Here is a 55223-nt window from a genome sequence, read left to right as displayed (position 1 = left end):
TGCCAAGGTCGGCCTGGAAACGGGCATAGGCTCGGCCTCGCCGCACAAGCTGATCGTGATGCTGTACGACGGCGCCCTGGTGGCCGTGCTCAGCGCGCAGATGCACATGAAATCGGGCAATATTCCAGAAAAAGGCAAGTCCATCTCGAAAGCCATCCAGATCATCGACAATGGCTTGCGCGCCAGCCTGAACAAGGAGGCGGGCGGCCAGATCGCCGAAGGCCTCGACGCCCTGTATGAATACATGAGCGCGCGCCTGCTGACGGCCAACCTGAACAACGACGTCACCCTGCTGGAAGAAGTACAGCGCCTGCTCACCGACCTGCGCGAAACCTGGAACGCCATTGGTTCCACGCCCGCCGCCATCCCCGGCGCCGATCTGAAACGTATGCCCAGCCTTGCGAGCGCCTGACCCATGATGACGAATCAAGAAGTCCTGACCATCTACGAAGCCATGCAGACCCTGACGGGCCAGATGGTGACCGCCGCCACCAACGCCGATTGGGACGCACTGGAAGTGCTGGAACAGCGCATCAGCGCGCATGTGGCAGCGTTGAAGGCGAATGAAGCAAAAGTCGTGCTGGAGACTTCCGGCCGCCAGCGCAAGGTCGCCCTGATCAAGCAGATCCTGGAAGACGACCGCAAGATCCGCGACCTGACCATGCCTTGGATGGCACAATTGTCCAAGCTGATCAACAGCACCGGCACGGAGCGGCGCCTGGCCAACGCCTACGGCGCGTAAGCGCGCGCGGGGGCGCCATGTTGCCGAAGATGGATGCCATCGGCATGACGCCCCTGACCCCGGTCAAGGTTACGCGGGCGGCCGATGCCGTCGCCGACCCGCGCCAGGCCGAGTTCCAGCGCTCGCTGCAAGGACTGATCGGCAAATCCCTGCAGGGTCAGGTACTGGCCCGCATGGGCGATGGCAGCTATCTGGTGCGTGTGGCCGGCACGCCGGCCCGCATGCAGCTGCCCGCCGGCGCCCAGCCGGGCACGGAAATCCCGCTGACCTTGATCGGCATCAATCCCCGCCCTTCTTTTCAAATCGGCAATAATCGTGACCAGGCCGCCAGCCCCCAGCTGACGTATGCGGACGCGGAAGCCGAGCCCGAGGCTGCCGACCTGCGCGGCCCCCAGGCCGGCGCCGCCCAGGCCGGCACGCGCGCCAGCAGCACGGCCGCCACCCTGCTCAGCCGCGCACCCCTGACACCCGCCAATCTGCTGCCCGCCCTGGCAGGCGACACGCCCGCGCCCGAGCTGAGCACCACCGCGCGCGCCATCAGCACTGTGCTGAGCCAGGCGGAAAGCGTGCCCGGTGCGCCCCTGGCCCTGGTCGGCAAGACGCCGCTGATGGCCACGCCGGGCGCCAATCCCGCCCAGGTAGCCCAGAACCTGCGCGACGCCGTCGGCAGCAGCGGCCTGTTCTATGAATCGCATGTGGCCGAATGGGCTGAAGGCAAGCGTCCGCTCGCGTCGCTGCTGCTGGAGCCGCAAATGCAGAAGGCCCAGCCAGGAGAAACGCTCAGGACGGGCACCGACCTGGCCTCGGCACAACTGATCAATTTGCAGCTGCACACCCACGAACAGGCGCGCGTGCAGTGGCAGGGCGAAGCCTGGCCCGGCCAGAAGATGCAGTGGGATATCAGCCGCGATGCGCCGGAAAGCCAGCAGCACGAGGGGCGCGACGGCGACGAGGAAGCGACGGTCTGGCGCAGCAATGTGCGCTTCCAGTTTCCCCTGCTGGGCGACCTGGCCGCGCACGTGGTCTTGCAGGGCGGCCGGGTGGCCATCCAGATGCAGGCCGGCAGCGAAGGCAGCGCCGCCACCCTGCGCCAGCATGCGGCACGGCTGGAAGCGGCGCTGGAAGCGGCTGGCTGGCCCTTGGCGTCGCTGACGATCGCCGGCAAGCAGGACGCTGCCGTGCCGGTGGAAGCCGATGATGCTTGACGATACCAGGCGCAAGGTGCCGCAGACGGCCGTCGCGCTCGCCTACCAGAGCGGCACGCCGGCGCCCAAGGTGGTGGCCAAGGGCAGCGGCCTGATCGCGGACCAGATCATCAGCACGGCGCGCGAACACGGCGTCTTCGTGCATGAATCGAAGGAATTGGTGGCCTTGCTGATGGATGTCGACCTGGACCGCCAGATTCCGCCGGGCCTGTATCGGGCGATTGCGGAACTGCTGGCCTGGTTATATCATATTGAATCTGCGAATGGCGGGCCGATCCCGCCGCCGCCCGACACCAGCGTCAACCTCACCGATACATAGACAGGCATCAATGCAAGCACATATTATGGATTCCGGCCTCGAAAACTGGCATGATTTTGAAGTGGAATCGCGGCGGGAAATCATCGCCTTGCTGCGCAGCATCAGCGAAAAGAACCAGCTGATCCGCATGCTGATCCACGGTGAATCCGATGTGTGCGTCACGTCCATCCTGGAAGTCGATGCCGACCACGATAGCGTCATCCTCGACCGTTCCGTGAATGCCGACCAGAACCGGCGCATGGTGGCCGCCAAGGGCATTTCGTTTGAAACCTCGCTCGACAAGATCCGCATCCTGTTTGCCAGCGCCCAGGTGGAAGAGTGCAATTACAGCGGCACGCCCGCCTTGAAAATTGCCATTCCAGAAACACTAATCCGCTTGCAGCGGCGCGAGTATTACCGCATGACAACGCCCGTGAGCAATCCCGTGCGCGTGGCGATTCCCCTGCCGCCCTCGCTGGGCGGCGCCGACACCCTGTTCCCGCTGGCCGACATCAGCTGCGGCGGCATCGCCATCCTCGACAATAAACTGATGCTGGGCGAGACCATCGGCCGGGACTATCCCGGCTGCCGCATCGACTTGCCCGACGTCGGCATCGTCACGGCAACTTTGCAAATTCGCAACTCGCTGGACATGACCTTGCTGAACAATAAGCTGAACCGCCGACTCGGCTGCCAGTTCGTCGACCTGCCGCGCAGCATGCTGGCGCACGTGCAGCGCTATATCACGCGCCTCGAACGAGAACGCAACGCCCGCATGGCTGGGCTAGGCTGATCATAGATAACCCGAAACGAAGACTGGGGTCGAACCCTGAGGGTTCGACCCCGGCCCTTGTACTTGGGGTTGTCATGAGTTAAACCTGCATATTCATGATCTCATGATATGCAGAAACTAGTTTATTCCGCACCTGCACCGTCGCCTGGAATTCGATACTCGACTTTTGCATCGATACCATCACGTCCGACAGGCTGACCTTTTCGTCACCCATGGTAAAGCGCTGGCCCAGCGCCGACGAGGCCTTTTGCGCGCCGCTCACGGAATCGAGCGCGCTCTTGAAGGCATCGGCAAAATTCACCTTCGCTGCCGGCATTTCGGTCTGGATCGCCGGTATTTTCGCCTCCGGCCGCGTGGCCGCCGACTTCAGTTGCGCGATCATCGCCTCGATCCTGCTGCTATCGATACCGCCTGTTTTCACTTTGCCTCCCGATTCTGGTCTGCTGCATAACTGTTCCTTGCCTATTGCACCCAGAGAACAAAACCCTGGCTTGCAAGGCAACGACGGGTACAATAACTTCCGTCACATGTTGCCAGGGTTCCACAATACCAGCGCCAACGCCAGCCGCTCGGCCGAGCAGGCGGCAAAAGCGCCTTCTATTTGGACGATTGAAGCGCGTGACAGTGGCGGATAATTCTGCATATCGCCCCCTCCTCCTGAGGAAGCGGCCCCCACGCACCACCCAATACCCGTAAATAACACGCGCCCTGGAAGGCAATCATGGCTGTAGCCGAAGAAATCGATGTGAACCGCATACCGCCGGAACCGGCGCCTGCCCGCTCGCCCGTGGAATCCGTGCAAGCGTTCGCCAAGACGCCGATGGGCAAGAATTTCCTGCGCGGCCTGGGCGTGGCGGCACTGGTCGCCATCGGCGTGGCCCTCTACATGTGGAACCAGCCGCCCGAATACAAGGTCCTGTTCTCCAACTACACGGACCGCGACGGCGGCGCCATCACCGCCTCGCTGGATCAGCTGGGCATCAAGCACAAGTTTTCCGAAGGCGGCGGCGCCATTCTCGTGCCGACCGAGCAAGTCCACGACGCCCGCCTGAAGCTGGCCGCGCAAGGCTTGCCGAAAGGCGGCAACGTGGGCTTCGAGCTGATGGAAAACCAGAAGCTGGGCGTGTCGCAATTCCTGGAACAAGTCAATTTCCAGCGCGCACTGGAAGGCGAACTGGCGAAATCGATCGAATCGGTGTCCGCCGTCGACACGGCGCGCGTCCACCTGGCCCTGCCCAAACCGTCCGTCTTCGTGCGCGATCAGCAAAAACCCACGGCTTCCGTGCTGCTGAACCTGCACCCGGGCCGCGGCCTCGACCAATTGCAGGTCAGCGCCATCGTGCACCTGGTGGCGTCCAGCGTGCCGGAGTTGCTGCCGATCAATGTCACCGTGGTCGACCAGGCCGGCACCTTGCTGTCGAACCAGGAAAAGGACAAGGACCGCGCCAACGGCATCAAGAGCCTGGACCCGAACCAGCTGAAGTACGTGCAGCAATTGCAGCAAAGCGTGATCAAGCAAGTCGAATCGATCTTGCTGCCCATCGTCGGCGAAGGCAATGTGCGCGCCGAAGCGACGGCCGATGTTGATTTTTCGCAAAGCGAGCAGGCGGCCGAAACCTACAAGCCGAACTCGCCGCCGGAAGCGTCCACCATCCGCAGCCAGCAGACGAGCGAATCGACGGGCGCCGGCAATGCCAACCCGTCCGGCGTGCCGGGCGCGCTGTCGAACCAGCCGCCTGGCGTGGCCACGGCGCCGCTGACGGCCGAGGCACCGGGCGCTCCGGCTGGCGCGCCGACGGCGCCGACACAGAAGGAATCGACGACGAATTATGAAGTCGACAAGACCGTGCGCTACGAGCAGAAATCCATGGGCGGCCTGCGCCGCCTGTCGGTGGCCGTCGTCGTCAACTACCGCCGCAGCATCGGCAAGGATGGCAAGGTCACGGTCACGCCGATTTCGCCTGCCGAAATGGTGCAGATCAATAATCTGGTCAAGGAAGCGATGGGCTACAACAAGGAGCGCGGCGACAGCTTCAGCGTGGCCAACTCGCCGTTCGACGGCATCGACCGCGCCCCGGAAGGCAAGCTGGAGTGGTGGCGCGACCCGGCCAACTTGCCGCTGGCCAAGGAATTGGCGAAATTCCTCATCACGGCCCTGATCCTGCTGTATATCTTCATCAAGATCGTGCGCCCGATGCTGCGCCCCGTGATGCGCAAGATCGACGATTTCGGCGCCCCGCCGCCCGTGATCGAGCCGGAACTGCCGAAGACGGACGAAGAAAACGAAGTCCTGCTCAGCGAAGCCGAGCTGGAAGAACTGGAAGAAGACACGGCCCGCGGCTACCGCGAAAACCTGGCCATGGCCAGGAAACTGGCGCAGGAAGACCCGCGCGTGGTGGCCAACGTAATCAAAGCATGGATAGGCAATAATGACTGAGACAACGGGACTGCAAAAAGCATCGATCCTGATGCTGGCACTGGGCGAGAGCGAAGCGGCCGAGGTCATGAAATTCCTCGGCCCGCGCGAAGTGCTGAAACTGGGCGCCGCCATGGCCACCATGAAGGGCATCGCGCACGAACAGGTGGTCGAGGTGCTCGACGACTTCCGCGCACAGACGGAACTCAATTCCACCGTCGGCCTCGATTCGGACGAATACATCCGGCAAGTGCTGACCAAGGCGCTGGGCGACGACAAGGCGTCCGTGCTGCTGTCGCGCATCCTGGGCGGCAAGGACGCGTCCGGCATCGAATCGCTGAAATGGATGGATTCGCAATCCGTGTCCGAGCTGATCCGCAACGAACACCCGCAGATCATCGCCACCATCCTGGTCCACCTGGAACGCGACCAGGCATGCGAAATCCTCGGCCATTTCACGGACCGCCTGCGCAACGACGTGGTGCTGCGCATCGCCACCCTGGACGGCGTGCAGCCGGCCGCCTTGCGCGAACTCAACGATGTGTTGACGAAACTGCTGTCCGGTAACGAAAACATCAAGAAATCGTCGCTGGGCGGCGTGCGCGCGGCGGCCGAGATCCTGAACTTCATGAGCGGCGAGCAAGAAGGCTCCGTCATGGACAACATCAAGAACTACGACAATGACATGGCGCAAAAGATCATGGACGAAATGTTCGTGTTCGACAACGTGATCGATATCGACGACCGCGGCATCCAGCTGCTGCTGCGCGAAGTGCAGTCGGAAATGCTGATCATCGCCCTGAAAGGCGCTTCGCAGGAGCTGCGCGACAAGATCTTCAAGAACATGTCGCAGCGCGCCGGCGAGATGATGCGCGAGGACCTGGAATCGAAAGGCCCCGTGCGCCTGTCGGAAGTGGAATCGCAGCAGAAGCAGATCCTGCAGATCGTGCGCCGCCTGGCGGACGAAGGGCAGATCGTATTAGGCGGAAAAGGCGAGGATTCGTTTGTCTAATCTGATTCCCAAAGAGCAGCAAACCGCCTACCAGCGCTGGGAAATGACCTCGTTTGGCGACGAGCGCCCCAGCGTGGTGGCGGCGCGCAAGCTGCTCGAACCGGATCCTGAACCGGAAATCGACCCGTTTGCCGAGCTGCACGAGGAGGAGCCGGCCCCGCCGCTCGAATACCCGACGCAGGAAGAACTCGACGCCATCCGCGAGGAAGCGCGCGCCACGGCCTTCGACGAGGGCCGCGCGGCCGGCTATGCGGAAGGCCACGCGGCCGGGCATGCCGATGGCCATGCACAATCGTATGCGGAAGGCAAGGCTGCCTCCGCCGTGGAACTGGCGCACCTGCAAACCATCGCCGTCGACTTCGGCACGGCCGTGCAGCAGGCCGACGAGCTGATCGCCAACGACGTCATGGAACTGGCCCTGCAACTGGCCAAGGGCATGCTGAAGACGGCCTTGCCCGTGCGCCCCGAACTGATGCTGCCGATGGTGCGCGAAGCCATCGAATACTTGCCCGTACTGCAACAACCTGCCTTGCTGATGCTCAACCCCGAAGACGCGCAAGTGGTACGCGACGGCATCGGCGATGAACTCGACAAGGGTGGCTGGCGCGTCATCGAAGACCCGTCCGTGGAACGCGGCGGTTGCAAGATCGACACGGCCAGCAACCAGATCGACGCCCAGGCGTCCACGCGCTGGCAGCGCCTGACGCATGCGCTGGGCAAGGACCTGGACTGGCTGGCGCCGTGAGCGAGCCCGTCAAAGGCCCCACCGCCCATGCGGCGCGCTGGCGCGCCTACCTGAGCGACTGCACGGCCGTGGTCGGCTTTGTCGAGCCGATGCAGATTTCGGGCCGGGTCACGCGCGTGGCCGGCCTGGTGATGGAAGCGGTGGGCCTGCGCCTGGCCGTCGGCGCCGCCTGCACCGTACCGCTGCCGAATGGCGGCCGGGTCGAGGCGGAAGTGGTGGGTTTTGAAGGCGACCGCCTGTTCCTCATGCCGCAAAGCGACGTCGAGGGCATCGTGCCCGGCACGCGCGTATTTTCCGTCGAACCGGCCATCCCCCGCCCCGGCAGCGTGGCGCACCCGCGCCGCCGCCCCAGCGACCGCGCGCGCCACCTGCCCGTCGGCCCGCAACTGCTGGGCCGCGTGCTCGACGGCGCGGGCCGGCCGCTCGACCAGCTGGGCCCGCTGCACACGACCGACAGCGCGCCCATCAACGTGCGCCCCGCCAATCCCCTGGGCCGCGCGCCCATCGTCGATACGCTCGACGTGGGCGTGCGCTCGATCAATGCCATGCTGACCGTGGGCCGTGGCCAGCGCATGGGCCTGTTCGCCGGTTCCGGCGTCGGTAAAAGCGTGCTGCTGGGCATGATGGCCCGCTACACGGAAGCGGACGTGATCGTCGTCGGCCTGATCGGCGAACGGGGCCGCGAAGTCAAGGAATTCATCGAGCAAATCCTCGGCCCCGAAGGCCTGGCCCGTTCCGTCGTCGTGGCGGCCCCGGCCGACACGCCGCCGCTGATGCGCCTGCAAGGGGCCGCGTATGCGACGGCGATCGCCGAACATTTCCGCGACCAGGGGCAAAACGTGCTCTTGATCATGGATTCGCTGACCCGCTACGCCATGGCGCAGCGCGAAATCGCCCTGGCCATCGGCGAACCGCCCGCCACCAAGGGCTATCCGCCGTCCGTCTTCGCCAAGCTGCCCGTGCTGGTGGAGCGGGCCGGCAATGGCGAGGAAGGCGGCGGCTCGATCACCGCCTTCTACACCGTGCTGACCGAGGGCGACGACCAGCAAGACCCGATCGCCGACTCGGCGCGCGCCATCCTGGACGGGCATATCGTGCTGAACCGCCGTCTGGCCGAAGCGGGCCATTATCCGGCCATCGACATCGAGCAATCGATTTCGCGCGCCGCCCACTCGATCACCACGCATGAACACCAGCAGCAGGCGCGCAAGCTGAAACAGCTGTATTCGCGCTACGAGCGCAGCCGCGACCTGATCAGCGTGGGCGCCTACAGCGCCGGCACCGACCCCGTGCTGGACCAGGCCATCGCCCTGCACGAAAAGATCGAAGCGTTTTTGCAGCAGCAAATCACGGAGCGGGTCAGCATGGACGAGAGCTTGGGGCAACTTACCGCTCTATTCGACTGATTAGGGCTTGCACAGCGGGAATATAATCAGCCATGGCTTCTCCTTCCCAACTTGCAACCCTGATCGACCTCGCCCAGCGCGAAACGGACGATTGCGCCAAGCGCCTGGGCGCGGCCCTGAAAGCGCTCGACGATTGCCGCCAGAAGCTCGACATGCTGTCCGGCTACCGCGACGACTATGCCAAGCGCTTCGAGACGAGCATGAGCAGCGGCATCACGCCCATGGCCTACCGCAACTTCCAGGCCTTCATGGTCAAGCTCGACAGCGCCATCCTGGGCCAGCAGCAAGTGGTCGAGCATGCGCAAGCGCGCAGCGAGAATGAAAAGATGCGCTGGCAGCTGGCCGAACGCAAGCGCATGTCGTACACCACCCTGAACAACCGGGCGCAGGAACAGGCGCTGAAGCTGGAAAACAAGCGCGACCAGAAAGCAATGGATGAGCACGCGGCGCGACAAGCCTATTACAAACGCTAAGCAACACTGAGGCAGCATCATGCAAACCCAGCCAACCCCGATTTCCCAGATCGTCTCGCCGAACGCCACGCCGGGCGCCGCCAACCGCAGCCAGCCGTCCACCAGCGGCACGGCGGGCGACTTCCAGCGCACCCTGAACCGCCAGATCGAACAGCGCCAGGCCAACCGCGCCATGGAGCAAGCGCAAGCACCCGCACCGGCGGCCCGCCCAGCCAGCCCTGCCGCCACGCCGTCCCCCGCGCCCCAGGCGCCCGCCAGCGAAGCGAAGCCGGCGCAAGCGGGCACCGAACCGGCGGCCGGCAGCGAGCAGCCGCCCGCCCCGGTTGCCGAGGCGGCCAAGCCAGCCAATGGCGATGCTTCCAGCACCGCGGCCGAGGCCAGCGTGCCCGCCGAAACCGCACCGCCAGCCGATCCGGCCGCCGACATGCTGGCCCTGGTAGGCAGCATCCAGCTGGCCATCCAGCCGCCGGCAGCCAAAGCCGTGCCGGAACTGCCCGCGCGCGCCGGCATCAAGGCCGATGCCAAGAACCCGGCCACAGGCCCATTGCTGGCAGCCGGCCAGGGCAGCGGCAAGGCCGCCGCCGCCACGCCAGCGGACGGCGGCGACTTTGCCGCCAGCCTGGGCCAGGCCCAGGGCAAGGCAGTTGCCGGCAGCAGCCAGCCAGGCGCCAGCTTGCCAAGCGGCAAGGCCGAGGCGGGAAAACTGGCCATCGATGCCCAGTTGGCCGCCACCGCCAAGGCCGGCGCCGCCGTGGCCGAACCGATTCTCAAGGAAACTCCTGCCGACCTGAGCCGCCTGGCGGCCCAGTTGCAGCCGGGCACGCTGCAGCAGGCTGCCGCCGCCGTGGCCGTGCCGGCCGACAAGCTGACGGGCCGGGTCGGCACGCCGGCCTGGGACCAGCAGCTGGGGCAGAAAGTCGTGTGGATGGCGGCCGGTGGCGACCAGAGCGCCACCCTGACCCTGAATCCGCCCGACCTGGGCCCCGTGCAAGTGGTCCTGACCGTCACCAATGACCAGGCCGATGCCGCCTTCATGTCGGCCCAGCCCGAAGTACGGCAGGCGCTGGAAGCGGCCATGCCGCGCCTGCGCGAAATGATGAGTGAAGCGGGCATCGCCTTCGGCAGCGCCACCGTCTCGGCCGGCACGCCGGAACAGCAAAACCAGGGCGAGCGTGCCGCCTCTGGCGAGCGCCGCGGCAGTGGCCAGGGCGGCGGTGTAGCGGGTGGCGAAATCGCCATCGCGCCGGCGACCGGCACACGCGGGCGGCCCAGCCTGAGTGCCGTGGATACCTTTGCCTGAGGATAATTCGTCGTCCGCCAGCCGCTGGCGCGCCCCAAGGCGTAACTTTTCGTCTAAAAACAGCGAGTTGAGGGCGCTTCCGCCCTCTTTTCACTGCATCCTTCTGCGCAGAATTTGCCGATAATGACATAATGGCGTCGTGATCCACTTCCATGCACTCGAGTACCATTGAAAGCAAATCCAAAAATGAAAGCAGATCCGAAAGCAGATGCAGGCCTGGCCCCGGCCGGCGCCTCGAAAAAGAAGCTTCTGATCATCGTGCTGGCCTCGGTGCTGGTGGCTGGCGGCGTCGGTGGCGGTGCCGCCTGGTATTTCCTGCATGGCAAGGCCGATAAGGAAGAAGCGGCGCCCAGCAAGAAGAAACATGCCGCTTCCAAGGCAGGTCCGCCCGTTTTCGTGCCCATCGATGCCTTCACCGTCAACTTGCAGCCGGAAAATGGCGAGCAATACCTGCAAATCGCGTTTACCTTGCAGGCCAGCAGCCCGGAAGAAATGGACTTGATCAAGGTCAACATGCCGAAAGTGCGCAGCCGCTTGTTGCTGCTGCTGTCGGGCAAGAAAGCATCCGAACTCAATACCGTGGAAGGCAAGCAGCAACTGGCGGCCGAAATCATCAATCAGGTGAACCAGCCGTTCGAGGACAAAGGGCCGGAGCAGGACGTGACGGACGTATTATTTACCGCATTCATCATTCAATAAGCAGCCATGGCCGATAATTTCCTCTCCCAGGAAGAAGTCGATGCCCTTCTGAAGGGCGTCAACGGAGACCAGGACGACGCGCAGGCGCCGGAAGATGTCACGGGAGTTCGTACCTACAACCTGGCAACCCAGGAGCGCATTGTGCGCGGCCGGATGCCAACGTTGGAAATTATCAACGAGCGTTTCGCCCGCCTGCTGCGCGTGGGCCTGTTCAACTTCCTGCGCCGCAGCGCGGAAGTGTCGGTGGGCTCCGTGCGCGTGTCGAAATACAGCGAGTTCATCCGTAACCTGGTGGTGCCCACCAATCTGAACCTGGTGCACATGAAGCCGCTGCGCGGCACGGCCCTGATGGTCTTCGATCCGGGCCTCGTCTTCTTGCTGGTCGACAATCTGTTCGGCGGCGACGGACGTTTTCATACGCGCGTCGAGGGCCGCGACTTTACGCAGACGGAGCAGCGCATCATCCTGCGCATCCTCGACATCGTCTTCGAAGCCTATACCAAGTCGTGGGAGCCGGTCTTCCCCGTCGAGTTCGAATATATCCGTTCAGAAATGAACACGCAGTTCGCCAACATCGCCACGCCGAACGAAGTGGTGGTGGCGTCCACGTTTACGGTGGAACTGGGCTCCGTTTCCGGGCAAATCCACTTCTGCATGCCGTATTCGATGATCGAGCCGATCCGCGACTCGCTGACCTCGAGCCTGCAGGGCGAAGCGCTGGAAGTGGACAAGCGCTGGATCCGCCTGATGACGCAGCAGATCCAGATCGCCGAAGTCGAGCTGGTGGCGTCGCTGGGCACGGCGCGCGTGTCGTTCGACGAGATTCTGAACATGAAGGTGGGCGACATCATCCCGCTGAATATTCCCGAACTGATCGCCGCCACCGTCGACGGCGTGCCCGTGATGGATTGCACGTATGGCGTGTTGAACGGACAATATGCGCTGAAGGTTGAAAAGTTATTGGCCAATTCCGATAACATGAGTAATCACTAAATAAATATCCGGGTCGCGCTGCGGCCCGCATCTGTACAACAGGAGAAACACATGTCTGACAACCAAGACGACCAAAGCGCGGAAGACGATTGGGGCGCGGCCATTGCCGAGCAGGCCAAGGCGGAAGCGGAAGCGCTGCAGAACCAGGCCGCCAATACGGCCAGCGCGGCCAGCGCCGCCGTGTTCAAGGACTTTTCCAAGCAGGCTTCGAAGTCGGAAACGCACAACGATATCGATTTCATCCTCGATATCCCCGTGCAGCTGACGGTCGAACTGGGCCGCACCAAGATCGCCATCAAGAACCTGCTGCAGCTGGCACAGGGTTCCGTGGTCGAGCTCGACGGCCTGGCCGGCGAACCGATGGACGTGCTGGTCAACGGCTGCCTGATCGCCCAGGGCGAAGTGGTGGTGGTGAATGACAAGTTCGGCATCCGCCTGACCGACATCATCACGCCTTCCGAACGCATCCGAAAACTCAATAAATGAAGCCTGGCCTGTTGATTTCCACCGTGCTGCCGCTCCTGGCGGCATGCAGCATTGCCCACGCGGAACCGGCAGCCGCGTCGGCGCCGGCGGCCAGCGCCGCCAGCGCCAGCGCGCCGGCCGAGGTTGCTGTTGAGAAAGCTGCGGCTGTGCCCGCCGCTGCCGAGACGGCCCCCGCGCCTGCCGCCGCCCTGCCCGCCATGCCGCCCGGCGCCCCGATGACGATGGCGCCGACAAGCTCGGCCGGCAGCCTGCTGCAAACCATCCTGGCGCTCGTATTCGTGCTGGCCCTCTTGATCGGCCTGGCCTGGTTCATGAAGCGCTATGGCCCGAAAGTGATGGGTGGCAACAGCAAGATGCGCGTCGTCAGCTCGCTCAACCTGGGCGGACGCGAACGCATCGTCCTCGTCGAAGTGGCCGACCAGTGGATCGTCGTCGGCGCCTCGCCCGGCAGGATCAATGCGCTGGCCACCATGCCGCGCCAGGAAGGCGAGTTGCCGCAACTGGCCACGGCGCAAAACGGCCCCGCGGCCGCCAATTTTTCCGAATGGCTGAAACAGACCATCGAAAAACGCAATGGGAAATAAGCAGGCAATGAAGCACGTGACGCGGACGCAAGCGCAGGTATTGAGCAATATCAAGACTCCCCTGACCTGGCTGCTGGCGGCAGCCGCCCTGGCCTTGCCGCTGTGGGCACTGGCCCAGCCGGGCATCCCCGCCTTCAGCAGCACGCCGGCGCCGGGCGGCGGCCAGAATTACTCGTTGCCGGTGCAGACGCTCATCCTGATGACGTCGCTCACCTTCCTGCCGGCGGCCTTGCTGATGATGACCTGCTTTACGCGCATCATCATCGTGCTGTCGCTGCTGCGCCAGGCCATCGGCACGCAATCGGCGCCGCCGAACCAGGTGCTGGTGGGCCTGGCCCTGTTTTTGACCCTGTTCGTCATGGGCCCCGTGTTCGACAAGATCTATACGGATGCGTATCAACCGTATCAGGAAAACAAGATCACCATGCAGCAGGCGATGGACAAGGGCGTCGATCCGCTGAAAACCTTCATGCTCAAGCAGACGCGCCAGGCCGACCTGGCCCTGTTCGCCAAGATGTCGCGCTCGCCAGCCCTGCAAGGCCCGGAAGACGTGCCGCTGCGCATCCTCGTGCCCGCCTTCGTCACCAGCGAGCTGAAAACGGCGTTCCAGATCGGCTTTGCCATCTTCATCCCGTTCCTGATCATCGACATGGTGGTCGCCAGCGTGCTGATGTCGATGGGTATGATGATGATGTCGCCGGCGACCATCTCGCTGCCGTTCAAGCTGATGCTGTTCGTGCTCGTCGATGGCTGGCAGCTGCTGCTGGGCTCGCTGTCACAGAGTTTTTACTAGGGGAAATAAATGACACCCGAAAGCGTCATGACCCTGGGCCGCCATGCGATGGAAATCACCCTGATGGTGGCCGCGCCCATGCTGCTGGTCGCCCTCATCATCGGCTTGATCGTGAGTATTTTCCAGGCGGCCACGCAGATCAACGAGGCGACCCTGTCCTTCATCCCCAAGCTGGTCGGCATTTTCGTCGCCCTCGTCGTGGCCGGCCCGTGGATGCTGTCCGTCATGCTCGACTATATGCGCCAGGTATTTACCGGCATTCCGAACCTGGTCGGCTAGGCATGGGGCCGCGGCATACGCCATGCTGACCCTGTCGAGCATCGAACTGAACACGTGGATCGCAGCACTGCTGTGGCCGCTTAGCCGCATCCTCGGCCTGATCGCGGCCGCCCCCCTGTTCGGCAACGCGTCCGTGCCGGCCACCGTCAAGGTGACCCTGGGCGCCCTGCTGGCCATGATCATCGCCCCCACCGTGCCGGCCTTGCCTGCCGTCAACCCGATGTCCTTGCCCGGCTTGCTGATCCTCACGCAAGAGATGCTGGTGGGCCTGGCCATGGGCTTTTCCATCCGCATCGTGTTTTCCGCCATCGAAATGGCCGGCGAGATCAGCAGCCTGACCATGGGCCTGGGCTTCGCCTCGTTCTTCGACCCGCAAACCAAGGGCAGGTCGTCCGCCATCAGCCAGTTCCTCGTCATGCTGGCCACGTTGATGTTTCTCACAGTCAATGGCCATCTGGTCTTGCTGGCGGCGATGGCGGAAAGCTTCATCAGCCTGCCGATTTCATCGAGTCCCATCAGCGGCGGCGGTTTCCAGCAACTGGCCGCCTGGGGCGGGGAAATCTTCCGTTCCGGCCTGCAGATTTCGCTGCCCATCATCGCCGCCTTGCTGCTGACCAACGTGGCGCTGGGCATCTTGACGCGCGCCGCGCCGCAGCTGAACATTTTCGGGATCGGCTTTCCCGTCACCCTGGGCGTGGGCTTGCTGGTGATCAGCATGGTCTTGCCCTACCTGGCCACGCCGTTCCAGAACATGTTCCTGCGCGGCATAGAAACGGCGCGGCTGCTGCCGCGCGGCTTTGCCACGCGCGACCGGCCGCCGCCGCCCGCGCCGCCGAATCCCCTGCGCCCTGCGACACCGGCCAAACCGCTGCCGCCCGCGCCCTGATCAGGGCTGCCAGCCCAGCGCGTGGCGCAGCAGCAAGGCGGACAGCACGAACATGGTGACGCCGATCAAGCCATCGAGCACTTGCCAGGCGCGGGGCCGCGCAAACCATGGCGCCAGCCAGCGCGCGCCATAGCCCAGACAAGCAAACCACAGCAGACTGGCCGCGCTGGCGCCAGCAATAAACCAGCCGCGCAACGCGCCCGGTTGCTGCGCGCCAATACTTCCCACCAGCAATACCGTATCCAGATACACATGCGGATTGAGCAAGGTAAACGCGGCCGCCTGGGCCAGCACGGCAACCAGTCCCAGTCCGCCCCCGCCCTCGGCGGCGCGCAACTGCTGCGGCCGGCGGGCGCGCCGCAGGGCTTGCCAACCGTAGACGGCCAGGAACACGGCACCGCCCAGCGCCAGCGCGCTGGCCAGCAAGGGGCGCTGCCCCAGCGCATGGGCCATTCCCAGCACCCCGGCGCCGATCAGCGCCGCATCGGCCAGGGCGCAAAACAGCACGATGGCGCCCACATGTTCGCGGCGCAAGCCTTGCCGCAAGACAAAGGCATTTTGCGAGCCGATGGCAACGATGAGTCCCAGGCCCAGGGTCAAGCCCTGGAGAAAGATGGAAAAGGTGGGTGGGGTGGCGGCGATCGAGAGTGTCATGCACGCATCTTGCCTGCCCGATAAAATGAAGGCAAACTACCTTTTCTGTTGCCAGTTAAGGAAAACTTCATCCATGCTCGACTATGCATCGCTCAGCGCCCTGGCTGCCGTGATCCGCGAAGGCAGTTTCGAGCGCGCGGCGCGCGCCTTGCACGTGACGCCATCGGCCATTTCGCAGCGCATCCGCCTGCTGGAAGAGCGCGTCGGCTGCGCGCTGGTGATACGCGACCAGCCCTGCCGCGCCACGGACACGGGCCGGCGCCTGTGCCAGCACGTGGATCAGGTGCAGCTGCTGGAACAGGATTTGCAGGGCGCCTTGCCGGCGCTGGCGCAGACAGCACTGGGCGTGTCGCGCGCCAGCGTGCCCGTCGCCGTGAATGCGGACAGCCTGGCCACCTGGCTGGCGCCCGCCATCGCCGCCTTTGCGGCCGCCCACCCGGTGCTGCTGCAAGTGGCCGTGGACGACCAGGACCACACGGCCGAATGGCTGCGCAGCGGCGCCGTGCTGGCCGCCGTCAGCGCCACGGCCCGGCCCGCATCGGGCTGCAACAGCCGCCCGCTGGGCGCCATGCGCTACCTGGCGGCCGCCAGTCCCGCCTTCCTGCAGCGGTATTTTGCCCAGGGCGTCGGTGCCGCCAGCCTGGCCTTGGCGCCCAGCCTCGTCTTCAATGCCAAGGACGAGCTGCAATCGCGCTGGGTGCGGCGCCTGTGCCACCGGCACGTGGAGCTGCCGCGCCATGCCCTGCCTTCTTCGCATGCCTTCGTCACGGCCGCCCTGGCCGGCATGGGCTGGGGCTTGCATCCGCAGGCGCTGATCCAGCCCCATCTTGATACGGGCGCGCTGCTCGAGCTGCTGCCGGATACGCCCCTCGATGTGCCGCTGCACTGGCACACGGCACGCGCCGCCTCCAGCCTGCTCGACGGCTTGAGCACGGCCATCCTGGCCGCCGCCCGCACGGCCCTGCTGCCGCCCTGAGGGCCAGCGTCAGGACTGGTCGCTGCCGGGCGCCACGCGCCAGCGCCGCAGGTCGGCATTCAAACGCAGCTGCTGATGCTTGACCAGGTAGCGCACGCCGACCAGCGCCGCCGCCAGGCCCGACAGCGCGGCGATGCCCAGCGCCCAGCGCGGGCCGAAGGTGTCGGCCACCCAGCCCACGACGGGCGCCCCCAGCGGCGTGCCGCCGGCCGAGATCGCCAGCACGATGGCCATGACCCGGCCCCGCATGGCGGGCGCCGTCGACAGTTGCACGCTGCTGTTGACGCTGGTGGTAAAGGTTTGCGCAGCGATGCCGATGACCACCAGCATCATGCCGAACAGCCAGTAATTGGGCATCACGGCGGCCAGCGCGCACGCCAGGCCGAACAGCGCCGCCGCTCCCAGCAGCAAGGCCAGCGTCGGCTGGCCCCGCCCCGCCGCCAGCAGGGCACCGGCCACGGAGCCGCACGCCATGATGGAGCTGAGCACGCCATACTGGCTGGCGCCCGCATGGAAGGCCGTCACCGACATGGTCGAGAGGAAAATCGGGAAGTTCAGGCCGAAAGTGCCGATCAGGAACAGCATCAGCAAAATAGCCATCAGGTCGGGCCGCTGGCGCACATAGCGGAAACCCTCGCCCAGGCTGGCCCGGCTGGCCTTGACGCGCGGCGCGCGGCGCAGCAATTCCACGCGCAGCAGCAACAGCGAACCGATCACGGCGGCAAAACTGACGGCGTTGATGATGAAGACCCAGCCGCTGCCGACGCTGCTGATGAGTAAGCCGGCCACAGCCGGGCCCAGCATGCGCGCCGCATTGAACGAGGTGGAATTGAGGGCCACGGCGTTGGTCAAATCTTCCTCGCCGACGATGTCGGCCACGAAAGTCTGGCGCACGGGCGCATCGAAGGCCGTCACGCAGCCCAGCAGGAAAGCAAACACATACACATGCCACAGTTGCACTAGCCCGCTGATGCACAAGATCCCGAGTCCCAGCGCCAGCAAGCCCATGGCCGCCTGCGTGCACAACAACAATTTCCTGCGATCGAGCAAGTCGGCCGCCATGCCCGTCAGGGGCAGCAACAGCAGTTGCGGGCCGAATTGCAAGGCCATGACGATGCCGACGGCGCTGGCATTGTGCTGCGTCAATTCGCTCAGCACCAGCCAATCCTGCGCCGTGCGCTGCATCCACGTGCCGATATTCGACACGAGGGCGCCGCCGGCCCAGATACGGTAATTGGGATTGCGTAACGAACGGAATGTGTTGTTCATCTGGGCGTGCGGGCTCCTTGCCGGGGTCGTGGTGGAAAATTCAGCGGATCACTCCGCCAAGCGTTTGAGTAAGGCCACCGCTCTGTCCAGCTCGGTGACTTCGGCCGGCGTGAGCCGGGTTTCGATGGTGCGCGCCAGCCAGTCTTCGCGCGCGGCGCGGCTGGCCGCGATCCAGGCGCGGCAGCTGTCCGTCAGGGTCAATAGCGTTTGCCGGCCATCGAGCGGATCGGGCGAACCCGTCACCATCCGCGCTGCCGTCAAGGCTTGCACGGTGGCGGCCATCGACTGGGGCCGCATGCCTTCGGCGCGCGCCAGGCTGCTGGCCGTGGCCGGGCCGTCGCGCTCAAGACGGCTGAGTACGGATGCCTGCGACATGCTGACGTCGCCCAGGTGCGCTTCCTCGCGCAGGCGGCGGCGCAGTTTGCCGACCAGGATGCGCAATTCACCGGCCAGTTGCAGAACTTGTTCGTGGTCTTCTTGCGGGGTGGTCATGGTAGCCGTGTGGTGGATCAACGGCCCCTAATATAACAGATATGCAGGTAGACTGCACAGTTTGCCTGCACATCTTGTCAAGATGGCCATCTTGCGGACGCAAAAAAGCCGGGGCGGGAGATATCCTCCCTGCCCCGGCTTGCCGGTCAGCCCGCGATGCGAACCTCCTAGCTGATGTAATTGAACAGCGACAGGCCCGAGATCGAGGTAAAGGATTTCTGCGCCGCCTGCAGGGTGATCTGCTGCTGGCTGAACTGGGAAATCGCCTTCACCATGTCCAGGTCCTGCAAGCCCGACAGGGTGCTCGCATATTGCAGGTCGAGGTCGTCGCCGGCGCTGTCGAGCGTGTCGAGTTCCTTCAGGCGCGAACCGACTTCCGCGCGCACGGACAGCACATTGTCGTAGGCCGTGTCGAGAATATCGTGCGCCGTGTTCAGGCTGGCCGTCAGGCGCGCCTGCCCTGCGTCGCCCGAGGCCGGCTGGCCCAGCGCGCCGATCAGGTTGGTAATCGTGGTAAAGATCGATTCCTTGCCGCTAGGCTCCAGGGTAAACTTGTCCAGGTCGGCCGGCTTGCCCGCCACATTGACTTGCTGGCCGTCAAAGTTGATGGCATCGCCCGATTTATAGGCCACCGGCACGGCGGGATTCGGGATGGTCTGGCCCAGGGTCACGTCCGTCACGGTATAGGTCGTCTTGGCATCCGTGCCCGTGCCCGTCACCTGGAAGTCGATCGAGTACTTATGCCCCGTCAACTTGGTGGGATCGGTGACGGTGCCGCCGGAAATAATGCCGGCGCCGCCGCGCGTGAAGTTGCCCGGATCGGCGGCCGTGGTGAACTTGCCGTTGCCCGTCAAATTGTTCTCGAACACGGTCGCGCCCGAGTCGCTGGTGGCCAGGTAGCGGGCCGAACCCACTTGCAGCTCGCGCTGGCCCTGGTCGCCCACGTAGGTGGCGCCGCCCGGCGTCTGGCTGAACGGCTGCGTCGTCGACTTGTAACCGCCGAACAGATAGCCGCCCGCGTTGTCGGACGTGTTGGCGATGCCCATCAGGTCGGTCAGACGCCCCTTCAGTTCCGTCGCCAGGCTCTGGCGGTCGATATCCTTCAAGGCCGGATTGCCCGCCTTCAGCACCAGGTCCTGCACGTCGGCGATCAGCGAGGTGGTGCTGGCCAGCGCCAGCTCTTCCTGCGACAGGAAATTCTTGGCGTTCGAGCGGTTCGTCACGAATTGCGTATTGATCGATTGCGACTGCGTCACTTCTAGCGCGCGCGCCGAGGCGATCGGGTCGTCGGCCGGCGTCAGGTTGCGGCGATTCGCCGACAGTTGCATCTGGGTACGGTTCAACGCGCCCTGCAGATTGTTCAGCTGCGTGCTGCCCGCGTCATAGATCATTTTGGTACTGATGCGCATGATGCTGCCCTTCCTGATGGCGGCGGACGCCAGGCGCCGCCGCTTGAATTATTAACGTCCGAGGCCGATGACCACGTCGAACAGGGTGCTGGCGATCTGCATGACCTTGCCGCAAGCCTGGTAGGCTTGCTGGTAGCGCAGCAGGTTGGCCGCCTCTTCATCGAGGTTGACGCCGGAAACGGCCTGCTGCTGCGTGCTGGTCTGCTGCAGCAAGGCCAGACTGGCCAGGCCGCTGACCTGCACTTCGCGCGTCTTGTTGCCGACATAGCTGACGGTTTCCGCGTACGACCCCTGGAACGTGGCCTTGCCGCCGTCGAGAATGTTTTTCGTCTGCAAGCCCGCCAGCAAGGAAGCATTGCGGTTGTCGCCCACGCCGCCCGTGTTCGGCGCGATGGTGAATTTATCGCCCTGCGCCGGCACACCCGTCATGTTGACGTTGATGCCGCCAAAGCTGAAGCTGTCGCCTTCCGTGTAGGGGATGTTCGCCGTGCCGGCCGGATACGTGGTGGTCGCGCCGTTCAAGCCTTTCACCGTCACGGCCTGGCCCGCGGGGAAGCCCGTCAGCGAGGTGGTCGCCTTGTCATAGGTCAAGGTGACTGGCCCCGTCAAGGCGTTGCCCGGCGTTAAATAGGCTTTGTCCACGCTACCGGCACCGAGCTTGCCGCTGCCCGTGTTGCTGACGGGCGCGGCCGTGGTGATCGGCGCGCCGGCAGCCAGCTTGTTGCGGTCGGTAATCGCCACGGCCAGGTCGGCAGCGCCGTGGGCCGTCGGCCTGACCATGAAGTTGTCGCCTTCGGCAGCCGTGCCCGAGATCGAGAAATCCACGCCGTCGATGGTTTGCGGCACCGTTTGCGGATACGGGTTGATGGTCGTTTTCGCGCCGTCGCTCTGGCGCGTCACCACATAGTTCGTGCCGTCGTACTTCACGGCATAGTCGCTGGCCGTCAGCTTGGTCGGATCGCTGACCTTGGCCGACAGCGCGGTCGTGCTGGTCGCGTTGTTGCGGTAGTCGGCGCCAATGACGGGATCGGGCAGCTTGAAGAAGTCGCCCCCCAGGTCGCCATTCAAGTCCTGGCCCAGCTTGTGCTGTTCATTGAAGCTGGACGCGAGCGCGATGGCCACCTTGCCCAGCGAATTCTGGATGCGGTCCAGGCTGCCGCTGCGGAATTCCAGCAAGCCGCCCAGCGCACCGCCGCTCAAGGAACTTTCCGACAGCTTGGTGACGCTGGTGCCCGTCACATAGCCCACGTCCAGGCGGTGCGGGTCCGTCGGCGACGGCGTGACGGCCAGCTCGAAGTTCTTGTCGCCCACCACCAGCGGCTGGCCCGAGCCGATCGAAACGGTAATCGAGTTGCCTGCGCCAGGCTGAACCGTTGCCTTGACGTATTTGTTCAGCTCCGTGATCAGCTGGTCGCGCTGGTCCAGCAAATCGTTGGGCTGATTGCTTTCATTCACGGTCAGGTTGGTAATCGAGGTATTCAGGTCCGCGATCTGCTTGGCGTAGGAGTTGATCACCTTCACGTTCGAGGTGATCTGCGAATTGACGCCTTCGCCGATTTCCGTCAGGCGCGCGCTGAGGCCCTGGAAGCGCGCCGTCAGCGAATTGGCGCTCGACAGCAATGCCTGGCGCGACGAGACGGACGAGGGGTTCGAGCTGAAATCCTGCACGCCCTTGAAGAAATCGGCCATCGCCGGCGACAGCCCGGCCGTGGGATCGGCCAGCATATTGTCGATCTGCGTGATCTGCGTGTAATACGCGTCAAGCGAACTGGTGGCCGACTGCGCGGCATTCACCTGGGCCGCCATGAAACCGTCGTACTGGCGCTTGACTTGCGATACCTCAGTACCATTGCCAACGAAGCCATAGCCGGCATTGTTGAACTGCGCCGTCTGCTGCAGCACCACCTGGCGGTTGTAACCGTCCACGTTGGCATTGGTGATGTTATGCCCGGTCGTCGACAGGCCCACCTGCGCTGCAAGCAAACCGCTCTTACCGATGCTGAGTAGATTCGAAGTCATGGTGTCTTATTGGTTACTATCATGAGTATTAACGGCATCCGCGGACAAAACTTGAAGCGCCCGCGCTGCCTCAGGGTCAGGCGGGGGATTAGCCGACCAGCGAATGCTTGATGATTTTTGTCAGTTTGGCAGCGTAATTCGGGTCCGTCGCATAGCCGGCCTTTTGCAAGCCCTGGGCAAAGGTGCTGGCGTCGCCCGCGCTGGCCAGCACTTTTTCATAGCGTTTGTTGTTGGTAATCAACTGTGCATAATCCTTGAAGCTGTCCGCGTAGCTGTCGTAGGCGCGGAATTTCTCCACCTTGCGCTGCGCCTTGCCATTCACATATTCCGTCGTGACGGCTTCCGTGACCTTGCCCTTCCAGTCGGCGCTGGCCTTGATGCCGAACAGGTTGTGGCTGCTGCTGCCGTCGCGGCTGATGATTTCGCGCTTGCCCCAGCCCGTTTCCAGCGCCGCCTGGCCCAGCATGAATTTGGCCGGGATGCCGGTGGCGCGGCTGGCCTCTTCCGCATGCACGCCCAGCTTTTCCTGGAAGGCGCGCACGTGCGGCGCCTGCGTGGCGTTGGCCTTGTCGCTGAGGGTCTTGCCGACGCCGGCGGCGCTGCCCGCGCCTTCCGTGAGGGCGCCCTGCTGCTGGCGGAACGCGGCCAGCGCCTGCGCCATGCTCGACGAGCGGGGCGACGGCGCTTCGGCGCCGTCGGCGGCCAGCGCCTGGCTCGACGACGACAGCTGGCGGATCAGCACGTCCGCCAGGCCCGTGCCCCGCTTGGCCAGGTTCTGGCTCGTCTGCTGGTCCAGCATCGAGGTGTACATCTTGCTTTGCTGGCTATCCATGATGCCGTCCTGCGGCGTGGCTTCGCGCATGCTTTTCATCATCATGTTGATGAACATGGCTTCGAATTGCGTGGCCGCCTCTTTCAGGGCGGCGGGGTCCTTCGCCTTGGCGGACTGGCGCAAGCCATCCATGCCCTTGACGTCATAGGCGGCGGTATTGCTGAGGTCGGTTTGGCTGATCATGGCGTGTCCATCAGATAATTTCGAGTTCGGCGCGCAGCGAACCGGCCGCCTTCATCGCCTGCAGGATGGCCAGCAAGTCTTGCGGCGAGGCGCCGATGGCGTTGAGGGCCTTGACCACGTCGGACAGCGAAGCGCCGCCCTTGACCAGCATGACCTTGCCCGGTTCCTTCTTGATATCGATCTGCGCCGTCTGCGTGACCACCGTGCGTCCGCCCGACAGCGGCGCCGGCTGGCTCACCTGCGGCTCGACATTGATGGTGACGGACAGGTTGCCGTGCGAAATGGCGCACGTTTCCAGGGTCACGGACTGGTTCATGACGACGGAACCGGTGCGCGCATTCATGATGACCTTGGCCGCCAGGCGGGCCGGATTGACTTCGATGCTTTCCAGCTGGCCCAGGAAGGACACGCGCTGGTCGCTGCCGCTCGGCGACTGCACCTGGATCACGCGGCCGTCCAGCGCGGCGGCCGTGCCGGCGCCGTAGCGGCTGTTGATGGCGTCGACCACGCGGCTGGCGGTGGCGAAATCGGTGGCGTTCAATTCCAGGCGGATCGTGTTGTTGGCGCCCAGCGCCGAAGGCACGGTGCGCTCGACGGTGGCGCCGCCCGAGATGCGGCCCACGCTCAGGTGATTGATGACGACGGAGCTGCCGGCCGCCTGCGCGCCCACGCCGCCCACCAGCACGTTGCCCTGCGCCATGCCATACACCTGGCCATCGGCGCCCTTCAGCGGCGTCATTAATAAAGTGCCGCCGCGCAAGCTTTTCGCATTGCCCATCGACGACACGGTCACGTCGAGCAACTGGCCCGGCTGGGCAAACGCGGGCAAGGCCGTCGTCACCATCACGGCGGCCACGTTTTTCAGCTGCAAACTGGTGCCTTGCGGCAAGTTGATACCCTGCTGCTGCAGCATCGCCGCCACGCTCTGAATGGTAAACGGCGTCTGCGTGGTCTGGTCGCCGCTGCCGTCGAGGCCGACGACGAGGCCATAGCCCATCAGCTGATTCTGGCGCACGCCGGCGATGCTGGCCAGGTCCTTGATGCGTTCGGCCTGCGCCACGGGCGCCAGCAGGGAAATGGCCAGGCCGCAGATGGCGGCAATGCGGGGGAAAGTCAAGGTGGCCATGATCAGAATGGCAGCAGGCTGAGGAAGAAGCGCGAGGCCATCGAGGCCATTTCGGCGCGGTCGATCTGGCTGTTGGTGCGGTATTCGACGCGCGCTTCGGCCACCTGGGTCGATGGCACGACGTTGCCGGCGCCGATGGTGTCCGGATTGACCATGCCCGAGAAGCGGATGAATTCCGTGCCCTTGTTCATGGCGATCTGTTTCTCTCCGGCGACGATGAGATTTCCGTTTGGCAATACCTCGATCACCGTCACGCCGATCGTGCCGCTAAACGTGTTGCTGGCGGACTGGTTGTCGCCATCGGCAAATTTCGTCGCGCCATTTGCCGCCACGGTGCCGCCCAGGCGGCCCTGCAGCATGCCCGGCGTGCTGAAGCCCACGCTGCCCGACTTATTGCCGGAACTGGCGCCCGCCTTGACGGCATTCGTGCGCTCGGTGATGGCGATCGTCATGGTGTCGCCCACGTGGCGCGCGCGGCGGTCTTCGAAGGCGGGCCGGTAGGTCGACGGCTGGTAGATGGAACCGTTGTTGACGACCACCGGTTCGGGCATCGGCGCGCGCGTGGAGGTCGGGTATTGCACGATGGACGTGGGCGTGATGGCACAGCCGGACAGCAGGACTGCGGACAACAGGGCGATGATGGGGTATTGCATGGCGAACCTCCGCTGCCATCCGGCGGCGGATGGCATGACGACTATAAAAATTAAAGTTGCGACAATTTCTGCAGCATTTGATCGGATGTGGTGATGGCCTTGCTGTTGATCTCGTAGGCGCGCTGCGTCTGGATCATGTTGACCATTTCCTCGGCCACGTTGACGTTCGAGGTCTCGATATAACCCTGCATCAGCACGCCGGCGCCGTTGGTGCCCGGGGTGTTGGTCTGCGCCACGCCGGAGGCGCCCGTTTCCATGTACAGGTTTTCGCCCTTCGATTCCAGGCCGGCCGGGTTGACGAAAGTGGTCAGCTGCAGCGAGCCGATTTGCGATGGCGCAACGGTATCGGGCAAGGTGACGGAGACGGTGCCGTCGCGCGCCACGGTCAGGCTCAGCGCATTCGTCGGCACGGTGATGGCAGGCTGGATGACGAAGCCTTCCGAGGTGACGAGCTGGCCGTTGGCATCCGTCTGGAACGAGCCGTCGCGCGTATAGGCGGTGGCGCCGTCCGGCATCAGCACCTGGAAAAAGCCCGTGCCGTTGACCATCACGTCGCGCGAATTGCCCGATGCCTGGGGATTGCCCTGGGTATGGATGCGTTCGGTAGCCACGGTGCGCACGCCCGTGCCGATCTGCAAGCCCGATGGCAGCTGGGTTTGCTGCGACGATTGCGCGCCCGGCTGGCGCACATTTTGATACAGCAAGTCTTCAAACACGGCGCGCGACTTCTTGAAGCCCGTGGTGCTGACGTTGGCCAGGTTATTGGCGATCACGTCCATCTGCGTCTGCTGCGCTTCCAGGCCGGTCTTGGCTATCCAAAGTGAACGAATCATGATTTTTCTCCAATAACAGCGCTAACCAGCCCTGTAGACTATTTCTATGTGACCATTATGCGTTGACCCCTATCAATTCAAAGCGAGGATCTGGGTGGCTTTCGCCGCGTTATTCTCGGCATTCTTCAACAGGCTCATTTGCGTTTCGAACTGGCGCGCCAGGGCGATCATGCTGACCATGGAGTCGACGGGGCTGACATTGCTGCCTTCCAGCGCACCGGTGGTCAGCTTGACGGCCTGGTCGGCCTGCGCCACCGTGCCATCCTTCAGGCGGAACAGGCCGTCGTCACCGCGCACCAGTTGCTGCTCGGGCGGGTTGACCAGCTTGATGCGTCCCAGCACTGTCGACGGGCCCGGCGGCACGTCGGTGGAAATCGTGCCCACCGTACCGTCGCTGGCGATGGCCACCGTCACGCCGGGCGGAATCGCCATGGGACCCGTATCGCCCTGCACCATCAGGCCCGACTGCGTCTGCAGCATGCCGTTTTCATTGAGCTTCAGGGCGCCGTTGCGCGTGTAGGCTTCGGAACCATCGGCCGACTGCACCGCGATCCAGCCCGCGTTTTCCACGGCCACGTCGAGCGCGCGGCCCGTGTGCTGCATCGGGCCTTGCGTGAAATCGGAACCGACCGTCGAATCGACGACGAAGGTGCGCGTCGGCATCATGCCATCGGCCACCACGGGCACGGCGCGGAACGAGTCGAGCTGGGCACGGAAACCCGTGCTGGTGGCGTTCGCCAGGTTGTTCGCCGTGGTCGCCTGCTTGTCCAGGATATGCTTGGCGCCCGAGCCGGCGGTGTAGATGAGACGGTCCATGTTTTATTTCTCCTGTTGCCTGAAACCCAAGATAGAAACCGGGGTCGGACCCTGAGGGTCCCACCCCAGCCTTTCGCCGTTAGGGGTTCAATCCGTTAACGCAAGTTCACCAGAGTCTGTAAAACAGAATCCTGCGTCTTGATGGTCTGCGCATTCGCCTGGTAGGCGCGCTGGGCCGTGATCATGTTGACCAGTTCCGCCGTCAGGTCGACGTTCGACACTTCCACGGCCGAGGCGCGCAAGTTGCCCAAGGTACCCGTCTTCGGTTCGCCCGTGATGGGCTTGCCCGAGGCCGAGCTTTCCACCCAGGCGTTGTTACCCAGCGGCTCCAGGCCATTCGGGTTGGTAAAGTTGCTCAACACCACCTGCCCCAGGGCGCGCGTTTTGCCATTGTTGTACTGGCCCTGGATGACGCCGTCGTCGCCCACGATGAACTGGCTCAGCTGGCCCGCCTTGTAGCCGTCCGCTTCCGTTTTCTTTTCCGCCGTGGCGGTGCCCAGCTGGGTCGATTTGCTGAAATCGACCTGGACCGACAGGGTCGGATTGGCACCCGTGGCCGGGAAGATCGGCAGGTTGACAGTGACGGGCAAGGTTTGCGGCGGCGTCAGGGCCAGCATGGCGGCCCGGTCCAGGCTGCCAACCGTATTGAAGACCAGCGAACCGGTCTTGACGGCGGGCACCGTGGTCACGGCGCGGATGGCGGCGTCGATCTGGTCGGGCGTGCGGCTCGAGTTGATGCCATTCGGCACGGCACTGCCGTAGGTGGCGGCGATGGCGGCCAGTTGCGCCGGCGTGGCGCCCGCGGCGGCGGCGGCGGCCGACACGGCGGCGCCGACCGCATTGCCATAGGCGACGGCGGCCGTCGTCACATTGGCCGGCACCAGCGGCACGGCCGTGGCGGCGGCCTGGTAGGCGGCGCGCGCGGCCAGCGAGGCAGGGTCCGTCTGCAGGGCGGCCGCGACCTTCATGCTGGTCACTTCCGTGCCGTCAACGGCCGAGTAGACGTCCCAGGTGTTGGTGCCCGTCTTGACGTAGAAATTCGACATGATGTGGGAATTGCCCAGCGAATCGAAGACTTCGACGGGGAATTGCTTGCTGTACGTGGTGTCATCCGTGAGCTTGAACGGCACCGTGGTCGGCATGGCCGTATTCGAATTGAGGTTGACTTGCGTGTCGACCTTGGTCGTTGCCTGGGGTTTCATGTCCGACTGGTCGATCTGCAGGGGCACGACGGCGCCGGCGACGATCTTGCCGTTGGCGTCGGCCGCATAGCCGGTCAGCTGCGCCAGCTGGGCGTTGACGATGAAACCGCTCTTGTCGACCTGGAACTGGCCATTGCGCGAGTACTGGACGGCGCCGTTGACGCTGGTACGGAAGAAGCCGCCGCCATTGATGGCGATGTCGAGGGGATTCGACGACGATTCCAGGTTGCCCTGGTTAAATTGCTGGGCGATTTGCGAGACCGACACGCCGATCCCCGCCTGGTTGCCGCCCACGCCATACAGCGAATTGGCATAAATGTCAGCGAACTGGGCCTGCGACTGCTTGAAACCGACGGTGGACGAGTTGGCGATGTTGTTACCGATGACGTCCAGCGATTTGGCGGCGCCATTCAAGCCGCTCAGGCCTTGTTGGAAAGACATTGTGTTCTCCTGGTAGAAATTAGGGGGTGAGGGTCACGCTAAGGGGAAGCGGCTTACAGAATCTGTTTCACGTCGGCCATGGTGATGCTGCCCACGCCCGGGACATTCAATTTCACGCCCTTCGCGCCCGTCGACACGCTGGCGACCGAACCGAACATCAGCGCCGTTGCATCCTTGAGCTTGGTGCCGCCGCGCGTGGCCTCCACCGCGAAGGTATACGCGCCGTCGGCCAGCACGACCGGCTTGCCGTCCTTGTCGAGGTCGGCGGTGGAGCCGTTCCAGCCCAGCGGCAAGGTACCGGCAGGCTGCGCGCCCAGGTCGATGGAATGGACTTCCTTGCCATCCTTGTAGATGATGACCTTGACCTTGTCGGCGGCCGTGGCAAGGTCCACGCCCAGCAGCGCGGCGCTCTTGCTCAGGTTGATATCCTTGCCTGCCGTCAACACGCCGTGGCCGATGATGTTGGCCGCCTGCATGGATTCGGCTTGCTGGTAGCTGGCTTTCAAGCTTTCCACGGTGGTATTGAGCTTGTTGACGCCCGTCACCGTGGACAGCTGGGCCAGCTGGCTGGTCAATTGCGCATTGTCCAGCGGATTCATCGGATCCTGATTTTTCAGCTGGGTGACCAGCAGGGTGAGGAATTTGTTCGTTTCCGCTTCGACACTGCCTGCCGCGGCCGTCGTCTTCTTCGGATTCATCGTCGCCATCAGGTCGGTGGTGACGGAGGTCGTGGTATCGATGGTTGCCATAATGATCAGTCAGCCTTACTGGCCGAGGGTAAGGGTTTTCAGGAGCAGCGACTTGGCCGCGTTCATGGTTTCCACGTTGGTCTGGTACGAGCGCGAAGCGGACAGCATGTTGACCATCTCGTCGACCGTATTCACGTTGGGCATGGTGACGTAGCCCTTCTCGTCGGCCAGCGGGTTCTTCGGGTCGTACACCAGCTTCATCGGCGACGGGTCCTCGATCACCTTCTGCACCTTGACGGCCGTGGCGCCGTTGGCCATGGGCACGGCTTCGAACACCACCTGCTTGGCGCGGTAGGCTTCGCCCGTGGCGCTGGTGGCGCTGTCGGCATTGGCCAGGTTGCTGGCCACCGTGTTCAGGCGCTGCGCCTGGGCGCTCATGGCCGAACCGGAAACATTGAAGATATTAAATAGCGACATGATTATTGTCCTCCCTGGATGGCCGTCAGCATGCCCTTGATCTGCGAATTGAGGAACGTGACGGCCGCCTCGTAGCGGATGGCATTGTCGGCAAAGGCGTTGCGTTCCAGGTCCATGTCGACCGTATTGCCGTCGACGGCGCCCTGGGCCGGCGCGCGGTACAGCAGCGGCGTGCCGTCGGCCAGGGTCTCGACCTTGCCGCCCGTGCTGCCGCCCACGGCGGCGGCCACGCCCTTGCCGGGCATATGCTGCGGCGCCGTGCCCTTCAGGGCCGGCGGCACGCCATCCTTGCGCGCCATCGCCCCCTTCAGGGCGGCGGCGAAATCGACGTCGCGCGCCTTGTAGTTGGGCGTGTCGGCATTGGCGATATTCGAGGCGAGCAATTCCTGGCGCGTCGAGCGCAGGCTCAGCGCCGTCTCGTTGAAGCGCATGTAATCGTCGAGTTTCCCTATCATGTCAGGCTCCGGAAAGATCTGCCACTGGCGCCCGAGATGGCGGAAGGATGGCGGTATAGTGATGACAGGAAACATAGTACGGCGCCCGCCCGCAAGGCCATCGCCGGATCAGACCATACTTTTACCCCTTAATCGGCGCTTCGAACGGGGCGGCGCGCACTATCATGGCACTATTCCAGAGGCCTATCACCATGAAAACACCGCTCGCTTTCCTCTTCGCTCTTGCCGCCCTGACGCCGTTGGCGCAGGCGCAGAACGCCGGCCGGCAAACGCCGGAAGCGCTGCGCAACAGCGTGGAACAATTCCTGCAAGTGCAAAGCAATGGATTGCCGGGCAAGGTGACGATCACCGTCGGCGCCGTCGATCCGCGCCTGAACCTGGCCGCCTGCCCCGCGCCGCAAGCGTTCATGGCACCGGGCGCCCGCGCCTGGGGCAAGACCACCGTGGGCGTGCGCTGCACGGCCCCGTCCAGCTGGACCATCTATCTGCAAGCGAACGTGGCCGTCGTAGGCGACTACGTGGCCAGCGCCGTGCCGCTGGCGCAAGGGCAAGCCATCGACGCCACACAACTGGTGACGATGCAGGGCGACCTGGCCGCATTGCCGGCAGGCATCGCCACCGACATGGCCCAGGTGGTGGGCGCCAGCACGAATATTTCCTTGCCGCCAGGCACGCCGATGCGCCTCGATACCCTGCGCCGCAAGCCGGTGGTGATGCAGGGCCAGCTGGTACGCGTCGTTTCCAGTGGCAACGGTTTCCAAGTGGCATCAGAAGGGCGCGCCATCGGCAGCGCCGGCGATGGCCAGACGGTGCAGGTACGCACGCAGAGCGGCCAGCAGATCAGCGGCGTGGCGCGGGCTGGCGGGCTGGTGGAGGTGGCGTTCTAAACACGGATGGATAGCGATATTGTAGTCTGGCGCACTAAAGTTCCTGGATAAGATGCCGATAAGAAGTCATATCCCGGAGTTTTTTGACTTCGACCAGACGAGGATCACGCTGTGAAAATTACCGACAACACCATTAAAAGCAATCCCGGCCTGCCGGTGGCGCCCGCGAGCACCTCCGGCGCCCGGAATGCCGAGAAAGCCCAGGCAACACCGACGACGTCGGACAATGTACGCCTGTCGCCGCAAGGACAGGCATTAGCGGCCAGTGCAACTGCCGGCAGCGGCGCCGTGTTCGACACGAAAAAAGTCGAACGCATCAAGCTGGCGATCGCCGACGGCCAGTTCCAGGTCAACTCTGAAAAAGTGGCGGACGGGCTCCTCGACACAGTCAAGGACTTGCTGCACTCACGAAATAGATAGGTTCCCTCATGCAATCAGTGACTCCGTTTTCCAGCCTGCGCGACGAGCAACAGCTCATGACCACATTGCTGGCATTGATGAAAGAAGAACAGCGGCATCTGGTTGCGGCTGACATCGATGCAATCACGGAGCTCACCGTACGCAAGACGGCACTCGTCGGACAACTGAGCCAGCTGGCGGCGCAACGCCACCAGGCGCTGGCGGCAGCCGGCTTCACGGCCGCCGAAGCGGGCATGGAAGACTGGCTGCCCGGCGCCAATGAAGCCGAAGCGGCGCCCCTGTGGAAAGCCCTGCTCGAGACCACGCGCGAAGCCAAGGAACAAAACCGCCTGAACAGCCTGCTCGTCAACAAGCACATGGTTCATACGCAAGGCGCCCTGAACGCCATGCGCCCCCCGGCCCAGAGCGGCAATTTCTACGGCCCCAGCGGCCAGGCGACGACAAACACGGCCAGCCGCCGCGTCGTCATCGGCTAGTCCCCCCTTCTTTGCCCGTTCAGCCGTGCGCGGGATGCCCCGTGTGCTGGCGGAATTTTGCCGCGATGGCCTGCCCCTTCGCCGCGGCGGCGGCTTGCTGCTCCGGCGTCAGTTCCGCCTGCAGCCAGTGCCAGTATTCATCCTGATACGGATTGGTGACGCCGGGCGCCAGGATATCGTCATACACGAGGCGCAGGGCCAGCAGATAGCCGTATGCTTGCGGCGCATCCTTCTGCACCACCTCGCCGTCGCGCAGATACGCCATCATCAGGGTAGCCACGCTGGAGAGTTCAGCCTCGTCCGCCTGCGCCGTCAGCTGGGCGATGGCTTGCCGCTTCCACGCCTGCACCAGCGGATCGTCGGGACGGTTGCGCAGGGCGCTGCGGTCGCCGAACGGCCCTTCCGACAGGAACAGGGTGGCCGCACCGGGCACGCCGCCTTGCGCGGCGCTGGCCAGGTAAGCCAGGCGATCGTCGCGCTGGCGCTGCGTCAGCCCCCCGCACAGCTGCTGCTGGGCTGCTTTTTCTTCCGCCGTCATCTCGCGTCCCAGCTCGAATTCCAGCCCCGGCAAGCGGTTTTCGCGCTGGAAGACGATGCAGTCGTCGATCAGGTTGAAGGCCGCATACGCGTCTTGCGCCCTGCCGCTGGCAGCCAGGCGTTCGAGCCGTTGCTCCAAGGAAACGACAACGGGCGCTTCAGCCGCAGGGACGGCGGCATCGATAGTCAAATACGATTCCAGGCTGCGTCCCGCCGGTGCGCTGGCGGCAGCGGTGGAAGATTCCGGCGCCCCGCCGCCGGGTGCGGGCCAGTACACGAGCGCCAGCACTGCCGCGATGGCAGCGGCGATGGCGATACTGGTGAATTTGACGTTCATGGTGAGGATGCGCGTGGACGGAAGCGCACGTTACCACAGGCCTGCGGCAGCGGGCCGCACGCCTGCGCAAGCTCAGCCGCCGGCCTTTTTCGGCTGGTGGCCCAGCTTGGCCAGCGCGGCCATCACCGTCTCGACGTGGTCGCCCTGCACTTCGATCACGCCATCCTTGACCGTGCCGCCCGAGCCGCACTGCGTGCGCAGCTGCTTGCCCAGCAGGGCCAGCGCGATGGCGTCCAGCGGCAAGCCTTTCACCACGGTGACGCTTTTGCCGCCGCGGCCCTTGGTCTGGCGCGACACGCGCACCACGCCGTCGCCGATTGGTGCCGCCTTCGCTTGCGCCTTGCACGCGCATTGCGCCAGCGGCTGGCGGCAGGCGGGGCACATGCGGCCCGTTTCAGTGGAATACACGAGACCGCCCAGGGAACTGCTTTTCATGATGAAGAGATAAAAAGGGAGAAGGCCGCGATTGTACCAAGCGCCGGGGGTCAGTTGGCGGGAGCCGGAGCAGGTGCTATGGGCGGCGTCGGCACTTCCGTCACCGTCTCGGGGATGCCCGACAAGATCGTCACGGCCACTCGGCGGTTGCGCGCACGCCCTTCCGGGGTTTCGTTGGGCGCCACGGGGATGTTGTCCGCGTGGCCGACGGCCGTCAGGCGCGTGGCCTTGACGCCGCTGGCGATGAACAAACGCACGACGGCGCTGGCGCGCGCGGCCGACAGTTCCCAGTTCGAGGCAAAGGTCGAATTGCTGATCGGCTGGACGTCCGTATGCCCTTCCACCTGCACGTCGTGCGTGTCATCCTTGAGCAGCACGGCGACGGCGCGCAAGGCCTGGTCCGACTCCGCCGTCAAGCCCGCCGCGCCCGGGTCGAACAGCACGCTGGCGTTGATTTCCACGCTCACGCCGCGGCTCGTCTGCGTCACGCGCACCTTGCCTTCCTTCACCAGCGGCGCCAGGGTAGATGTGAGGTCCTGCGCCAGGCGCGTCATGTGTTCGCGCTCGCGGCGGATGGCTTCCGTGCGGCGTTTCAGGGCGGGGTTCGGCAGCGGAATCGCCTGCGGCGCTTCCATGATGATGGGCGGCGCGCCCTTTTCCAGGCTGAAGGCCTGGCCGATGGCGTTCTGGAAGACGCGGTATTTGCCTTCGTTGACTTGCGAAATCGCATACATGACGACGAAAAAGGCGAACAGCAGGGTGATGAAGTCGGCGTACGAGATCAGCCAGCGGTCCTGGTTGTCCGGTTCCTCGTCATACTTCCTGCGCGCGCGCCGCATCATGGTCAGTGCTCGCTCAGTGCTCGTGAAGCAGGCTGGCGACGCGCTCTTCGATGATGCGCGTATGGTCGCCCGTGGCGATGTCGTACAGCACGGCGGCCGTGATTTCATACTGCAGCACGCGGCGCGAGACGATGGCCTTGAGTTTATTGGCCACCGGCAGGAACAGCAGGTTGGCCAGGCCCACGCCATAAATCGTCGAGACGAAGGCCACGGCGATGCCGCTGCCCAGCTTGCTCGGGTCGGTGAGGTTTTCCATGACGTGGATCAAGCCCAGCACGGCGCCCAGGATGCCGATGGTGGGTGAATAGCCGGCCGCCGATTCCCACACCTTGACGGCCTGGCGCTCGGCCATTTCATAGGCGGAGATTTCCACGTCGAGCAGCTGGCGCAGCTTGTCGGGCGCGATGCCGTCGACGATCATGCGCAAGCCCTTGGCATTGAAACGGTCGGCCGTGTTTTCCATCAGCCGTTCGAGCGCCAGCGGGCCGTCGCGGCGCGCCGTCAGGCTCCATTGGCCGATGTCGCGCGCCAGCGCGGCCCGGGTGTCGGACGGCGGCAAGAACACCCAGCGCAGCATTTCCAGGCCGCGCACGAAGGTGCGCAGGCGCGTCTGCAGCAGCACGGCGCCGAAGGTGCCGACGATGACGATGGCGAAGGCGGCCGGCTGCAGCAGGGAGGCCATCTTGCCGCCTTCCAGTGCCTGGCCGACCAGCAGGCCCGCCAGCGCCAGCGCCAGCCCGATTACGCTGGACCAGTCCACGCCAGCTCCCTCAAGGTTGCGCGCAGGCGCGCGACGGCCTGGGTATGCAGCTGCGAGACGCGCGATTCCGATACGCCCATCACCGCGCCGATCTCCTTCAGGTTCAGCTCTTCTTCGTAATACAGGCCCATGAGTATTTTCTCGCGTGGCGGCAGCGCGTCGATGGCATCGATCACGGATTGCCGGAAATCGGTGTCGAGCAGGGAACGCAAGGGGTCGCTGCCCTCGTCCACGCAGTGGCGGTCGAGGAAGCTGTCATTGCCGTCCGGATCATGAAAGTCTTCGTAGTACACCAGCTGGTGGCCGCCGCCGTCGCCCAGCATTTCCTGGTAGTCGGCCAGCGACATTTTCAGCAGTTTCGCCACTTCCGACTCCGTCGGCGGGTGGCCCAGGCGCTGCTGCAGGATGCTCATCGCCTCTTCGATCTTGCGCATGTTCTGGCGCATGCTGCGCGGCAGCCAGTCGCTGGTGCGCAATTCGTCGAGCATGGCGCCGCGGATGCGCAGCACGGCATACGTCTCGAACTGCGCGCCATGCGTCTCTTCATAGCGGGTAATGGCATCGAGCAGGCCGATCATGCCGGCCTGGATCAGGTCATCGACCTCGACCGAAGGCGGCAATTTCGCCTTCATATGGTGCGCCAGACGCTTCACCAGCGGAATATGCTCCGTCAGCAAATAGTCCTTGTTCGATTTCCCTTTGACCGTGTACATAGGCTGCTTATTGTTTTAACTGCTATCGTGTGCGGATGATGGAATCAGGCGCTGAACTGGTGCGGGCTCCCCGTCTGGTACAAGGTACCGCCGAGCACCGGCGCCGCCGAACGGGCCAGCCGCTCGGCCAGACCGCGAAACGCCACCGAGGCGCCCGCCAGCGGAAACGCATCGACCACGCTGCGGCCCAGACGCGCCGCGCGGTGCAGATACTCATCGGCAGGCACCGACCCCATCGAGGTCAGCTTCACGGCCAGGTAACGGCTTGCCGCCTGCGCCATATTATCGTACACCACTTTTGCCTCGGATTCGGAAGCGCCGGTGACGAGAATGCCGAACGGACGGCGCCCCAGCTCCTGGCTCAGGCGCTTGATCAGGCAGTAGGCCGCCTTGATCGAGGTGGCGCTGGTCGACACTTGCACCACGATATCCGACGAAGCCATCAGCGGCACGGGGAAGCAGTCGCCCTCGTCGGCCACGACGCCGTCGACCAGCACGATGCCGCTCTGGCGCGCCAGCACCTCGAAAGTCTTGCCCAGGCGGCGCAGTTCATCCGCGCCCGCATAATCCATGCTGTCCATCAAATGGTTGCGCGCGCCCAGGCTGGCCACGCCGAAGCCTTGCGGCACCTGGTGGATGACCTGGTTCAAGCCGCACTGCTGGCGCGCCACGTCGCGCAGGCTGGCGCCGTGCGCCAGGCCCAGGCGCGATGCCACGCCATCGCTGCCGCCGCTGGCGTCGAGCAGCAGCACGTCATTGCCGCCGTAGACGAGCGAAGCGCCCAGGTTGACCAGCATGGCGCCCTTGTCGTCCTGCGGCGTGGCCGAGAGGAACGTCATGACGCGCGGCTGCGGGCCGGCCAGCATGCGGCGCAAGCCTTCGGCCTGGTCGAAATCGAAATTAGCCAAGGTGCACCCCGCGCGCTTCATTGTTGCGGGCGGCCGCCTGCGCCATCAGCAGCGGCAGTTCGGCATCGGAAAACTGCGTCGCCGCCGCATCGCGCTTGAGCTTGAAGGCGCGGTCGATCAGGTAGCCGCGGTCGGCCAGGTACAGGTCTTCCGGCACGCGCTGGCCGTTCGACACATAAAACAGGTTCAGCTTCTGGCGGATCACCACGTCGAGCACATTGCCGATCGAGGCCGCTTCATCGAGCTTGGTCATGATGCAGCCGGCCAGGCCGCTGCCCTGGTAGGCCCGCACCACTTCGTTCAGCGTTTCCTGCGTCGCCGTGGAGTTCAGGCACAGCAGGCGCTTCACGTCGGCGCCGGCGCCCGACAGCATGGCTACCTGCTCCGTCACCATCTGGTCGCGCTGGCTCACGCCCACCGTATCGATCAGCACCGTGTGCTTGTTTTTCAATTCTTTCAGGGCGATGCGCAAGTCCGCCTCGTCCTTCACCGAATGCACCATCACGCCGAGGATCTTGCCGTAGATGCGCAGCTGTTCGTGCGCGCCGATACGATAGGCGTCCGTGGTGATCAGGGCCAGTTTTTCGGGGCCATGGCGCATCACGCAGCGCGCCGCCAGCTTGGCCGTGCTGGTGGTCTTGCCGACGCCGGTCGGGCCCACCAGGGCGAATACGCCGCCCTGCTCCAGCATGGCGTCTTCGTTGGCCACAGTATTGAGGTTGCGGCTCAGGACCGTCTTGATCCAGCGCATGCTTTGCGCGCCGTCGAGGCCGGCCGGCAGCTTGTCGATCAGGTAGCGCGCCAGGCTGGCCGAGAAGCCGGCGGCCAGCATTTCGCGCAGCACCACGGCTTTTTGCGGCTCGCGCTGCTGCGTCGAGCCCCACGAGATTTCCGCCAGCTGGGTTTCCATCATGCCGCGCATGGCGCGGATTTCATTCATCATGCCGCTCATTTCGGCGGCGGCGTTTTCCTTGACGTGCGCCAGCGCGCTGGCCATCATCTGCTGCATGCGGGCCATGTCCACTGGCTCGGAGGCAGCCTGGCGCGGTGCGGCGGGACGTGGCGCGGCCGGGCGCTGGGCCGGGGCGGCCGCACGCTGCGGCGTGGCGAACTGGGTCTGCAACTGGGGACGGGGCTGGGCCATTTCGGAGGCGGCCGGCGGCGACGCCAGCGAAGCGGCATCGTCATTGGCCAGCGCGAGGATTTCCACCACGCCATCGGCCTGGCGGTTCGACAGGATCACGGCATCGGGGCCCAGCGCTTCGCGCACCTTGCGCAGCGCATCGCGCGACGAGGCGCCCGTAAATTTCTTCACATTCATGACCGGCCTCCCGGGGCGGGGGTGGCGCAATATGGGCTGAACTGTGTGACCATCATCGACTCCTGTTGCTTGAGTGCTGTCTTCCACATGGACACAGATCACCCGGACAGTTTCCATTATTAGCGATGCTTGGAGGAAATGATCGAAGGAACAGGACGGGAAAGTACCCGTTATTCAGTTTGCCAGTAGGAAATTGATGAAAAAATAAGCAAAAAGGTGGCAGGGACCGTCGTCAGGTGACCGACATCCCCCATTCAAAACCCCAAGGCGGCAACTGGGGTCGAACCCTGAGGGTTCGACCCCGGCCCTTCGCCTGGGTTTGCGGTCTTAACGATGCCGACTATTGCGCCCCCACCAGCGCCGTGACGCGGATCGTCTTGGTTTCCGGCACTTCCGCATGCGACAGCACTTTGAGCTGCGGCAAGGCGCGGCGCAGGAAGCGCGACAGCAAGGCGCGCAGCGGCGCCGGCACCAGCAGCACCGGCGTCAGCCCCAGCGCTTCCTGCTGTTGGGCCGCCAGGCCCGCCTGGTGCGCGATGGTGTCGGCCAGGCCCGGTTCGATGCCGGCGCCGTCGCCGCCATTGCCCATCGCTTGCATCAGCAAACGCTCCAGGCGGCTGTCCAGGGTCATCACGGACAGTTCGGCCGAGCCGGGGAACAGTTGCTGCACGATGGCGCGGCCCAGGGCCACGCGCACCAGCGCCGTCAGGTCGTTCGGGTCTTGCGTGCTGACCGTGTGCTCGGCCAGGGTTTCGATGATGGTGCGCATGTCGCGGATGTGCACGCCCTCGGCCAGCAGGTTCTGCAGCACCTTTTGCAGGGTCGACAAGGACAGCATCTTCGGCACCAGGTCTTCCACCAGGCGCGGCGACTCCTTGCCCAGGTGGTCGAGCAGCGACTGCACCTCGGCGCGGCCCAGCAGCTCCGACGCGTGCGAGGTAATCAGATGGTTCAGGTGCGTGGCCACCACGGTGCCCGCATCGACCACCGTGTAGCCCATCGATTGCGCCTGGTCGCGCAGGCTGGCGTCGATCCAGGTGGCGGGCAGGCCAAAGGCGGGGTCGCTGGTGCTCAGGCCGGGCAAGGTGCCGCTGGCCATGCCGGGATTAATCGCCAGGAACTGGCCGTTGAACGCTTCGCCCACGCCCACCTCCACGCCCTTGAGGGTGATGCGGTAGGCCGACGGCTTCAATTCCAGGTTGTCGCGGATATGCACGGGTGGCGCCAGGAAGCCCACTTCCTGGGCGAATTTCTTGCGGATGCCTTTGATGCGTTTGAGTAATTCGCCGCCCTGGGTCTTGTCGACCAGGGGAATCAAACGGTAGCCCACTTCCAGGCCCAGGGTATCGACCGGCATGATGTCTTGCCAGCTGGCTTCTTCCTGCTCGGGCGCCACGGTCGCTTGCGGCACCTCGGCCGGCTTCTCGGCCGCCTCTTTTGCCTGCTCCCGCTTCTTGCTGATCAGATAGGCGGAACCGGCCAGCAATGACGCCAGCAGGATGAAGACCATGTTCGGCATGCCGGGGATCAGGCCCATGCCGCCGATGATGCCGGCGGTAATGTACAGCACTTGCGGTTTCGCAAACAACTGGCCCACCAGCTGGGTGCCGATGTCCTGTTCGCTGGCCACGCGCGAGACGACGATACCGGCCGCCGTGGAAATGATCAGCGAAGGAATCTGCGCCACCAGGCCGTCACCGATGGCCAGCAGGGTGTAATTCTTGAGCGCATCGGCAAAGCCCATGTCGTGCTGCAGCAAACCCACCAGCAAGCCGCCGACGATATTGATGACGGTAACCATGATGCCGGCGATGGCGTCGCCGCGCACGTATTTGCTGGCACCGTCCATGGCGCCATAGAATTCCGCTTCCTGCGCCACTTCCGTGCGGCGGCGGCGCGCTTCGTCTTCGCCGATCAGGCCGGCGTTCAGGTCGGCATCGATGGCCATCTGTTTACCAGGCATCGCGTCCAGCGCGAAGCGGGCGCCCACCTCGGCGATACGGCCCGCGCCCTTGGTCACGACGGTAAAGTTGATGATGGTCAAAATGATAAACACGACGATACCGACCGTGTAGTTGCCGCCAATCAAGAAGTGACCGAACGCTTCGATCACTTTACCGGCCGCATCGGCGCCCGTATGGCCTTCCGTCAGCACCACGCGCGTGGAGGCCACGTTCAGCGACAGGCGCAGCATGGTCGAGACGAGCAAAATAGTCGGAAAAGCCATGAAATCGAGCGGCTTGACCGTGTACAGCGCCGTCAGCAGCACGATGATGGACAGCGCAATATTAAAGCTGAAGAAAATGTCGAGGATGAAGGCGGGCAGCGGCAGCACCATCATCGCCAGCAGCATGATGATGATGACCGGCGCGGCGATGCCCTTGCTGGCGTTGTTGCTCATTCCGCTGAGCCAGGCTGGCAATCTCAGGCCGTTCATGGTGTACTTCCTTTATTCTTGTCTGCCGCGCCGGCTGCGGGCGGCGTCTGCGATGCGGGGTCGAGCGGGTCGAGCTCGGGCGGCACGTCGAGTTTTTTCGGCTTGTCGGGACGCTCGCCCTGGCCCTTGCCATAGCTGCGCAGCTGGAACACGTAGGCCAGCACTTCGGCCACGGCGCCGTACAGCGCCTCGGGAATCTCGTCGCCGATGTCCGTGTGCTTGTACAGCGCGCGCGCCAGGGCCGGCGCTTCCAGGATGGCGACCTTGTGTTCGCCAGCCAGTTCGCGGATCTTCGCCGCCACCTCGTCGATGCCCTTGGCCACCACCTGCGGCGCGCCGCGCGAATTTTCGCCGTATTTCAGCGCCACCGCATAGTGGGTCGGGTTGGTCACCACCACGTCGGCCGTCGGCACGTCGGCCATCATGCGGCGGCGCGACATTTCATGCTGCATCTGGCGGATCTTCGCCTTGATCTGCGGATTGCCGTCCGACTCCTTCGCCTCTTGCTTGACTTCCTGCAGTGACATTTTCATCTTGTTGGCGTAGTGCCACATCTGATACGGGCCGTCGATGGCGGCGATCAGGCCCAGCGCGCCGACGATCAGCAAAAAGGCCGTGATCAGCAGGCTGATCAGGTGAGCCGAACCGGCGCGCAGGGATTCCACCGACAGGCCCAGCACGGCATCTTTTTGGTGCTGCATCACCATCCAGGCGACGACGCCGACGACGAGGGTCTTGGCGATGGCCTTGAGCAACTCCACCAGGGCATTCTTCGAAAACATATTGCCCAGGCCGCGAATCGGGTTGAGCTTGCCGAAATTGGGGGTGAACGCCTTGGAACTGAACAGCCAGCCGCCCACCAGCACGGGCGACGCCAGCGCGACGAGCATGATGGCCAGCGCGTACGGCAGGCAAGTGAGCAGGACCGAACCCACGTCGTAGCCAATACGCAACATCATCGCGTCGGGATTGAGTATCTGCTCCCGGTCCAGCGACAGGCCGGAAACCATGACGGCCGTCAGCCGCCGCACGATGGCGTCGCCGGCAAACCACAGGCAGCAGCCGGACGCCATCAACACAGTGAACGTTGCCACTTCACGCGATCGCGGAACGTCGCCTTCCTCACGCGCCTGCTCGAGGCGCTTCGGTGACGCGGCTTCGGTCTTTTCTGCGTCGCTGTCTTCCGACATCAATCAACTCCGGTGAAGTCCTGCAGCCTGGCTAGGCGCAATACGGACTGGGCATGACGCATTATCGGTTCAAGCGGGCGCGCGCCATCGGCGGAACAGGGGGACAAATCCCCTGTATTTCCTTTACTCTCCAGTAACCTTAACGGGACTTGCGCGCCTCGGCCTGTTTCACCGTCTGCTCTATCGCGCCAAACAGCGACTTGCCGTCATCGCCCAGCATTTCCAGCCGGACAACATCACCAAACAACAGGAAGGGCGTGCTGGCGACGCCATCGGCGATCATCTCCTGGTTACGCCGCTCAACGATGCTGGAAAATCCTTTTTTGACTTCCTTGTTGGCGATGCCGCCCGCGCTGACGACGCTGCCGGCGCGCGCGTTGCGCGTCTGGCACAGATGGGCGAGCAATTGCGGATAATTGAAGGCCATGTCGGCGCCCGCATGGGGCTGGCCCGTCAACTTGCCGTTCAGGCTGCAGCGCAAGGCGTAATGCACCTTGCCGCCGCGCCAGGCGTCGCCCAGCTCGTCGGGCGTGATGGCGACGGGAGAACAAGCCATGGCCGGTTTCGCCTGCAGGAAGCCGTAGCCGCCGGCTTGCTCGTCCGGGGCCAGGTTGCGCAAGGTGACGTCGTTGACCAGCATCAACAGCTTGATGTTCAGGTGCGCCTGGTCGGGCGTGGAACCCATGGCCACGTCGTCCGTGATGGCGGCGATACCCGCCTCATAATCGATGCCCCACTGCTCGTGCGCCAGGCAGATGTCGTCGTGGGCGCCGAGGAAATCGTCGCTGGCGCCCTGGTACATGCGTGGCGCGTCGCGCAGATTGGCGGGCACCTCCAGGCCGGCGGCCTTGCTGGCCCGCTCGATCTGCTGCAGGTAGGACGCACCCGCCACGCGCAAGCTGCTGCGTGGCAAGGGCGCCATGCAGTTGGCGGGGTCGAATTCGAAGGCGCGATGGCCGCGGCCGCTATTGATGGTCTGGTACAGCAAGTCCAGCTGCGGGGAAATGAAACTCCAGTCGTCGAGCGCCTTTTGCAGGGTCGAGGCGATGCCGTCGGCCAGATGGGCCGTTTTCAGGTCGCGCGAGACGACCGCCAGCTGGCCATCGCGCGTGCCATCCTTCAGTGTAGCTAATTTCATGTACGGAAAACTTCGTCAAATGCGGGCAATAGGAGGCTAAAGACGCCAAAAAGCCGGGAAAACCCGGCTTCGGCGCTCAGGGGGAGTTATGCCAGGAGGGCGATCTGCCCGGGGGTCAGATAACACCACTCGCCTTCGGCGATGCCCAGCGATTCCAGGGTCAGGCTGCCGATGGCGGAACGGTGCAGCGCGCTGCAATGGTTGCCGGCGGCGGCCAGCATGCGCTTGACCTGGTGGTATTTGCCTTGCTCGAGCACGATTTCCAGCTGGTGCTCGCCGCGCTTGACGCAGACGAGGGCCGCCAGCGGGGCCGGTTCGTCATGCAATTGCACGCCAGCCAGCAACAGGGCCACCAGTTCATCGGTCACGGGCTCTTGCGTCGTGGCCTGGTAAATTTTCGGAACGTGACGCTTCGGCGACGATTGTGCATGGATAAACGGGCCATCGTCGGACATCAGCAGCATGCCGGTCGTATCGTGGTCGAGCCGGCCGACGGGCTGGACTTCGCGCCAGGTGAACTGTTCCGGCAGCAGGGTCAGCACGCCAGGATGATGGCTCGGTTTGCGCGAGCATTCGAAGTTGGCGGGCTTGTGCAGCGCCAGGTACAGGTGGGCGCGGTATACCCACTCTTCTTCAAACACGTGCAGCACCAGGCCGTCGGTCTCGACGGTGGTGCGGTAACTGGTCTGGGTGACGCCATCGATGACGACATCGCCATCTTCGATAAGGGAACGGCAATATTTACGGGTGCCAAAACCCTGCGATTGCAGGATGCGGTCTAGGGATAATTTACTCATGGGCGTGACTTTACCAGAAGCGGCTGGCAGCGTGAAGCGGCGCCGCTTGCCGCCTGCGCGACGTTGCCAGCCGCACGAAACCATAGCGCAGGCAGAAATACCAAAAAGAACAAGGTGAGATTTGGCGAGAAATGGCTGATTCCTTTGAGATATATCAAGCGCTCGGAATATCGCATTGATAGACTGAAACTTCGTTAGGAATCCGCCTAACGTGCTTTAGGAATAATAACCAGGCAACGACTGACAAGGATATTGTATGAAGCACATCGACACCATTGCCTTAGAAGGCAGCATCGACGACATGCGCAACCGTATCGCCAGCGAACAGGGTGCCATGCATAAAGTACAACTCGGCGTGGCACGCTGGCGCGGCGCCCTGGCCACGCCAGCCCAGGAAGACCGGACGATGGAGGACACGCCCAGTCCCGCCAGCCAGGTGCGCTGGCATGCGGAGGCGCAATGCCATTTCATGTGCTGGCTGGAACAGGGCGGCTTTGCCCTGGCACAAGCGGAGTTCGATCAGGAATCGGCGCCCGTGACGGCGGACTGCGCCGAGAACGACGAGCTTGCTTCAAAGGAAGGATTGGCGCAGCTTACGCAAGCCGCCAGCCCAGCCTTGCCTGCGCACTGCAACGACTGTCCCGCCTGAAGCAAGCGCCCAGCCACCATGCCCCGCCCTTGCATGCATGCCACAAGCACACCCGCCAGCCAATGCAGCCAACGCGGCCCAGCACCATGCCGCAACGCCCATCACCCTTGTGCGCGATGCACAAACGACGATGCACAAAAGGAAACGGCGGCATTGCGCCGCCGTTCCCAAGCCCCATCGGGACTTTAGTGAGGAATGTAAATTCACTCAAAACCACATCTGCGATGCGGCAAGTAGTTCCAAGACCTGCCAATCAAGTTAGTACTGACAACATAGTTGATATATCGCCCCTCCTTGAAAAGAACTACGCTTTCACTATAGCCCAAGCAGCCCCATTTTCAAGCCAATTTACCACCTTATTGAAAATCATTCTCGACTGGCTTGCCTGCCAGTCAAGTGTCATGTCCTCAGCGCAACGCCGGTTGCGACTGCTGCACGGCCGCCTTCATGGCCCCCGCGCCCATGGCGGCGCCAAATTTCTTCAGCACCCGTTCCGGCAAGCCTTCATGCTGCGTGTAGTCGACGATGTCTTCCGCCTTGACGACGTCGCGCGCCACGCTGTCGACCGTGCCGAAATCGTCGGCCAGGCCCATTTCCACGGCTTTCGCGCCCGTCCAGTACAGGCCCGAGAAGGTATCGGCCGTTTCCTTCAGGCGCTTGCCCCGTCCCGTGCGCACCACGTCGATGAATTGCTGGTGGATTTCATTGAGCATGCCTTGCGCATACGCCTTGTGCTTGTCCGTCAGGGGACTGAACGGATCCATGAAGCCCTTGTTCTCGCCCGCCGTCAGCAGACGCCGCTCGACGCCCACCTTTTCCATCACGCCCGTGAAGCCGAAGCCATCCATCAGCACGCCGATGGAACCGACCACGCTGGCCTTGTTGACGTAGATGCGGTCGGCGGCGGCGGCGATGTAGTAGCCGCCCGAGGCGCACATTTCATCGACCACCACATATAAGGGCTTGTCCGGATAGCCCTTGCGCAGGCGCTGTATCTCGTCGACGATCATGCCCGCCTGCACGGGACTGCCGCCCGGACTATTAATATGCAGCACCACGGCCACGGAACCAGCATCGGAAAACGCCTTGTCCAGCGCGGGGATGACGACGGCGGCCGAGCCGCTGCCTTCGGATTCGATGGCGCCGCTGATGTCGATCAGGGCCGTGTGGCGGCCCAGGGTTTCGCTGTCGTCGGCCGTGTTGTAGTCATAAAACACCCACAGGGCGAACAGCACGATCAGCAGGCCGAAGACCTTGAAAAAGATGCTCCAGCGGCGGTGCGCGCGTTGTTCTTGCAGAGTGGCAAATACCAGCTTTTCCAGCACGTCGCGCTCCCAGTTCCCCGCAGGGGCACCGTGGCCGGCGGCCGGCGCGCTGCTGTCCAGCTTGTCATTCGTGTTATCGCTCATGGTTCACTTTGCTTAATTTACGGAAGGCCTGTGCCGGCTTCAGGCCGGCAGCGGCTGGACATAGTCATCTGGCTGCCAGTACAGCTGGCCGTCGCGCTCGGTCACGGGTATCGGGCGCAAGCGGCCGCCCTTGCAGGGACCGCCGGCGCAGTAGCCGCTTTCCGGCACATAGATGGCGCCATGCGTCGAACACATCAGGTACAAGCCGCTGGACTCGAAAAACTCGCCTTCAGCCCAGTCCAGCTCGATCGGCACGTGGGCGCAGCGGTTCAGGTAGCCATACGCCTTGCCGCCGTGGCGCACGACAAAGCCCGTCGTCGCTTCGCCGCCGGCCGAGACGGGAAAGCGCACGCCCTTGCCGCCATCGGCCACGGCGTCGGCGGCGCAAATGAATACTTCGACAACTTCGCTCATCATGCGTGCTCGCTCAGCCATTGGTGCAGATCGGCCACCGTGGCGGCCGAATACAGGGGATTGCAAGCCTGCAACTGCTCGACGGGATGCGCTCCATACTCTACGGCAATACCCGCCGCGCCTGCATTGCTTGCCATCAATAAATCATGACTGGTGTCGCCGATCATCACGGTGCGGCGCATGTCCTGGCCCAGTTCGCGCGTCAGCTCCTGCAGCATGGCCGGATGGGGCTTGGAAAACGTTTCATCGGCGCAGCGCGTCGCATCGAACAGGGACAGCAGCTTGACGGCATTCAGCGACCGGTTCAGGCCGACGCGGCTCTTGCCCGTGGCGACGGCAAGGAAGTACCCCTGCTGCGAGAGTTCCAGCAGCATTTCATGCACGCCCGGAAACAGGGCCAGCTCATGGTCGCGCGACAGATAGTGATAACGGTAGCGCTCGGCCATGCGCGCATGGAATTTCGGCTCCACATCGGGCATCGCCAGCTGCATGGCTTCCTGCAAGCCCAGGCCGATCACGTGCGAGGCCTGCAACTCGGTGGGAACAGGCAAGCCCAGGTCTTTGGCCGAAGCCTGGATGCACTTGACGATGGTCGAGGTACTGTCTATCAGGGTGCCGTCCCAATCGAAGACGATCAGATCAAATTGCTTTCTTGCCATGTTTTCCGACGACAACGCCGCCGGCTCCTTGAGAATGAATGATGGCGACTGACTACCTTGTGGGTAGCATCCCCGCACGCGTTTGATAACTATCGCGCGGCAACGGCCAATGGTTTGCCCAAGCTTACCAAGAAACGCTCGCATTCGGCAGCCAGCGGTGCGTTCAGGGTCATCGTCTTGCCCGTTTCCGGATGCGTAAACGTGATCTGGTGCGCATGCAGGAACATGCGCTTCAGGGCGCCGCGCGTGCTGTCGGCCTTCAACAGGGCACGGTTGAGGGCAAAGTCGCCATATTTATCGTCGCCGGCGATGGGGAAACCGGACGAAGACAGGTGCACGCGGATCTGGTGCGTGCGTCCCGTCTTCAATTCCGCTTCCAGCAAGGCGAAGTTGTGATATTTATGCAACAGTGAAAATACCGTGTGCGAGGCCAGGCCATCGGCCTGTACGGCCACCCGGCGCTCGCCTTCTGCCGTCGTATATTTATGCAATGGCAACTTGATATGCTGGCGCGCATTCTTCCAGTCGCCGGCCACCAGCACCAGGTAGCGCTTGTCGGTGACGCCGTCGCGCATCTGCTCGTGCAAATTCGTCAACGCCGAACGTTTCTTTGCCAGCAACAGCAAGCCGGACGTGTCGCGGTCCAGGCGGTGCACCAGTTCCAAAAACTTGGCGTCGGGGCGCGAGGCGCGCAATTGCTCGATCACGCCGAACGAGACGCCCGAGCCGCCGTGCACGGCCACGCCGGCCGGCTTGTCGATGACGAGCAGCTGCGCATCCTCGAAAATAATCTTGAATTCGGCGGCCGGCGCGCCCGTGGGCGCCTTTTCGGCCACGCGCACGGGTGGAATGCGCACCACGTCGCCGGCGGCGAGACGGTACAGCTGATCGATACGGCCTTTATTTACCCGCACTTCTCCCGATCGCAAGATCCGGTAGATGTGGCTTTTAGGCACTCCCTTGCACACTCTTAATAAGTAGTTGTCGATGCGCTGGCCTGCTTCTTCCTCGGCGATCGTTACGAATTGGGCTTGCGGCTGAACCGGGGGTGTTGAAGGGGGAACAACATCATTTTGACTCTTCATTTACTATGTCTTCCCAGAAATCTCTCTAAGTCCTTCATTTTGAATATATAATTGTTTTTGCTGCGGCCCTGGCTGCTGCGAGTGTAAGAATAAAAGCACATTTTACACAGGGGCGTCTCCACCGGCCTCGCCAAATTGCAAATTCGGTGGAAAAAAATGTATATGCACCATCCCTGCGCGAATCAAGGTTGCACCGTAGTTGTAATCGGATAAGGCGTGGAGATGCTGAAGTGAGTGTGGGATTATAAGGATAAGTACCCGTTAGCGCGACTTATCGAGTCGGGCTCGCGGGTTGATGAAGTTGATAACGCTTGCCGTTTTCGCCAAACCCCGTATGTGGCCAAATACTGAGGGTTGTCGATGATAGGCTGAGGCCAAGCCTCGCCATCGCGATCCCTGTAATGAGCCGGCTAACGATTTTGGCTCTGAATTTGCTGACCACTTGCATTCTCTGCCCCCGATGCAGTTCATTCTCATCCGGGCTGTTTCAGATGAGTTGCAAGTGTCCTGTGCACTCGGCATGACGATTGACCTCACCGCGCCTGTTGCGGCCGTAACGCATATCTCGTACGCGTTGTTGCTCCGCACGCCTGGCATTTCCCCCGCCAGCACTCCCGTTCTCGCATATATCCCTGTACTTTCGCCGCTTCCCCGGAAGCGGCTTTGAGATGGCCTACGGGTCGCGGAGTTATAAAAATGAAACGCATGTTGTTTAATGCCACGCAGCAAGAAGAACTGCGCGTAGCGATTGTCGACGGACAAAAACTGATCGACATCGATATCGAGACAGCCGGGCGCGAACAGCGCAAATCCAACATCTACAAGGGCGTGATCACGCGCATCGAGCCTTCGCTCGAAGCGTGCTTCGTCAGCTATGGCGAAGACCGCCACGGCTTCCTGCCCTTCAAGGAAGTTGCCCGCACGTATTTCCGCGAAGGCGTCGACGTGCGCAATGCGTCCGTCAAGGAAGCGCTGCGCGAAGGCCAGGAAATCATGGTGCAGGTGGAAAAGGAAGAGCGCGGCAACAAGGGCGCCGCCCTGACCTCGTTCGTCTCGCTGGCCGGCCGCTACCTGGTATTGATGCCGAACAACCCGCGTGGCGGTGGCGTATCGCGCCGCGTGGAAGGGGAAGAGCGCCAGGAATTGCGCGAAACCATGGATAAACTGGACTTGCCTGCTGGCATGTCCGTCATTGCCCGCACCGCCGGCATCGGCCGCAACGTCGATGAACTGCAGTGGGACTTGAATTACCTGATGCAACTGTGGCGCGCCATCGAAGGCGCCGGCAAGTCGGCCAACGGCGCCTTCCTGATCTACCAGGAATCGTCGCTCGTCATCCGCGCCATCCGCGACTACTTCCAGCCCGACATCGGCGAGATCCTGATCGACACCGACGAGATCTACGACCAGGCGCACCAGTTCATGAGCCACGTGATGCCCGACATGGTGCACCGCGTAAAACGCTACAGCGACGACGTGCCGCTGTTCTCGCGCTTCCAGATCGAACATCAGATTGAAACGGCGTACAGCCGCACCGTGCCGCTGCCATCGGGCGGCGCCATCGTCATCGACCATACCGAAGCGCTGGTTTCCGTCGACGTCAACTCGGCCCGCGCCACGCGCGGTTCGGACATCGAGACGACCGCCTTCAACACCAACTGCGAAGCGGCCGAAGAAGTAGCCCGCCAGCTGCGTTTGCGCGATTTGGGCGGCCTGATCGTCATCGACTTCATCGACATGGAAGTGGCAAAAAATCAACGCGAAGTGGAACAGCGCCTGAAAGATGCGCTGCACCATGACCGTGCCCGTGTACAAATGGGCAAGATTTCCCGCTTCGGCCTGATGGAACTGTCGCGCCAGCGCCTGCGCCCTTCGCTGTCCGAAGGCTCGCACGTGACGTGCCCGCGCTGCTCCGGCACCGGCCACATCCGCGATACGGAATCGTCCGCCCTGCAGGTGCTGCGCATCATCCAGGAAGAAGCGATGAAGGAAAACTCGGCCACCATCCACGTGCAAGTACCCGTGGACGTGGGCGCCTTCCTGCTGAACGAAAAGCGCGGCGAAGTACTCAAAATCGAGAACCGCCACCGCATCGCCGTGATCCTGATCCCGAACAAGCATCTGGAAACGCCGCACTACAAGCTGGAACGCATCAAGCACGACGATCCGCGTCTGGAAGACAGCCAGGCCAGCTACAACCTGGCCGAAAGCGCTGAAACCGACATGGCGTACAGCAAGCGCCAGAAGGAAGAAGCCAAGCCGCGCCAGGAAGCCGTCGTCAAGACGATCACCCCTGACCAGCCGGCACCGCTGGTCGAGCGCAAGCCCGTCGAAGCGAAACCGGCTCCGGTGGCCGCGCCTGCCGCACCGCAAGGCCTGATCGCCAAGATCATCAGCTTCTTCACCGGCGCCCCGGCACCGGTGGCGCCAGCGCCCGCCCCAGTCGCACCGGCCAAGCCGGCCGGCACCGACCGCGGCGACCGCAACAGCCGTGGCCCGCGTGGCCGTGGCCGCAACGGCAAGCCTGGCCGCGAAGAGCGCGAACCAGGCCAGGGCCGTCCAGCCCAGGACGATGCAGCGAAAGAAGCGGAAGCACTGGAAAAGGCAGCCCGTCCGCCACGCCCGCCGCGTCCGCCACGCGAACCGCGTGAAGCGCGCGAAGCTGGCGATGCAACGGCAGCGCCACGCGAACGGGGCGAACGTCCTGAACGCGCGGAACGTCCTGAGCGCGCCGAGCGCCCGGAACGCGCCGAGCGTCCGCCACGCCAGCCACGCGAAGGCCGCGAACCACGCGCCGACAAGGCTGTTGTTGCTGAAGTGAAAGCTGACGAACTGGCCCTGGTTGGCGCCAGCGCCAGCGCGGTGAATGTCGTCGTGGCATCGAACGGCCCGGAATCCGACGCCGCGCCAACGAGCTTGCTGAAAGCACCGGCGAATGCGGGCCCTGAAGGCGAAGAGACGGAAAGCGACGTGGAAGGCGAAGAACCGCGCCGCCGCCGCCGTCGTGGTGGCCGCAACCGCAACCGCCGCGACCGTGAAACGGGCGAGCTGATCGAATCGGCAAACGGCGAGAACGAAGGCCAGGACGCGCCAGTGATCAGCTTTACGGTCGCTCCGGCGCCGGAAGCCGCCGCTGATGCTAGCCCGGTCGCCGTCGTGGCTGCCGCCGCTGTCGTCGCCGTCGCTGCGCCGGTGGAAGCTGCCGCCGTGGAAGTGGTCGAAGTAGTCGAAGTGCTGGAAGTGGCCAAGGTCGAAGAAGCCGCTCCTGCCGCTGAAGCCGCGCCAGCTGCTGAAGCGATCGTGCCGCAAGCCCCTGTCGAGGCCGTCGTTGCTGCAGCGCAAGCTGAACCAGCCGCTGCCGAACCAGCACCTGCTGCCGAGTACAGCTTTGCCGAGAAAGCGGAAGCTGCACCAGCTCCAGCTCCAGCGGAAATCATCGTCGAAGCCGTGCCTGTTGCCGTCGTGGAAGCCGCACCGGTGGTGGAAGCTGCACCGCTGGTGGAAGCCATCGCCGTGATCGAGGACGCACCGGCACCAGCCGCTGAGGCAGCACCTGCCGTCGTGGAAGCCGCTGCCGTGGCTGCCGCACCGGCGCCAGCCCCTGTCGCTGCTCCTGCTCCTGCCCCAGCGCCTGCCGTCGCTCCCGCTCCAGCACCAGTGGCCGCGCCGCTGGACTTGAACGCGGTGCTCGGCTCGGCCGGCCTGACCCTGGCTGCCACCGATCCGGAAAAACTGCGCCTGGCGCAGGAAGCGGCCGCCAAGGCAGTCGCTCCGGTTCGCAAGCCGCGCGAACGCAAGCCATTGCCGCCGCAATCGGATGAGCCGTTGATCCAGGTCAACACGCAGCGTCCATAAGCGCGCCGGGTTCGCCCAGCCGCCAATGATGAAAGGGGGAGCTCAGGCTTCCCCTTTTTTACGTCCTCACCTTTGCCAGCCAGCCGCCATGCACGACAACGCCAACCTGCCCCCTCCCGACCCCGTCAGCCTGCGCAGCGCCTTCTGGTACTGGCTCAAGCTGGGCTGCGTCAGCTTTGGCGGCCCGGCCGGGCAAATCGCCATGATGCATGCGGAACTGGTGGAAAAGCGGCGCTGGATTTCCGAGCAGCGTTTCCTGCACGCCCTCAATTACTGCATGCTGCTGCCGGGGCCGGAAGCGACCCAGCTGGCCATCTACATCGGCTGGCTGCTGCACCGCACGCGCGGCGCGCTGGTGGCGGGCCTGCTGTTTTTACTGCCCTCGCTGCTGGTGCTGATCGTCCTGTCCTGGCTGTACATGGCGTATGGCCACGTGGCCGCCATCGCCGGCATCCTGTACGGCATCAAGCCGGCCGTCGTCGCCATCGTGCTGGCGGCCGCCTGGCGCCTGGGCCGGCGCACCTTGCGCAGCCCCGCCCTGATGGCCATCGCGGCGGCGGCATTTGCCGCCATCGCCGTGCTACGGCTGCCATTTCCCTTGATCGTGCTCGCTGCCGCCCTGCTGGGCATGGCGGGCGGGCGCTGGCTGCCGGCCCATTTCCAGGCCGGCGGCACGCAACATGGCGGCGCGGCCCGCTACGGCCCCGCCCTGATCGATGACGACACGCCCACGCCGGAGCACGCGCAGTTCAAATGGCCGCGCCTGCTTGGCACGGCCGCCGTGGGCCTGGCGCTGGCCTTCCTCGCCTGGCTGGGCCTGGCGCTGGCGGGCGGCGCGGACCAGCCGCTGGCGCAGATGGGCGTGTTTTTCAGCAAGGCGGCCCTGCTGACGTTCGGCGGCGCGTATGCCGTGCTGCCCTACCTGGTGCAGGGCGCCGCCGACCATTACCACTGGATCACGAGCGCGCAGATGATGGATGGCCTGGCCCTGGGCGAAACGACGCCCGGCCCCCTGATCATGATCGTCGCCTTCATCGGCTTTGTCGGCGGCTGGAGCCACGCCGTGCTGGGCGGCAACCTGTGGCTGGCGGGCGTGTGCGGCGCGCTCGTCGCCAGCTGGTTCACTTTCCTGCCCTCGTTCATCTTCATCCTGGCCGGCGCGCCGCTGGTGGAAGCGTCGCGCGGCAATTTGCGCCTGAGCGCGCCCCTGAGCGCCATCTCGGCGGCCGTGGTGGGCGTCATCGCCAGCCTGGCGCTGTTCTTTGGCCGCCACGTCTTCTGGCAAGCAAACCCGCTGCCGCACTGGGACTGGCTGGCGATTGCCATCGCGCTGGCGGCCGGCGTGGCGCTGATCAGGTTTCAAGTGGGAACCATCAAATTGCTGCTCGCCTGTGCCATCTTCGGCCTCGTGCTATCGTATCTGCCTTGAACGACTTAACGTAAGTGGTATCACCTTTCATGGCTGACAAGATTATCTACCTCGCCGAAGCCCGCAATGGGGCACCGGCGATCCCCGCGCGGCTGGAAAGCCCCAGCGGCAGCGTGGCCGACAGCCTGGGCCGGCCCCTGCATGACTTGCGCATCTCGATTACCGACCGCTGCAATTTCCGTTGCGTGTATTGCATGCCGAAAGACGTGTTCGACAAGAACCACGTGTATCTGCCGCACACGGATTTGCTGTCCTTCGAGGAAATCACGCGCATCGCGCGCCTGTTCGTCGCGCACGGCGTGGAAAAGATCCGCCTGACGGGCGGCGAACCGCTGCTGCGCAAGAATATCGAAAAGCTCATCGCCATGCTGGCCGCCCTGCGCACGCCGTCGGGCCGGCCGCTGGACCTGACCCTGACGACCAACGGTTCCTTGCTCGCCAGAAAGGCGCAAGCGCTCAAGGACGCGGGCCTGAACCGCGTCACCGTCTCGCTCGATTCGCTCGACGACGCCACCTTCAAGCGCATGAACGACGTCGATTTCGCCGTGGCCGACGTGCTGCACGGCATCGATGCGGCGCACCAGGCAGGACTGGGCCCGATCAAGATCAATATGGTCGTCAAGGCCGGCATGAACGAGCAGGAAATCGTGCCCATGGCGCGCCACTTCAAGGGCACGCCCTACATCCTGCGCTTCATCGAATACATGGACGTGGGCGCCTCGAACGGCTGGAACTTGCAGGAAGTCATCCCGTCCGCCGAGGTCGTGCGCCGCATCGCCGCGCACATGCCCTTGCTGCCCATCGACCCCAACTACACGGGCGAGACGGCGGCGCGCTGGCGCTACATGGACGGCGGCGGCGAAATCGGCCTCATTTCCAGCGTCACGCAAGCGTTCTGCAGCGACTGCAGCCGCGCCCGCCTCTCGACCGAGGGCAAGCTGTACACGTGTTTGTTCGCCAGCAGCGGCCACGACTTGCGCAGCCTGCTGCGCGGCGGCCATAGCGACGCGGAAATTTCCTCGGCCGTGGCCCAGCTGTGGCGCGGCCGCGGCGACCGTTATTCGCAATTGCGCACCAGCCAGACGGATTTGACGGGCGGCGCGCTTGAGCACGGTAAAAAGAAAGTGGAAATGTCGTACATCGGCGGCTGAATCGGGCGCGGCGCATGCCCGCCGCTGCTACCATGGCGCATGCACCCATTTTTCTACCTGACATGATCAACAAACACGACATTACCGGCCTGATCCTGGCCGGCGGCCTCGGCACGCGCATGGGCCAGCGCGACAAGGGCATGCTGCCCCTGCACGGCCAGCCCCTGGCGCGCCACGTGCTGCAGCGCCTGGCGCCGCAAGTGGGCCAGCTGGCCATCAGCGTCCACGCCGATGCCGGCGATTACGCGCGCTTCGGCTTGCCCGTGTGGCCCGACGCGCTGCCGGGCCAGCTGGGCCCGCTGGCCGGCTTGCACAGCGGCATGCGGCACGCCGGCACGCCCTACCTGCTGACCGTGCCATGCGATTCGCCCCTGCTGCCGCCCGACCTGGCAGCGCGCCTGGCCGCCGGCCTGGTCGACAACGACGCCGACCTGGCCATCGCCGTCACCGAGGAGCTCGATCCAGCGACGGGATCGACCGTGCGCCGCCCCCATCCCGTCTTTTGCCTGGTGAAAACATCGGCCCTGTCCCAGCTCGATGCCTACCTGCGCGGCGGCGAACGCCGCATGCGCACCTGGCACGGCCCCCTGAAGCTGGCCGAAGTGCTGTTCGACGATGACGGCGCGTTCGGCAACATCAATACGCCGGACGAGCTGGCCGCCCTGCAGGCGCGCGGATTGAGCGTGCCGATGGCGCAAGCGATCCTGGCCGGCACCGTCGCGCCCGTCGCCGGGATCGAGGAATTGCCGTTACCGCAAGCGTTCGAGCGCATCCTGGCAGCCGACATCATTTCTCCCATCAGCGTGCCCGCGCACGACAATTCCGCCATGGATGGCTACGCGCTTCACGGGGCTGACATTGGCGGCGACACGCCAGTGACTTTGGCCGTGGTCGACACCATCCTGGCGGGCCGCCCCGGCACGGTGGCCGTGCAACGCGGCCAATGCGCGCGCATCATGACGGGCGCCGTCATGCCCGACGGCTGCGACAGCGTGGTGCCGCAGGAACTGGTGCTTCAAGCCAATGAAACCAGTATCACACTGGCGCCGGACTGCATCCGCCCCGGCGACAACCGCCGTTTCAAGGGCGAAGACTTGATGCAGGGCAAACCGGCCTTGCTGCTGGGCAAGATACTCGGTCCGGCGGAACTGGGCCTGCTGGCCTCGCTGGGCATCGCCACGGTGCCCGTGCGCCGCCGCCTGCGCGTGGCCTTCTTTTCCACGGGCGACGAATTGCGCTCGCTCGGCGAACCACTCGATGCCGGCTGCATCTACGACAGCAACCGCTACACCCTGCTGGGCATGCTGACCCGCCTCGGCTGCGAGGTACTCGACATGGGCATCGTCAAGGACAATCCGCAAGCGCTGGAAGCGGCCCTGCGCGGCGCCTGCGCCTCGGCCGACGTCATCATCACCTCGGGCGGCGTGTCCAGCGGCGCGGCCGATTTTACGCGCGAGATCCTGGCGCGCCTCGGCGAAGTGGCCTTCTGGCAGATCAACATGCGTCCGGGCCGCCCCATGGCCTTTGGCCGGATTGCCAGCGAGGGCGACACGGCCTTGCTGCTGGGCCTGCCCGGCAACCCCGTGGCCGTGATGGCGGCGTTTTATTTCCTCGCCCGCCCCACCCTGCTGCGCCTGATGGGCGCCGATGCGGAAGCGTCCAGCCTGCCGCTGCTGCAAGTGCCGGCGCAAGCCCCGATCCGCAAGAAACGGGGCCGCACGGAATACCAGCGCGGCAT

58 protein-coding genes (2 of these 58 only partly in view) are annotated in these 55223 nt (G+C 64.1%); 28 read left to right on the top strand and 30 right to left on the bottom strand.

Annotated elements, in window-relative coordinates; translation table 11 throughout:
- The 5 genes in view from fliS to AC07X6_RS20635 are tightly spaced (at most 25 nt apart) and all read left to right on the top strand, a layout consistent with a single transcriptional unit that may run on beyond the window.
- Positions 1-412, top strand: the 3' portion of a protein-coding gene (gene fliS, locus AC07X6_RS20655) for a flagellar export chaperone FliS (protein WP_230539662.1). Its footprint begins 35 nt before the window's first position; only the last 412 of its 447 coding nucleotides appear in the window; its start codon lies beyond the left edge, outside the window; it ends in the stop codon at positions 410-412.
- 3 nt (positions 413-415) lie between these two features.
- Positions 416-742, top strand: coding sequence for a flagellar protein FliT (locus AC07X6_RS20650; protein WP_494792192.1), 327 nt, complete (start codon positions 416-418; stop codon positions 740-742).
- A gap of 17 nt (positions 743-759) precedes the next feature.
- Positions 760-1947 (top strand): flagellar hook-length control protein FliK, encoded by a 1188-nt coding sequence (locus AC07X6_RS20645; RefSeq protein ID WP_494792191.1) that lies wholly within the window; start codon positions 760-762, stop codon positions 1945-1947.
- Positions 1940-2266, top strand: coding sequence for an EscU/YscU/HrcU family type III secretion system export apparatus switch protein (locus AC07X6_RS20640; protein WP_034787205.1), 327 nt, complete (start codon positions 1940-1942; stop codon positions 2264-2266). The genes AC07X6_RS20645 and AC07X6_RS20640 overlap by 8 nt, the downstream gene beginning before the upstream one ends.
- 25 nt (positions 2267-2291) lie before the next feature.
- Entirely contained in the window at positions 2292-3038 is a 747-nt protein-coding gene (locus tag AC07X6_RS20635) for a flagellar brake protein (RefSeq protein ID WP_494792190.1), read from the top strand.
- A 79-nt stretch (positions 3039-3117) separates the two neighbouring features.
- On the opposite strand, the gene fliE is transcribed toward AC07X6_RS20635, so the two are convergent.
- The gene (gene fliE / locus AC07X6_RS20630) at positions 3118-3420 is read right to left on the bottom strand and encodes a flagellar hook-basal body complex protein FliE (protein ID WP_230539976.1); all 303 of its coding nucleotides are present in this window, start codon (positions 3418-3420) and stop codon (positions 3118-3120) included.
- On the opposite strand from fliE, the gene AC07X6_RS20625 reads away from it, so the two are divergent.
- The 14 genes from AC07X6_RS20625 to fliR all read left to right on the top strand — a co-directional run bounded on the left by AC07X6_RS20625 (position 3317) and on the right by fliR (position 15110).
- Positions 3317-3673 (top strand): hypothetical protein, encoded by a 357-nt coding sequence (locus tag AC07X6_RS20625; RefSeq protein WP_494792210.1) that lies wholly within the window; start codon positions 3317-3319, stop codon positions 3671-3673. The two genes, fliE and AC07X6_RS20625, sit on opposite strands and share 104 nt — an antisense overlap.
- 86 nt (positions 3674-3759) lie before the next feature.
- Entirely contained in the window at positions 3760-5475 is a 1716-nt protein-coding gene (gene fliF / locus AC07X6_RS20620; protein WP_230539666.1) for a flagellar basal-body MS-ring/collar protein FliF, read from the top strand.
- Complete coding sequence (gene fliG, locus AC07X6_RS20615; RefSeq protein WP_034787109.1) at positions 5468-6466, top strand: flagellar motor switch protein FliG; 999 nt, start codon at positions 5468-5470, stop codon at positions 6464-6466. The genes fliF and fliG overlap by 8 nt, the downstream gene beginning before the upstream one ends.
- A gap of 43 nt (positions 6467-6509) precedes the next feature.
- Entirely contained in the window at positions 6510-7211 is a 702-nt protein-coding gene (locus AC07X6_RS20610) for a flagellar assembly protein FliH (RefSeq protein WP_494792208.1), read from the top strand.
- 89 nt (positions 7212-7300) lie between these two features.
- Entirely contained in the window at positions 7301-8617 is a 1317-nt protein-coding gene (fliI, locus tag AC07X6_RS20605; RefSeq protein WP_227742184.1) for a flagellar protein export ATPase FliI, read from the top strand.
- Between the two features lie 32 nt (positions 8618-8649).
- Complete coding sequence (fliJ, locus tag AC07X6_RS20600; protein ID WP_230539667.1) at positions 8650-9090, top strand: flagellar export protein FliJ; 441 nt, start codon at positions 8650-8652, stop codon at positions 9088-9090.
- A gap of 19 nt (positions 9091-9109) precedes the next feature.
- Positions 9110-10390 carry a flagellar hook-length control protein FliK gene (locus AC07X6_RS20595; RefSeq protein ID WP_494792189.1) on the top strand — a complete coding sequence of 427 codons (1281 nt, stop codon included), beginning with the start codon at positions 9110-9112 and terminating at the stop codon, positions 10388-10390.
- A 186-nt stretch (positions 10391-10576) separates the two neighbouring features.
- Complete coding sequence (fliL, locus tag AC07X6_RS20590; RefSeq protein WP_230539669.1) at positions 10577-11089, top strand: flagellar basal body-associated protein FliL; 513 nt, start codon at positions 10577-10579, stop codon at positions 11087-11089.
- A 6-nt stretch (positions 11090-11095) separates the two neighbouring features.
- Positions 11096-12082: a flagellar motor switch protein FliM gene (fliM, locus tag AC07X6_RS20585; RefSeq protein ID WP_230539670.1), complete on the top strand. Its 987-nt coding sequence runs from the start codon at positions 11096-11098 to the stop codon at positions 12080-12082.
- 51 nt (positions 12083-12133) lie between these two features.
- A complete protein-coding gene (fliN, locus tag AC07X6_RS20580) occupies positions 12134-12568 on the top strand; it encodes a flagellar motor switch protein FliN (protein ID WP_034754038.1) in 435 nt (144 codons plus the stop codon).
- A complete protein-coding gene (fliO, locus tag AC07X6_RS20575; RefSeq protein WP_494792188.1) occupies positions 12565-13152 on the top strand; it encodes a flagellar biosynthetic protein FliO in 588 nt (195 codons plus the stop codon). The genes fliN and fliO overlap by 4 nt, the downstream gene beginning before the upstream one ends.
- Before the next feature lie 7 nt (positions 13153-13159).
- The gene (gene fliP, locus AC07X6_RS20570) at positions 13160-13945 is read left to right on the top strand and encodes a flagellar type III secretion system pore protein FliP (RefSeq protein ID WP_230539672.1); all 786 of its coding nucleotides are present in this window, start codon (positions 13160-13162) and stop codon (positions 13943-13945) included.
- Between the two features lie 9 nt (positions 13946-13954).
- On the top strand, positions 13955-14224 hold the full coding sequence (gene fliQ, locus AC07X6_RS20565; protein ID WP_035821365.1) for a flagellar biosynthesis protein FliQ: 270 nt from the start codon (positions 13955-13957) through the stop codon (positions 14222-14224).
- Between the two features lie 22 nt (positions 14225-14246).
- Positions 14247-15110, top strand: coding sequence for a flagellar biosynthetic protein FliR (fliR, locus tag AC07X6_RS20560; RefSeq protein ID WP_494792187.1), 864 nt, complete (start codon positions 14247-14249; stop codon positions 15108-15110).
- On the opposite strand, the gene AC07X6_RS20555 is transcribed toward fliR, so the two are convergent.
- A complete protein-coding gene (locus AC07X6_RS20555; protein WP_230539674.1) occupies positions 15111-15764 on the bottom strand; it encodes a LysE/ArgO family amino acid transporter in 654 nt (217 codons plus the stop codon).
- A gap of 73 nt (positions 15765-15837) precedes the next feature.
- On the opposite strand from AC07X6_RS20555, the gene AC07X6_RS20550 reads away from it, so the two are divergent.
- On the top strand, positions 15838-16740 hold the full coding sequence (locus AC07X6_RS20550; RefSeq protein WP_494792186.1) for a LysR family transcriptional regulator ArgP: 903 nt from the start codon (positions 15838-15840) through the stop codon (positions 16738-16740).
- Between the two features lie 9 nt (positions 16741-16749).
- Here the strand turns inward: AC07X6_RS20550 and AC07X6_RS20545 are convergent, their stop codons facing one another.
- The 13 genes from AC07X6_RS20545 to flgB all read right to left on the bottom strand — a co-directional run bounded on the left by AC07X6_RS20545 (position 16750) and on the right by flgB (position 29636).
- Complete coding sequence (locus tag AC07X6_RS20545) at positions 16750-18009, bottom strand: MFS transporter (protein ID WP_494792185.1); 1260 nt, start codon at positions 18007-18009, stop codon at positions 16750-16752.
- A 48-nt stretch (positions 18010-18057) separates the two neighbouring features.
- Positions 18058-18501 (bottom strand): MarR family winged helix-turn-helix transcriptional regulator, encoded by a 444-nt coding sequence (locus tag AC07X6_RS20540; protein ID WP_494792184.1) that lies wholly within the window; start codon positions 18499-18501, stop codon positions 18058-18060.
- Between the two features lie 167 nt (positions 18502-18668).
- Positions 18669-19910: a flagellar hook-associated protein FlgL gene (flgL, locus tag AC07X6_RS20535; protein WP_230539678.1), complete on the bottom strand. Its 1242-nt coding sequence runs from the start codon at positions 19908-19910 to the stop codon at positions 18669-18671.
- A 51-nt stretch (positions 19911-19961) separates the two neighbouring features.
- Entirely contained in the window at positions 19962-21929 is a 1968-nt protein-coding gene (gene flgK / locus AC07X6_RS20530) for a flagellar hook-associated protein FlgK (protein ID WP_230539679.1), read from the bottom strand.
- Between the two features lie 88 nt (positions 21930-22017).
- A complete protein-coding gene (gene flgJ / locus AC07X6_RS20525; RefSeq protein WP_494792183.1) occupies positions 22018-22944 on the bottom strand; it encodes a flagellar assembly peptidoglycan hydrolase FlgJ in 927 nt (308 codons plus the stop codon).
- A gap of 10 nt (positions 22945-22954) precedes the next feature.
- Positions 22955-24070 (bottom strand): flagellar basal body P-ring protein FlgI, encoded by a 1116-nt coding sequence (locus AC07X6_RS20520; protein ID WP_230539681.1) that lies wholly within the window; start codon positions 24068-24070, stop codon positions 22955-22957.
- A 2-nt stretch (positions 24071-24072) separates the two neighbouring features.
- Complete coding sequence (locus AC07X6_RS20515; RefSeq protein WP_230539682.1) at positions 24073-24723, bottom strand: flagellar basal body L-ring protein FlgH; 651 nt, start codon at positions 24721-24723, stop codon at positions 24073-24075.
- Between the two features lie 50 nt (positions 24724-24773).
- Positions 24774-25556 (bottom strand): flagellar basal-body rod protein FlgG, encoded by a 783-nt coding sequence (flgG, locus tag AC07X6_RS20510; RefSeq protein ID WP_034754070.1) that lies wholly within the window; start codon positions 25554-25556, stop codon positions 24774-24776.
- Between the two features lie 72 nt (positions 25557-25628).
- Positions 25629-26372 carry a flagellar basal body rod protein FlgF gene (locus AC07X6_RS20505; RefSeq protein WP_494792182.1) on the bottom strand — a complete coding sequence of 248 codons (744 nt, stop codon included), beginning with the start codon at positions 26370-26372 and terminating at the stop codon, positions 25629-25631.
- 95 nt (positions 26373-26467) lie between these two features.
- The gene (locus AC07X6_RS20500) at positions 26468-28015 is read right to left on the bottom strand and encodes a flagellar hook protein FlgE (RefSeq protein WP_230539684.1); all 1548 of its coding nucleotides are present in this window, start codon (positions 28013-28015) and stop codon (positions 26468-26470) included.
- A gap of 53 nt (positions 28016-28068) precedes the next feature.
- Entirely contained in the window at positions 28069-28764 is a 696-nt protein-coding gene (locus AC07X6_RS20495; RefSeq protein ID WP_230539685.1) for a flagellar hook assembly protein FlgD, read from the bottom strand.
- A 15-nt stretch (positions 28765-28779) separates the two neighbouring features.
- A complete protein-coding gene (gene flgC / locus AC07X6_RS20490; protein ID WP_071075845.1) occupies positions 28780-29181 on the bottom strand; it encodes a flagellar basal body rod protein FlgC in 402 nt (133 codons plus the stop codon).
- 2 nt (positions 29182-29183) lie between these two features.
- Positions 29184-29636, bottom strand: coding sequence for a flagellar basal body rod protein FlgB (flgB, locus tag AC07X6_RS20485; protein WP_086148193.1), 453 nt, complete (start codon positions 29634-29636; stop codon positions 29184-29186).
- Positions 29637-29827: 191 nt separating this feature from the next.
- Between flgB and flgA the strand changes: the two genes are divergently transcribed.
- The 3 genes from flgA (at position 29828) to AC07X6_RS20470 (ending at position 31419) form a co-directional block, all read left to right on the top strand.
- On the top strand, positions 29828-30523 hold the full coding sequence (gene flgA / locus AC07X6_RS20480; RefSeq protein WP_494792181.1) for a flagellar basal body P-ring formation chaperone FlgA: 696 nt from the start codon (positions 29828-29830) through the stop codon (positions 30521-30523).
- A gap of 111 nt (positions 30524-30634) precedes the next feature.
- The gene (flgM, locus tag AC07X6_RS20475) at positions 30635-30943 is read left to right on the top strand and encodes a flagellar biosynthesis anti-sigma factor FlgM (protein ID WP_034787161.1); all 309 of its coding nucleotides are present in this window, start codon (positions 30635-30637) and stop codon (positions 30941-30943) included.
- 8 nt (positions 30944-30951) lie between these two features.
- On the top strand, positions 30952-31419 hold the full coding sequence (locus AC07X6_RS20470; protein WP_474292464.1) for a flagella synthesis protein FlgN: 468 nt from the start codon (positions 30952-30954) through the stop codon (positions 31417-31419).
- A gap of 19 nt (positions 31420-31438) precedes the next feature.
- Here the strand turns inward: AC07X6_RS20470 and AC07X6_RS20465 are convergent, their stop codons facing one another.
- From AC07X6_RS20465 to AC07X6_RS20415, 11 genes are all read right to left on the bottom strand, one after another.
- Positions 31439-32293: a hypothetical protein gene (locus AC07X6_RS20465; RefSeq protein ID WP_494792180.1), complete on the bottom strand. Its 855-nt coding sequence runs from the start codon at positions 32291-32293 to the stop codon at positions 31439-31441.
- 72 nt (positions 32294-32365) lie between these two features.
- Positions 32366-32728 (bottom strand): translation initiation factor Sui1, encoded by a 363-nt coding sequence (locus AC07X6_RS20460; RefSeq protein ID WP_494792179.1) that lies wholly within the window; start codon positions 32726-32728, stop codon positions 32366-32368.
- Between the two features lie 50 nt (positions 32729-32778).
- Entirely contained in the window at positions 32779-33567 is a 789-nt protein-coding gene (gene motD, locus AC07X6_RS20455) for a flagellar motor protein MotD (RefSeq protein WP_230539979.1), read from the bottom strand.
- Between the two features lie 16 nt (positions 33568-33583).
- Positions 33584-34330, bottom strand: a complete 747-nt coding sequence (locus tag AC07X6_RS20450) for a flagellar motor protein (RefSeq protein WP_099377957.1) — start codon at positions 34328-34330, stop codon at positions 33584-33586.
- Positions 34312-35043 carry an RNA polymerase sigma factor FliA gene (locus AC07X6_RS20445; protein ID WP_230539690.1) on the bottom strand — a complete coding sequence of 244 codons (732 nt, stop codon included), beginning with the start codon at positions 35041-35043 and terminating at the stop codon, positions 34312-34314. The genes AC07X6_RS20450 and AC07X6_RS20445 overlap by 19 nt, the downstream gene beginning before the upstream one ends.
- Before the next feature lie 44 nt (positions 35044-35087).
- Complete coding sequence (locus tag AC07X6_RS20440; RefSeq protein ID WP_230539691.1) at positions 35088-35951, bottom strand: MinD/ParA family ATP-binding protein; 864 nt, start codon at positions 35949-35951, stop codon at positions 35088-35090.
- Positions 35944-37272 (bottom strand): flagellar biosynthesis GTPase FlhF, encoded by a 1329-nt coding sequence (gene flhF / locus AC07X6_RS20435; protein WP_077407863.1) that lies wholly within the window; start codon positions 37270-37272, stop codon positions 35944-35946. The genes AC07X6_RS20440 and flhF overlap by 8 nt, the downstream gene beginning before the upstream one ends.
- A 340-nt stretch (positions 37273-37612) precedes the next feature.
- Positions 37613-39709, bottom strand: coding sequence for a flagellar biosynthesis protein FlhA (flhA, locus tag AC07X6_RS20430; RefSeq protein ID WP_230539692.1), 2097 nt, complete (start codon positions 39707-39709; stop codon positions 37613-37615).
- Positions 39706-40899 carry a flagellar biosynthesis protein FlhB gene (gene flhB, locus AC07X6_RS20425; RefSeq protein WP_494792178.1) on the bottom strand — a complete coding sequence of 398 codons (1194 nt, stop codon included), beginning with the start codon at positions 40897-40899 and terminating at the stop codon, positions 39706-39708. The genes flhA and flhB overlap by 4 nt, the downstream gene beginning before the upstream one ends.
- Positions 40900-41038: 139 nt before the next feature.
- Positions 41039-42037 (bottom strand): fumarylacetoacetate hydrolase family protein, encoded by a 999-nt coding sequence (locus AC07X6_RS20420; protein ID WP_494792177.1) that lies wholly within the window; start codon positions 42035-42037, stop codon positions 41039-41041.
- Positions 42038-42123: 86 nt separating this feature from the next.
- Positions 42124-42834 (bottom strand): pseudouridine synthase, encoded by a 711-nt coding sequence (locus tag AC07X6_RS20415; protein WP_494792176.1) that lies wholly within the window; start codon positions 42832-42834, stop codon positions 42124-42126.
- Positions 42835-43090: 256 nt separating this feature from the next.
- Between AC07X6_RS20415 and AC07X6_RS20410 the strand changes: the two genes are divergently transcribed.
- A complete protein-coding gene (locus AC07X6_RS20410; RefSeq protein ID WP_494792175.1) occupies positions 43091-43483 on the top strand; it encodes a hypothetical protein in 393 nt (130 codons plus the stop codon).
- Between the two features lie 407 nt (positions 43484-43890).
- Here AC07X6_RS20410 and AC07X6_RS20405 read toward each other — a convergent pair whose 3' ends face one another.
- The 4 genes from AC07X6_RS20405 to AC07X6_RS20390 all read right to left on the bottom strand — a co-directional run bounded on the left by AC07X6_RS20405 (position 43891) and on the right by AC07X6_RS20390 (position 47050).
- Positions 43891-44892 carry a S49 family peptidase gene (locus tag AC07X6_RS20405; RefSeq protein WP_494792174.1) on the bottom strand — a complete coding sequence of 334 codons (1002 nt, stop codon included), beginning with the start codon at positions 44890-44892 and terminating at the stop codon, positions 43891-43893.
- A 39-nt stretch (positions 44893-44931) separates the two neighbouring features.
- A complete protein-coding gene (locus tag AC07X6_RS20400) occupies positions 44932-45309 on the bottom strand; it encodes a Rieske (2Fe-2S) protein (RefSeq protein ID WP_494792173.1) in 378 nt (125 codons plus the stop codon).
- Entirely contained in the window at positions 45306-45965 is a 660-nt protein-coding gene (locus AC07X6_RS20395; RefSeq protein ID WP_474292481.1) for an HAD-IIIA family hydrolase, read from the bottom strand. Before AC07X6_RS20395 ends, AC07X6_RS20400 begins: the two co-directional genes overlap by 4 nt.
- An 89-nt stretch (positions 45966-46054) precedes the next feature.
- A complete protein-coding gene (locus tag AC07X6_RS20390) occupies positions 46055-47050 on the bottom strand; it encodes an RluA family pseudouridine synthase (protein ID WP_034785281.1) in 996 nt (331 codons plus the stop codon).
- Between the two features lie 696 nt (positions 47051-47746).
- Here AC07X6_RS20390 and AC07X6_RS20385 point away from each other — a divergent pair.
- The 4 genes from AC07X6_RS20385 to moeA all read left to right on the top strand — a co-directional run.
- Positions 47747-50905 carry an Rne/Rng family ribonuclease gene (locus AC07X6_RS20385; RefSeq protein ID WP_494792172.1) on the top strand — a complete coding sequence of 1053 codons (3159 nt, stop codon included), beginning with the start codon at positions 47747-47749 and terminating at the stop codon, positions 50903-50905.
- 88 nt (positions 50906-50993) lie between these two features.
- Positions 50994-52334 carry a chromate efflux transporter gene (gene chrA / locus AC07X6_RS20380; protein ID WP_494792171.1) on the top strand — a complete coding sequence of 447 codons (1341 nt, stop codon included), beginning with the start codon at positions 50994-50996 and terminating at the stop codon, positions 52332-52334.
- A 29-nt stretch (positions 52335-52363) separates the two neighbouring features.
- Positions 52364-53485: a GTP 3',8-cyclase MoaA gene (moaA, locus tag AC07X6_RS20375; protein ID WP_494792170.1), complete on the top strand. Its 1122-nt coding sequence runs from the start codon at positions 52364-52366 to the stop codon at positions 53483-53485.
- Positions 53486-53547: 62 nt separating this feature from the next.
- Positions 53548-55223 carry the 5' portion of a molybdopterin molybdotransferase MoeA gene (moeA, locus tag AC07X6_RS20370; RefSeq protein WP_494792169.1) on the top strand. Its footprint extends 172 nt past the window's final position, so the window shows 1676 of its 1848 coding nt (coding positions 1-1676); it begins with the start codon at positions 53548-53550; the stop codon falls past the right edge of the window.

It is taken from the genome of Janthinobacterium sp. GW460-12-1-14-LB5 (assembly GCF_059423585.1).
Note: the sequence above shows the minus strand (reverse complement) of the source record. Positions and strands in the feature narration are given on the sequence as shown.

Coding starts and splice junctions, on each gene's coding strand:
- AC07X6_RS20385 (WP_494792172.1), top strand. CDS start 47,747: ATGAAACGCATGTTGTTTAATGCCACGCAGCAAGAAGAACTGCGCGTA.
- fliI (WP_227742184.1), top strand. CDS start 7,301: ATGCAGATTTCGGGCCGGGTCACGCGCGTGGCCGGCCTGGTGATGGAA.
- flhA (WP_230539692.1), bottom strand. CDS start 39,709: ATGAACGGCCTGAGATTGCCAGCCTGGCTCAGCGGAATGAGCAACAAC.
- fliO (WP_494792188.1), top strand. CDS start 12,565: ATGAAGCCTGGCCTGTTGATTTCCACCGTGCTGCCGCTCCTGGCGGCA.
- AC07X6_RS20500 (WP_230539684.1), bottom strand. CDS start 28,015: ATGTCTTTCCAACAAGGCCTGAGCGGCTTGAATGGCGCCGCCAAATCG.
- AC07X6_RS20610 (WP_494792208.1), top strand. CDS start 6,510: ATGACCTCGTTTGGCGACGAGCGCCCCAGCGTGGTGGCGGCGCGCAAG.
- AC07X6_RS20465 (WP_494792180.1), bottom strand. CDS start 32,293: ATGAACGTCAAATTCACCAGTATCGCCATCGCCGCTGCCATCGCGGCA.
- fliQ (WP_035821365.1), top strand. CDS start 13,955: ATGACACCCGAAAGCGTCATGACCCTGGGCCGCCATGCGATGGAAATC.
- AC07X6_RS20635 (WP_494792190.1), top strand. CDS start 2,292: ATGGATTCCGGCCTCGAAAACTGGCATGATTTTGAAGTGGAATCGCGG.
- flgJ (WP_494792183.1), bottom strand. CDS start 22,944: ATGATCAGCCAAACCGACCTCAGCAATACCGCCGCCTATGACGTCAAG.
- AC07X6_RS20415 (WP_494792176.1), bottom strand. CDS start 42,834: ATGAGTAAATTATCCCTAGACCGCATCCTGCAATCGCAGGGTTTTGGC.
- AC07X6_RS20420 (WP_494792177.1), bottom strand. CDS start 42,037: ATGAAATTAGCTACACTGAAGGATGGCACGCGCGATGGCCAGCTGGCG.
- fliM (WP_230539670.1), top strand. CDS start 11,096: ATGGCCGATAATTTCCTCTCCCAGGAAGAAGTCGATGCCCTTCTGAAG.
- fliL (WP_230539669.1), top strand. CDS start 10,577: ATGAAAGCAGATCCGAAAGCAGATGCAGGCCTGGCCCCGGCCGGCGCC.
- AC07X6_RS20645 (WP_494792191.1), top strand. CDS start 760: ATGTTGCCGAAGATGGATGCCATCGGCATGACGCCCCTGACCCCGGTC.
- AC07X6_RS20550 (WP_494792186.1), top strand. CDS start 15,838: ATGCTCGACTATGCATCGCTCAGCGCCCTGGCTGCCGTGATCCGCGAA.
- AC07X6_RS20540 (WP_494792184.1), bottom strand. CDS start 18,501: ATGACCACCCCGCAAGAAGACCACGAACAAGTTCTGCAACTGGCCGGT.
- AC07X6_RS20445 (WP_230539690.1), bottom strand. CDS start 35,043: ATGTACACGGTCAAAGGGAAATCGAACAAGGACTATTTGCTGACGGAG.
- AC07X6_RS20470 (WP_474292464.1), top strand. CDS start 30,952: ATGCAATCAGTGACTCCGTTTTCCAGCCTGCGCGACGAGCAACAGCTC.
- AC07X6_RS20595 (WP_494792189.1), top strand. CDS start 9,110: ATGCAAACCCAGCCAACCCCGATTTCCCAGATCGTCTCGCCGAACGCC.
- fliG (WP_034787109.1), top strand. CDS start 5,468: ATGACTGAGACAACGGGACTGCAAAAAGCATCGATCCTGATGCTGGCA.
- AC07X6_RS20495 (WP_230539685.1), bottom strand. CDS start 28,764: ATGGCAACCATCGATACCACGACCTCCGTCACCACCGACCTGATGGCG.
- AC07X6_RS20555 (WP_230539674.1), bottom strand. CDS start 15,764: ATGACACTCTCGATCGCCGCCACCCCACCCACCTTTTCCATCTTTCTC.
- flgC (WP_071075845.1), bottom strand. CDS start 29,181: ATGTCGCTATTTAATATCTTCAATGTTTCCGGTTCGGCCATGAGCGCC.
- AC07X6_RS20520 (WP_230539681.1), bottom strand. CDS start 24,070: ATGGCCACCTTGACTTTCCCCCGCATTGCCGCCATCTGCGGCCTGGCC.
- fliP (WP_230539672.1), top strand. CDS start 13,160: ATGAAGCACGTGACGCGGACGCAAGCGCAGGTATTGAGCAATATCAAG.
- AC07X6_RS20410 (WP_494792175.1), top strand. CDS start 43,091: ATGAAGCACATCGACACCATTGCCTTAGAAGGCAGCATCGACGACATG.
- flgL (WP_230539678.1), bottom strand. CDS start 19,910: ATGCGCATCAGTACCAAAATGATCTATGACGCGGGCAGCACGCAGCTG.
- fliE (WP_230539976.1), bottom strand. CDS start 3,420: ATGATCGCGCAACTGAAGTCGGCGGCCACGCGGCCGGAGGCGAAAATA.
- chrA (WP_494792171.1), top strand. CDS start 50,994: ATGCACGACAACGCCAACCTGCCCCCTCCCGACCCCGTCAGCCTGCGC.
- AC07X6_RS20460 (WP_494792179.1), bottom strand. CDS start 32,728: ATGAAAAGCAGTTCCCTGGGCGGTCTCGTGTATTCCACTGAAACGGGC.
- fliR (WP_494792187.1), top strand. CDS start 14,247: ATGCTGACCCTGTCGAGCATCGAACTGAACACGTGGATCGCAGCACTG.
- motD (WP_230539979.1), bottom strand. CDS start 33,567: ATGCGGCGCGCGCGCAGGAAGTATGACGAGGAACCGGACAACCAGGAC.
- AC07X6_RS20515 (WP_230539682.1), bottom strand. CDS start 24,723: ATGCAATACCCCATCATCGCCCTGTTGTCCGCAGTCCTGCTGTCCGGC.
- flhF (WP_077407863.1), bottom strand. CDS start 37,272: ATGAATGTGAAGAAATTTACGGGCGCCTCGTCGCGCGATGCGCTGCGC.
- flgK (WP_230539679.1), bottom strand. CDS start 21,929: ATGACTTCGAATCTACTCAGCATCGGTAAGAGCGGTTTGCTTGCAGCG.
- AC07X6_RS20400 (WP_494792173.1), bottom strand. CDS start 45,309: ATGATGAGCGAAGTTGTCGAAGTATTCATTTGCGCCGCCGACGCCGTG.
- flgG (WP_034754070.1), bottom strand. CDS start 25,556: ATGATTCGTTCACTTTGGATAGCCAAGACCGGCCTGGAAGCGCAGCAG.
- AC07X6_RS20545 (WP_494792185.1), bottom strand. CDS start 18,009: ATGAACAACACATTCCGTTCGTTACGCAATCCCAATTACCGTATCTGG.
- fliF (WP_230539666.1), top strand. CDS start 3,760: ATGGCTGTAGCCGAAGAAATCGATGTGAACCGCATACCGCCGGAACCG.
- fliJ (WP_230539667.1), top strand. CDS start 8,650: ATGGCTTCTCCTTCCCAACTTGCAACCCTGATCGACCTCGCCCAGCGC.
- AC07X6_RS20505 (WP_494792182.1), bottom strand. CDS start 26,372: ATGGACCGTCTCATCTACACCGCCGGCTCGGGCGCCAAGCATATCCTG.
- AC07X6_RS20640 (WP_034787205.1), top strand. CDS start 1,940: ATGCTTGACGATACCAGGCGCAAGGTGCCGCAGACGGCCGTCGCGCTC.
- AC07X6_RS20395 (WP_474292481.1), bottom strand. CDS start 45,965: ATGGCAAGAAAGCAATTTGATCTGATCGTCTTCGATTGGGACGGCACC.
- AC07X6_RS20405 (WP_494792174.1), bottom strand. CDS start 44,892: ATGAGCGATAACACGAATGACAAGCTGGACAGCAGCGCGCCGGCCGCC.
- flgA (WP_494792181.1), top strand. CDS start 29,828: ATGAAAACACCGCTCGCTTTCCTCTTCGCTCTTGCCGCCCTGACGCCG.
- AC07X6_RS20390 (WP_034785281.1), bottom strand. CDS start 47,050: ATGAAGAGTCAAAATGATGTTGTTCCCCCTTCAACACCCCCGGTTCAG.
- moaA (WP_494792170.1), top strand. CDS start 52,364: ATGGCTGACAAGATTATCTACCTCGCCGAAGCCCGCAATGGGGCACCG.
- flhB (WP_494792178.1), bottom strand. CDS start 40,899: ATGTCGGAAGACAGCGACGCAGAAAAGACCGAAGCCGCGTCACCGAAG.
- AC07X6_RS20650 (WP_494792192.1), top strand. CDS start 416: ATGATGACGAATCAAGAAGTCCTGACCATCTACGAAGCCATGCAGACC.
- fliN (WP_034754038.1), top strand. CDS start 12,134: ATGTCTGACAACCAAGACGACCAAAGCGCGGAAGACGATTGGGGCGCG.
- flgB (WP_086148193.1), bottom strand. CDS start 29,636: ATGATAGGGAAACTCGACGATTACATGCGCTTCAACGAGACGGCGCTG.